Below are 56,926 nucleotides of genomic sequence, written 5' to 3' on the forward strand. Positions count from 1 at the left end.
CTCGGATACACCGCAAGGCGTTGCGGCGAGGCGGGACCGGCGCTGGTGACAGGGAGGTTACGCATCCTCTCTGTCACTGGGGTCCGGCAGCAATCCCCCCGGCGGCAACGGGAGGAGGAGGACACCGGTTTCGGACCGGCCGGTGTCATTCTCCCGATGCCCGACCTGGCCGCGTCGTGAGGTGAAGACTGAACGTCTTCGCCATACCGATGCATCCGCCAGGAGCTTGGTCGCCGGGTGTACCGACAGCTCATCGTCCCCCAGGTCGAACGCGACCACGGGGATTGAAGCGAAAGTCAGGCGGTACACAGGAACACGCTGCATCTGCCCCGCACTGTTGCGAAACAGCGCGGACGGATCGCAAGAGACTGCCGCATCCACCACGGACGTGGCAGCCCTTGCGAAAAACGGATCGATCCTTCCGCCCCTGGATTATCGGCGCGGGAGCAAATCGAAGGCAGGTGCAGCCGAACTGGCAGGGCGATCATCCAGCAATGGAGTTCGCCACCCGGATGGGAAGGGTCGGACCTTGAACATGTCCGACCGGTTCTCCGGCAAGGTTTCCCCTTTGCCATCCGGTTTCTGCCAGCCGTGGCAAGTGGATTGCTGTTTGGCCAAAAGAGCCGAACGGGGCGCTGAAAGGTGCCATTCTTACACTACCAAACGAGGCAGCTTGCAGCGCCCCGTCCGAAATACCATGGCCGCAAATGGTTGTGGGACCAGAGAACAGATCAAGCCACGGGCAGGTGCTGCCGCGTGAACGGCGAAGCATGCGTGTGTGGTGGCCGGGGTTTTTGACAGGATTGGATTTGGTGGCGGAGTGTATGTTTGCGTTTGCGGGTGTGGCTCACCCCCTTCTGCCCTGCCGGGCATCTCCCTCACAGGTGGGGAGATTGGCTGGGCGCTGGCTCGCCGGTTCGACCGCATCTTCAGCGCCAGCCCCTCCCGAAACTGATGAGAGGGGCTAGAGGTTGCCGCGAGTCGATCTCCCCACCTGTGGGGGAGATGCCCGGCAGGGCAGAGGGGGCGAGCTTGCTCCTGCACTAACGTCCTCTCGCCACTCCCCCGTAAACATCAACTGCGCACCGAGAGAACAGCGCTCACCAAACACTGGTAATTCCCCATCATTTCCGCCATATAGAGGCAACTGCGCAGCCACCCTGCGCGATCACCCCCAACAGGTTCAGGATCATGTCTGATACGGTCGAATTTGCGAAGATGAATGGGCTTGGTAACAAGATCCTTGTTGTCGATATGCGCGGCCGCAAGGATATGGTCACACCGCAGGCGGCGATTGCGCTGAACGCCCATGCTGAAACCGCCTTTGACCAGATCATGGCCATCCACGATCCGCGTGCGCAAGGAACGGACGCCTATATCGATATCCTCAATTGCGATGGCACCAAGGCGCAAGCCTGTGGCAATGGCACCCGTTGCGTCGTGCAGGCACTGGCGTCGGAGACCGGCAAGAAGACCTTCACCTTCCAGACCGTTGCGGGCATTTTGAACGCCAGCGAACACGAAGACGGTATGATTTCCGTCGATATGGGCATGCCCCGCTTTCGCTGGGACGATATACCGCTGGCCGAGGAATTCCACGATACCAGCCGCATCGAGCTTCAGATCGGGCCGATCGACAACCCCGTTCTGCATTCGCCAGCGGTCATGTCGATGGGCAATCCGCATGCGGTCTTCTGGGTGAAAAGCGATCCCATGACGTTCGATCTCGAGCGCTTTGGTCCGTTGCTCGAAAACCATCCGATGTTTCCGGAAAAAGCCAATATCACGCTGGCGCAGGTCATCTCCGACACAGCCTTGCGCACCCGCACCTTCGAGCGCGGCGCGGGCCTGACGCTGGCCTGCGGCTCTGCCGCCTGCGCCGCTGCCGTTTCCGCCGCCCGCACCGGGCGCACGGGCCGCACCGTCGAGATCGATGTCGCCTCCAGCCCCGTTCGCATTCCGCTGACCATCGAATGGCGCGAAGACAACCACGTCGTCATGACCGGTCCCGCCGAGTGGGAATGGGCTGGCAGAGTCGATCCCGTCAACGGCACCTGGGCGCGCGATACGGCGCAGGAAAAGGCGGCCTTATGAGCGGCGTCGAGGTCATAACCTTCGGCTGCCGCCTCAACACCTACGAATCGGAAGTGATGCGGGCGCAGGCTGAAAAGGCAGGGCTGAACAATGCCGTGCTGGTCAACACCTGCGCAGTCACCGGCGAGGCCGTGCGTCAGGCCCGTGCCGCCATCCGCCGCGCCCGCCGGGAAAATCCGCATGCCCGCATCATCGTCACCGGCTGCGCCGCACAGACGGAAAAGCAGACCTTCGCCGAAATGCCGGAAGTGGACGCCGTGCTGGGCAATGAGGAAAAGCTGACAAGCGCTTCCTACCGCGCTTTGCCGGATTTCGGTGTTTCTGCCGAAGAAAAGCTGCGCGTCAACGATATCATGAGCATCAAGGCCACCGCGCCGCAGATGATCAAGCATATCGATGGGCATGTGCGCGCCTTCATTCAGGTGCAGAACGGCTGCGACCATCGCTGCACCTTCTGCATCATTCCCTATGGTCGCGGCAATTCGCGCTCGGTTCCCATGGGTGCCGTGGTCGAACAGGCCCGCAAGCTGACAGAAAACGGCTATTGCGAAATCGTGCTGACCGGCGTGGATGCAACAAGCTATGGCGCGGACCTGCCCGGTGAGCCATCACTTGGATATCTGGCCAGGACGCTGCTGAAGCAGGTGCCGGAGATTTTGCGGCTACGCCTCTCCTCCATCGACAGCATCGAGGCCGACAAGCATCTCATGGACCTGATTGCGGACGAGCCACGCTTCATGCCGCATCTGCATCTGTCACTCCAGCATGGCGATGACATGATCCTGAAACGGATGAAGCGCCGCCACATGCGCGCAGATGCCATCGCCTTCTGTCATCAGGTCAGGTCGTTGAGGCCCGAAATCGCATTCGGCGCGGACATGATCGCCGGTTTCCCGACCGAAACCGAAGAGATGTTCGAAAATGCCGCAACGCTTGCGGAAGAATGCGGCATTTCCAGCCTGCACGTCTTTCCCTACAGCCCACGCCCCGGCACGCCTGCAGCACGCATGCCGCAACTGGACCGAGGCCTGATCAAACAGCGTGCGGCCCGGCTTCGTGAACGTGGTAATATCTTGAGCCATGCGCATCTCGACCGGATGGTCGGCACCGAGCAGACCATTCTCGTCGAGAACAGAGGCTTTGCGCATACCAAAAATTTCACACTCGTTGCCGCCCCCGATCTTGCCGCCCGCACACTTGCGCAGGTGCGGATTACCGGTCACAACGGGAAACACTTAGATATGCAATGTCTGGCTGCGCAGGTCGCCTGACGGAACGATACGGAACGATCATGGCCCTCGGCTTCATCAAAAAAGTCTTCTCCTTCGGCAAGGACAAGACCGAGACAGACAAGCCGGACAGCGATGCCGCGATTGAAAAGGGCAACGAAAATGCCTCTTTCGAAGAGGTACTGATCGAAGCGGAAGCTCATGCGCCTGTAACCGACGATCCGGTTTCAGACCTTGAGATGGAAACCGCAGGCGGCCCTGCCCCGGACGCAACCATTGCTGATGAAGAACCAGAAGACGACAAGCCGCTTTTGCCGGGTCCTGAGCAGGCTGGCGATATGGGCATCGTGCCACTTTCACTGCTTCAGGCGGAAGCCGAAGCGGACGAGCTACCCGCAACGGACGTGAATGATCCAGACGCGCCACTCGACACACTGGCCATGGACGCCTTGCTGGATGAGGCAGAGGCCGTCACCGCGTCGGAGACGACCGAAACACCGGTTACACCATCCGTTCTGCCAAAAGGCTTTTCCTTGCCAAGCGAGCGCGTGGTGCTGGTCGAAGCTGAACCGGAGCAGAAACTCTCCTGGTTCCAGCGCCTGCGAGCAGGCCTGTCGCGCACCTCCATGCAGCTCACCAGCCAGATTTCCGCGCTCTTCACCAAGCGCAAGCTGGACGAAGACACGCTGGACGAGTTGGAGGATCTGCTGATCCAGTCCGATCTCGGTCTGGAAACCGCCATGCGAATTACTGGCGCGCTGTCATCGGAACGTTACGGCAAGGATGTCAGCGGCGAAGACGTTGCGCGCATCATGGCTGGCGAAATCACCAAGGTTCTGGCACCCGTCGCCAAACCGCTGGAGCTTGATCTGTCGCACAAGCCGCATGTCATTCTCGTCGTCGGCGTCAATGGCACCGGCAAGACGACCACCATCGGCAAGCTCGCCGCCAAGCTTTCCGGCTCGGGCCTCAAGGTAATGCTGGCCGCAGGCGATACGTTCCGCGCCGCAGCTATCGAGCAGTTGAAGATTTGGGCAGACCGCACCGGATCGGAATTCATCGGCACCAAGCTGGGTGCGGATGCGGCGGGTCTCGCCTATGATGCGTTTGAGCAGGCGCGGACCAAAAAATGCGACGTTCTCATCATCGATACTGCCGGTCGCTTGCAGAACAAGACCGAGCTGATGGACGAACTTGAGAAGATCGTGCGCGTGCTTGGCAAGCTCGACCCCGATGCACCGCACACGGTGTTGCAGACCTTGGACGCGACGACGGGCCAGAACGCTCTCAACCAGGTGGAAATTTTCCGCAATGTTGCAGGCGTGTCCGGCCTGATTATGACAAAATTGGATGGCACGGCCCGCGGCGGTATCCTCGTTGCCATCGCTGCCAAACACAAATTGCCGGTGTATTTCATCGGCGTCGGCGAAGGCGTTGACGATCTGGAGCCATTCGAGGCGGAAGATTTCGCCAAAGCGATTGCGGGAGTATGAGTATGGACGTGGAAAGCAATCAGCGCGAAAGCGAAAAAATGGTCCGCGAGATCAGCCCGCTGCTGAAATTCGTGCTGGAGCTTGGACCGCTGGTCGTGTTCTTCTTCGCCAATTCCCGCGGTGAATGGCTAGCAAACACATTTCCTGTGCTGACGGAATTCGGTGGCCCAATCTTCATTGCCACCGGTCTGTTCATGATTGCCACCGCTCTCGCGCTGACCGTATCATGGATTCTTACCCGTACCTTGCCGATGATGCCGCTGATCTCGGGCATCGTCGTCCTCGTCTTCGGTGCACTGACGCTCTACCTGCAAAACGATACCTTCATCAAGATGAAGCCGACCATCGTCAATGCGCTGTTCGGCGTCATCCTTCTGGGCGGGCTGCTGTTCGGCCATTCGTTGCTGGGCTACGTCTTCAACTCCGCTTTCAAGCTGAACGAAGAAGGCTGGCGCAAGCTGACATTTCGCTGGGGCTTCTTCTTCCTGTTCCTGGCGGTCCTCAACGAAGTTGTCTGGCGCGGATTTTCCACCGACACATGGGTCGCCTTCAAGGTCTGGGGCACGATGCCCATCACCATTCTCTTCACCATGGCGCAGATGCCGCTTATCATGCGCCATTCGGTTGAGCCGTTGACGAAAGAGAAAAAATGACCCCTGCGCAGATGCCCGGCTCCCGCCCCTCCTCCCATATCTGGTTTGGCGTGGCCGCAGGAATTTTGCTGTTGCAGATCGTCATTTTGTATTTCATGGGCCGCGTTCCCATCTGCGAATGCGGTTATGTGAAACTGTTCGAGCCGGGCGTGAACACGCCGGGCAACTCGCAGCATCTGGCAGATTGGTACACACCATCGCACATCATCCACGGCTTCCTGTTTTACGGACTGGCATGGCTGCTGTTTCGCAATCGTTCGATCGGTTTCCGTCTTTCCATCGCCGTCCTCATCGAGGCCGCCTGGGAACTTCTTGAAAACTCGCCCATCATCATCGACCGCTATCGCACCGCCACCATGGCGTTAGGCTACAGCGGTGACAGCATTCTGAATTCGGCGATGGACACGGTGTTCATGGTTACAGGATTCTTTTTCGCCGCCCGCGTGCCGATATGGCTGACCGTCGTGGTCGCCATTGTCTTCGAGATTTTTACCGGCTGGCTCATCCGCGATAATCTGACCTTGAATGTCCTAATGCTGGTAGCACCCATCGACGCCATCAAGGAATGGCAGAACGCGCTTCCGACACCTTAACTCAATCGGCGGCGGCGGCTTTTTCGATGGCGGGAATCATCTCCCGCTCATAGGTCGCGACATCGATAGGACCGACCTTCTTGTAGATGATAGTACCGTCTCTATCCACCAGATAGGTCTCGGGGATACCATAGACACCCCAGTCGATGGCCGCTTTACCGTTGGGATCGATGCCGATAGCGGCATAGGGATTTCCGAGTTCGCCCAGAAACCGCAAGGCATTGTCGGATTTATCCTTGTAGTTGATGCCGACAATGTTCAGCCGCTCATCCTTGGCCAGTTCCTTCAACATCGGATGTTCCTGCCGACACGGCACACACCAAGACGCAAAGACATTGACGAGGGTCAGCTTGCCCTTGATGGCCTCATCATTAAGAGCTGGAACATTGGCACCCTCCAGGGGCGGCAAAGACAAGGACGGGGCCTTGGTGTTGATCAACGCCGACGGAATGGCACTGACATCAAGGCCATTGACGTCCTGCTCATACAGCATTTTCGCGGCAATGGCGGCAAAGCCAGCAAAGGCCAGCAGCGGCAAAAGCGCCAGAACATAGCGCGCCTTCTTGCCCGAGGGTACGGGACCACGTTCCGTGTCTTTCATCATGGTGTCGGTTGCTCCACGGAGCCAGTGCGGCCCCGGCGGCGAATGCCGGAGGCTTCCAGCTCAGCCATTTCACGCTGGCGCGCGCGCCCGTCCATCATGATCCAGCCAATCAAAATGGCAACGATCAGCCCGGTCAGACCGTAGGACATGCCGATATAAAATGCGTGGCTCATGACTTGGCACTCTCCCGACTTGCCCGGCGCGCAGCCAGTCGGCGCTGGACGGCTATGCGTCTGCGCCAGATTTCGTTGCGCATGGCGGCGATGTGCAGGGTAAAGAACAGCAGCGTGAAGCCAATGGCCATGGTCAGCAGCGGCCATAGAAATTCAGAGGCTATCGCAGGTCCACCAAGACGCAGAACGCTGGCTGGCTGGTGCAACGTATTCCACCACTCCACGGAAAACTTGATGATCGGGATGTTGACGAAACCGACGAGGATGAGCACTGCACTGACGCGGGCCGCCTTGGATGGATCGTCCATCGCCTTGTTGAAGGCGATAAGGCCGAGATACATCAGAAACAGGATGAAGACGGACGTCAGCCGCGCATCCCAGACCCACCACGTGCCCCACATGGGCTTGCCCCATAGGGAACCGGTGATAAGTGCAATCAGCGTGAAGGCAGCACCAATCGGCGTTGCGGATTTATGCGCGACATCTGCCAGCGGATGCCGCCAGACCAGCGTGCCAATCGCCGCCACTGCCATGACGGTATAACACATCATCGAAAGCCAGGCGGCTGGCACATGCACATACATGATGCGCACGGTATTGCCCTGCTGATAATCACTATCGGTGGTGAAGGCCATATAGAGGCCTGCGGCAAGACAGAGCGCCGAAAGCGCGGCCAGCCATGGCAAAATGCGAGAGGCCAATGCCAGGAACCGCGTCGGGTTGGCAAGGTCGCTGAACTTGGTAATCGCAAGGCTCTTGTCGCTCATGGCGTCTTTCTACAGTGAGACCGGGGTTGCGGCAATTGATCCTTATCAATCCATGGAACTGCGCAATGCCAAAGCTGCGAAGAATGGACCGATGACCGATGAAAAAAGTGTGATGCCGATAAGGATCAGGAAGGGCGGCATGAAAGGTGCCGGATCCTGAACCGCAGCATAGGAGGCGCTGACCCCAAAGATCAGCACTGGAATGCAGAGCGGCAACACGAGAATGGACACCAGCAACCCACCGCGCGGAAGGGCTACCGCAACGGCAGCACCCACTGCCCCTATAAATGTTAGCGCCGGTGAGCCGACAAGCAAAGTCAGCATAACGGCACCGATGGCCACTTCACTCATATTCATGAACAGTCCAAGCAGAGGAGAGGCAATGACCAACGGCAGGCTGGTTGCCGTCCAATGCGCGAGGCATTTGACCAGAACGGTCAAAACGAGTGGATTTTCCTGCATGAGGATGAGATCAAGCGAACCATCGTCACGTTCCGCTTGAAACAGACGGTCGAGGCCAAGAAGTGCTGCGAGTAATGCTCCAATCCACACAATGGCTGGGCCGATGCGCGACAGAAGATTGAGGTCAGGGCCGACACCGAAGGGAATGACGGCGACGACGGTCATGAAGAAAAGAACGCCGATGAGCGCGCCGCCGCCAGCGCGGATGGAGAGTTTAAGGTCTCGGAGGAAGAGGGCGATCATGGGATGGTTTTCCCAAATGAGGATAGACCGCACCCAGTGGATAATGGATGGGTTCGATGGGTGTCGCTACCCCCCTCTGCCCTGCCGGGCATCTCCCCCACAGGTGGTGAGATCGACTCGCGGCGACCTTTCGGCCATCTCTTACGTCGAGAGTGACGTGGTGTCAGAGCGCCCAGCCGATCTCCCTCCTTGTGGGGGAGATGCCCGGCAGTGAAGAAGGGGGTAGCGGCAAACTCGACATTCATCACCACACCTCCTCCCCCACCCCAGCAAACCCCGTCATCCGCAATTCCTGCGCATTCTCCAACCCGAGCGGCTGATGGGTCGCAGCAATCACGATGCCGCCATTCGCCAAATGCCCTTCCACCAACGCCGTAAACATTGAATCTGCGCTCGCATCCAAAGCGGCAGTTGGTTCGTCCAATATCCATACCGGCCGCCATGCAACCAGCAGCTTGGCCATCGCGAATCGGCGTTGTTGACCTGCCGAGAGATAGCCGAATGGCAGATGAGTGATGCCGGACAAACCGACAATTTCTGCGGCCTTCTCGATGCCAACCGACGTGCCGCCACTGAAATCGCCCAGAAACGCCTTCCAGAAGTCGAGGTTTTCGAAAACGCTCAGTTCCTGCTTCATTGCATTTCGGTGGCCGAGATAATGGCTGGCTTCATGGGCGCGGGTGTCACTTTCGATCCCTTCGCCGGCTATCTTTACGGTCCCCGTTTCCGGCTGCAAAAGCCCTGCAATAACGCGTAAAAGCGTAGACTTTCCCGATCCATTCGGCCCCGTCAACATCAGAGCCTCACCACTCGTTAACTTGAAGGAAACATTCATGAATATCAAATCTTCGCCGCGACGGGCGGCAAGATTTTCTGCTGTCAGCAGCATGGCGTCATCTCGTTTAAGATTTTAATCATCTCGATGGCAAAAAAATCGATTAAGTTGTTTTCCGGTCTGGCACGTTTCTGAGAAATTATCTATATGGGTGTCAACCACGCCAGCGGTCGGCGTGATCATCATACGGCGCCGGACCTGACGTTGCGAAAGCAGCTTCTCGTGCGGACAGCGGAAATGACCGTACCCGCATCCTGATGTGCACCTGTGCACAGGGGTCCGCACGCGCGTGTTGGCTATCAGAGGAAGCGGGGTTTCTATCCGTGGCTAAATCTCTAGACAGTTTCAATTGTCGCTCCATTCTTACCGTTGACGGTAAGGATTATGTTTATTTCAGTTTGCCGAAGGCAGAAGCGAACGGCCTGACAGGCGTTTCCAAGCTTCCCTATTCGATGAAGGTTCTGCTTGAGAACCTGCTGCGTTTCGAAGACGGCCAGACCGTTACCAAGGAACACATCACGGCCGTTGCCGATTGGCTGAACAACAAGGGCTTGGTCGAAAACGAAATCGCCTACCGCCCTGCCCGCGTGCTGATGCAGGACTTTACCGGCGTTCCAGCCGTTGTCGACCTTGCCGCCATGCGCGATGCGATGGTGGCATTGGGTGGCGATCCTGAAAAGATCAACCCGCTGGTTCCCGTCGATCTCGTCATCGACCACTCCGTTATCGTTGATGAATTCGGCACGCCAACCGCGTTTGCCCGCAACGTGGAACTGGAATACGAGCGCAACGGCGAGCGTTACCGCTTCCTGAAGTGGGGCCAGCAGGCGTTCAAGAACTTCCGCGTCGTTCCGCCCGGCACAGGCATCTGTCATCAGGTGAACCTCGAATATCTCGGCCAGACCGTCTGGACCAAGGAAGAAGACGGCCAAACCATCGCTTACCCCGACACCTGCGTCGGCACCGACAGCCACACGACCATGATCAATGGCCTGGGCGTTCTGGGCTGGGGCGTTGGTGGTATCGAAGCCGAAGCGGCCATGCTTGGCCAGCCGGTGTCCATGCTTCTGCCTGAAGTCATCGGCTTCAAGCTGACGGGCAAGGTCAAGGAAGGCGTCACCGCCACCGACCTCGTTTTGACCGTGGTGCAGATGCTGCGCAAGAAGGGCGTTGTTTCCAAATTCGTCGAATTCTTCGGCCCCGGCCTTGATTCGATGACGCTGGCAGACCGTGCCACCATTGGCAACATGGGCCCGGAATATGGGGCGACCTGCGGTTTCTTCCCGGTTGACGGCGAAACCATCAACTACCTCACCATGTCTGGCCGCACCAAGGACCGCATCGCGCTGGTGGAAGCCTATTCGAAGGCGCAGGACATGTGGCGCACCGGCGACGGTGCCGAACTCGTCTTCACCGACACGCTGGAACTCGACCTCGGCGAAGTCGTGCCATCCATGGCTGGTCCGAAGCGTCCGGAAGGCCGCATTTCGCTGGAAGGCATCGCCTCCGGTTTTGCGACGTCCCTCGAAACCGAATACAAGAAGCCCGGCCAGCTCAACACCCGTTATGCGGTTGAAGGCGAAGAGTTTGATCTGGGCCATGGCGACGTTGCCATTGCCGCCATCACATCCTGCACTAACACGTCCAACCCTTCCGTTCTGATTGCAGCCGGTCTTCTGGCCCGCAACGCAGTGGCCAAGGGTCTGACATCCAAGCCTTGGGTCAAGACGTCGCTCGCACCGGGATCTCAGGTTGTTGGCGAATATCTGGAAAAGTCCGGTCTTCAGAAAGATCTGGATGCCATCGGCTTCAACCTCGTCGGCTTCGGCTGCACGACATGCATCGGCAACTCCGGCCCGCTGCCAGCACCGATCTCCAAGACCATCAACGACAAGGGTCTGATCACGGCTGGCGTTCTCTCCGGCAACCGTAACTTCGAAGGCCGTATCTCGCCGGACGTTCAGGCGAACTACCTCGCTTCCCCGCCGCTCGTCGTCGCTTACGCATTGGCTGGCACCGTTCAGAAAGACCTGACAACAGAGCCTCTGGGCGAAGACCAGGATGGCAACCCTGTCTACCTCAAGGACATCTGGCCGACATCTGCCGAAATTCAGGAATTTATCCTGAAGTACGTCACGCGCGAACTCTACGAGTCCAAATACGCCGACGTGTTCAAGGGTGATGAGAACTGGCAGGCCGTTCAGGTTCCTCCGGGCCAGACCTATGCCTGGGACGACAAGTCCACCTACGTTCAGAACCCGCCATACTTCGTGGGCATGGGCAAGACCGGCACCGGCCTGAAGAACATCAAGGGCGCACGCGTTCTCGGTCTCTTCGGCGACAAGATCACCACCGACCACATTTCTCCGGCCGGTTCGATCAAGGCTGCCTCTCCTGCCGGTGCTTATCTTACCGACAATGGCGTGGGCGTTGCCGACTTCAACCAGTACGGCACGCGCCGTGGCAACCACGAAGTGATGATGCGCGGCACGTTCGCCAACATCCGTATTCGCAACCACATGCTTGGTCCAAACGGTAAGGAAGGTGGCTACACCATCCACTATCCGTCCAAGGAAGAGATGTCGATTTACGATGCGGCCATGGCTTACAAGGCTGAGGGCGTTCCGCTCGTCATCTTCGCAGGCGTGGAATATGGCAATGGTTCTTCGCGTGACTGGGCTGCAAAGGGTACGAACCTTCTGGGCGTAAAAGCCGTCATCGCGCAGTCGTTCGAGCGTATTCACCGCTCCAACCTCGTTGGCATGGGCATCGTTCCATTTACCTTCGAAGACGGTACGACATGGGCCAGCCTCAACCTCAAGGGCGATGAGACCGTCGAGATCGATGGTCTCGAAGGCGATATCAAGCCACGCGAGAAGAAGATTGCCAAGATCACCTATGGCGACGGCACCGTGAAGGAAATTCCACTTCTTTGCCGCATCGATACGCTGGATGAAGTGATCTACATGAACAATGGTGGCATTCTGCAAACCGTTCTCCGCGATCTGGCTGCATAAGCGTCGCAACAGAATGAAAGAAAGCGCCGGGAGCAATCCCGGCGCTTTTGCGTGGAGCGATTGCGGAAATGTACCGATCTTTCGTGATCGGTCCTCACCCCATCGTGACTTTCTATTGAAGAGATATCAGCGCTATTTTCGCAGCGCATTCCGACGTGTATTGATAGCATCAATAGTCTGGGAAAGCGTCCAGACAAGGGTTTCGCAATGTCTCTGAAATATGGGTTTCTGACATTTGGTCTTTCACTGTGTTTCAGCGCGCTGACTGCCGTATCGGTTCAGGCGCAGGAACAACAGGTGAAGGGCGTTGTCGAGCTTTTTACATCGCAAGGCTGCGCATCCTGCCCGCCTGCAGACGAGGCGATGCGCAAGCTTATCCAGAGAGGCGACGTGATCGGCCTGTCCTATCACGTGGACTACTGGAATTATCTCGGCTGGGCGGATTCGCTGGCATCCAAGGAAAACACCGAGCGCCAGTATGGCTATGCACGGGCGCTGGGCCGTAACAACGTCTATACGCCGCAGGCCGTCGTCAACGGCCGCGATCACGTCAAAGGCGCCGATATGCAGGCGATCTATAACAGGCTGGACACCTTCAAGAGCGAAGGCGAAGGCCTGAGCGTGCCGGTGAAGGCGCAGCGTATCGAAGATGAGATTGCCATCGATATCGGGGCGGGCCAAGGCAAGGCGGAAGTCATTGTTGCCTATTTCACGCGCGAGCAGATCGTCGATGTCCAGAAGGGCGAAAACGAAGGAAAGAAGATTTCCTATTGGCACAGCGTTTATGACGTACAGACCGTTGGCATGTGGGATGGAAAATCAATGGTCGTGAAGTTGCCGGCAACGGTTATGAGCAAGGCCAAAAACGGCGGCTGCGCGGTTCTGTTGCAGACCAAGGACGGTCAAGGCAATCCGGCCGCAATCATCGGCGCGAGCGTTCTTTCACCATCGGAAAACTAAAATAAGTCGCCTGTATAAGGTAGATCCGATCCGGGCATTGGGGGCTGGGGGTAAAGGGTCAATGCACCGGACCGGGTCATCTTGGTGCCTAGGCATCAATTGACGATAGCTGTATCCCACCCAAATCGGGCCATGATTTGACCGAAATAGGGCATTTGACGCCTGTTGGCCTGCCCAAATCATTACCATTATCAGTGCATTTTTGAAGCCGTGGCAAGACTTGCAATTTTGCCTGAGCGCCGTCAGACTGTCATTCCTGTGTCATATGCAGTTGAGCGAGGTTGCCTGATGACTGATCAGCCGGATTTGCAGCGTGCAGGTTCATCTCAAAAAGATAGCTCGTCCATCATCGATCTTCGGGAATACAAACAGAGCAAGGACGCCTTGCCGATAACCTTCCATCGCCGCGAGCTGGATGCGATCTTGCGCATTTATGGACGCATGGTGGGCGAAGGAGAATGGCGCGACTATGCCATCGACCACCTGAAGGACAGAGCTGTTTTTTCCGTCTTCAAGCGATCCGGTGAGATGCCGCTGTTTCGCATCGAGAAAAACCCGAAACTTGCCGCCAAACAGGGTGCGTTCAGCGTCGTCAATGTCGACGGTCGTATCTTGAAGCGTGGCCAGGATCTCCAACAAGTTCTGAAGGTCTTCGAAAAGGTTCTGAAACTGATAGAGTGAATGTTGCGCATACTGCGACAAACAAAAAAGGCGGCTCGGGAGCCGCCTTTCCATATTCTATCAATCAGACTTACTTGTCGCGATTTCCAAGAAACTGCAGCATGAACATGAATAGGTTGATGAAATCGAGGTAGAGCGTGAGCGCGCCCATGATGGCCTTACGGCCAGCTGTGGCAACGTCGTCACCGTCGAAATACATTTCCTTGATCTTCTGCGTATCATAGGCGGTCAGACCAGCGAAAATCAGTACGCCAATGGCGGAGATCGCAAAGCCCATGGCAGACGATTGCAGGAAGATGTTCACAACCGACGCGATGATGAGACCGAACAGACCCATGATCAGGAACGAGCCCATTCCGGACAGGTCCTTCTTGGTAGTGTAGCCGTAAAGCGATAGCGCGCCGAAGGAAGCAGCCGTGATGAAGAATGTCTGGACGATGCTTTGGCCGGTATAGACCAGGAAGATCGACGACAGGGAGAGACCCATCAGAGCGGCGTAACCCCAGAAGGTACCCTGTGCAGCCGGAACACTCATTTTCTGAATGCGGAAGCTGAGGAAGAATACCATGGCGAGTGGCGCGAGCATAACGACCCAGCGCAACGGCGAGCCGTATAGAGCAACACCGAGGCCGGTCAGCATCTTGCCGTTAGGAAGTGTAGCGGCAGCAGCCGAAGGATCGTTCGTGGTCGCCAGCATTATCGTTAGGAATGCGGCGACACCGGTGATCGCAAGACCTACAGCCATCAGGTTATAGACCTTCAGCATATAGGTGCGCAGACCTTCATCGATCATCGCACCAGACTGTGCACGACCCTGGGTCATACGATTCTGGTAATTGTTGAAGTCAGACATTGTACCCTCTTTTGAGCTCCGAATTGCTACGGTGTCGGCATATCGTCGTCTTTGGACCATATCCCAGGCGCCGCTGCGGAGCTACAGCAAGCCTACAGAAGAATATGATGATATCGCTTTATAGATACAAGAGCTTTCAGAGCCGAAAAAACACCGTATGCGTGAAAAGCGATAACGTTTTGGCGATCTCGAACCCCAATTAATCGTTAAGGTTAAGTAGCGCGCAACTTTTCGTATCACTCGCCCGCATGGCGCAGAACCGGTGCTGCCTTCTGCCCCAGAATTCGCCACGTCCCTATGAGGCCAATTCCGACCGTCATGACCAGGGCAACGACAATCGTGCCTACGGCGACATCAGGCAGGAAGCTGGACGGCAACTTCATGATACGCGCAATGACGAACCATGCCGACACCCCGCCAGCAAGAAGCGCGAAGACGGCGGTTGCCAGTCCGAGTATCATGTACTCATAGGAAAACGCGCGGATCAGCATGGCGCGAGTGCCACCCAGCGTTTTCAAGATAACGGCATCATGGGTGCGGGCGCGGTTGCCAGCAGCAAGCGCTCCCGCCAAAACCAGTACCGAAGCAATCAGTGCAACGGCCGCAGCTGCGCGGATGGCTATGGCAAGCTGATCAACAAGGCGGTTGACCACATCCAGCGCGTCTTTCACCCGAACGCTGGTGATGGTGGGATAGGCATTGGTGACGGTGCGCAGGATTTCGCCTTCCTTGGCGGGCGTGGCTGAAGGGTCAGCAAGCGTCGCCAGCCATGAATGCGGTGCGCCTCTGAACGTATTGGGTGAAAACACCATGACGAAATTGAGTGACATGGATTCCCATTGAACATCGCGCAGATTTGCAATTTTCGCGGTGATGTTGCGCCCCAACACGTTGACAGTAACGCTGTCCCCGAGTTTCAGACCAAGTTCACCCGCCTCTTCCGCAGCAAAGGAAACGAGCGGTTCGCCGCTGTAATCCTTATCCCACCACGTACCATGAGACAGCTTGGCGTTTTCCGGCAAGTCCTGCGCGTAGGTGATGCCGCGATCTCCACGTAAAACCCAACGGCCCGCAGGCGGCACCTCAATCTTGGTGACGTCCTGCCCGTTCAGCGCAAGAATGCGCCCGCGCAACATCGGCACTTCGGTCAATACACCCTCGGGTGCTTCGCGTTGAACGAGACTGCGAAAACCATCGCGATCCGTTCCCTGGATATCGACGAAGAAGAAGTTCGGCGCCCGCTCCGGCAGGCTTCCGGTCAACTCACGACGGAGATTTCCATCGATCAGGGTGAGCGTCACCAGCAACGTCAGACCGAGGCCAAGCGACAGGACGACCGATGGCGTCAGCGCGCCGGGGCGGTGAATATTGCCGATGGCGAGACGCAAGGCAGCGGAATGAACACGCGGACTTTTCTTGGCAATTGCCTTGATGCCCCATGCTACCAGTCGTAGCACCACGAAGGCAAAGGCAACGGCTGCCAGAAACACCGAGGCGATATAGCGCTGCTCTGCCGAAAAGATTGCCAGTGCGGCGAGAGAGGCGAGAAGAAGTGCTGTCGCGACAAGGTAAGGCCACGACGGCAACCTGTTGTCCTCGAAACCCTGCTCGCGGAAGAGTGCCGTTGCGGGCACCTCTCGCGCCTGCCCCAGCGGCAGAATCGCAAAGGCCAGCGTGGTCAGCAGACCGAAGACGGCAGCTGTGGACAAGGCACCGGGATAAATCGCCAGTTCATCGGGAACGGGGAGAACACCCTCCAGAAAGCGCATGGCGACCAGAGGTGTGATGGCCCCGAGCGCCAGCCCGATGGCAACGCCGATAACGGCGATGAAGGCGATCTGGAAAAGGTAGGTCATGGTCACGACGCTTGCAGGTGCGCCAAGGCATTTCAGCGAAGCAATTGTCGTGCGTTTCGAATCGAGAAAGGCACGGACGGCATTGGCAACACCCACGCCACCGACGATCAGAGCAGTCAGGCCAACCAGCGTCAGGAATTGCGAAAACCGATTGACGTTTTCCGTCAGCGATGGTGCTGCACGATCACTGGTGCGAATGGACCAGCCTGCGCTCGGGAACGCGGTGTTGGTGTCTTCCGTTATAGTTGCGCGTTTCGAGGTGTCGGTCAGGCGGATTTTGTAGGCATGCTCCACGAGGCTACCTGCCTGTATCAGACCGGATGCCGCCAACGCGTCGCGGCTGACAATAAGACGCGGAGCAAAACCAAATCCGTCCGACAGCGCATCGGGCTCGGTAACCACCGTTCCAGACAGTTTGAGACGGACATTGCCCAGCAACAACTCGTCACCAATCTTGATGCCCAGCCGCTCCAGCAGCAGGGGAGCGGCGACCGCACCGTAAGCATCGCCCTGCTTTGCCAGCAATTGCGGCAGCGGCGTTGCCGGCTCAGCGTCGAACGTACCATAGAGCGGATAGGCGTTATCGACCGCCTTGACTTCGGCCAGTGTCTGTTGCGAACCATCGGCCAGCCGCGCCATGGAGCGGACCCCACTCGACACGGCGACTTGGCCGAGGCTGTCCATATAGCCGCGCTCTTCGGCCGTTGCCTCGCGGTTGCGCAACTCGAAGCGCACATCGCCCGCCAGAAGGGATTGACCTTGGGTGGCAATGGAACTGGTGATGGCGCGCGACACGGAATTCACAGCCGCAATGGCACCGGTACCGAGCGCGATACAGGCAAGAAAAATGTAAAAGCCGCTGAAGCCGCCACGAATTTCACGCCTGGCAAGCCGCAGCGCATTGCGAATATTGAACAGAGACGGGATGAAACGCGTCATGCGGAAACCGCCTGCGCGACGGCAGACGTCGCGCTATCGCCCTCGATCTGACCGGACCGCACCTTGATCTGGCGGGAGCATCGGTCTGCCAATGAGATATCATGGGTGACAAGAATCATGGTCATGCCGCGCTCGGCCTGCTTGGAAAACAGGAGATCCGCAATCTGCTTGCCGGTATCCGTATCCAGATTTCCGGTGGGCTCATCGGCGATCAGTACAGCAGGTGACGGCGCAAGTGCGCGGGCAATCGCCACGCGCTGCTGCTCGCCACCCGAAAGCTGGCCCGGATAATGGTTGAGCCTTTCCCCAAGCCCAACGGCCATCAGCTCTTTTTTGGCGATCTCGAAAGGATTGGCGGCATTTGCCAGTTCCAATGGGACCGCAACATTCTCCAGCGCCGTCATATTGGCAATCAGATGAAACGACTGAAACACGATGCCGATATTCTTGCCGCGAAATTCCGCCAGTGCGTCTTCGCCGAGCTTATGAAGCTGCGTTCCCGCAATCGTGATCTCACCCGTATCCAGCCGCTCCAGCCCGGCAAGAACCATCAGCAGCGTCGACTTGCCGGAGCCAGAAGGTCCAACGATGCCAACCGCTTCGCCCTCGTTGATGCTGAGATCGATGCTTTTCAGAACGTGAACGGAAGCAGCAGAATTTCCCAGGGTGAGATCAGCCTTATTCAGCTCAATGATGCTTTTCGTCACAATTCGCGTTCCTATATCTATGGGGAATGGCAATCTTTGGAAGATTCAAAACTCTCGCACTGCCAGACAATTAGGAAGATCATCATGCGTTTTAAAGCTGTCGCCGCTCAATTCCTTGTCATCTGCTGCGCGCTTTCACCATCCCTTGTGCAAGCACAAGATAAACCGGTGCAACTGGTCGGTCTTGGAGACAGTCTGATGGCGGGTTATCAACTGCCGCCGACGGACAGCTACACCGCCCAATTGGAAGCCGCGCTGAAGGCCAAGGGCATGGATGTCACCATTACCAACGCTGGCGTTTCCGGCGACACGAGCTCAGGCGGGTTGGCACGAGCGGACTGGTCCGTACCGGATGGAACGGATGGCGTTATCCTCGAACTGGGTGCCAATGATGCGCTACGCGGCGTTTCCCCTGACGAGACGGAGAAGAACCTGGATGCGATTATATCCGGTTTCCAGAAACGCAATATTCCGGTTCTTCTGATGGGTATCATGTCTCCGCCGAACATGGGTGATGATTACGCCAAACGCTTCAACCCCATTTATCAACGCCTTGCAGAAAAGCATGGCTTACAGCTTTACCCGTTTTTTCTTGATGGTGTCGTGCTGAATGAAGCGCTGCAACTGGAGGACAGGATGCATCCAAACACAAAAGGCGTGGCCGTGATGGTCGAAAAATCGACGCCGACGGTGGAGACCTTCATCAAGGCTATCGGTGAGCAAAAAAAATAAGCGCTTGCACCAGACAGCGTTGCATGATTCGCTGTGCTTGTTCTGCCAAAAGATTCGGGGAGCTCGCCATGCCGAGACTGTTTACCGCCCTCGAAATTCCGCGCAATGCGGCAATGAGTCTCTCATTGTTGCGCGGTGGTCTACCGGGAGCCCGGTGGATCGACGTGGAGAATTATCATATCACCCTACGCTTTATCGGGGATATCGACGGGCGCACCGCCGATGAGGTCGTCAACCGGCTAGACCGGATAGACAGACCAGAATTTCCCGTCAATCTGACGGGGATAGGATCATTCGGTTCGAAAAAGCCCCACTCGATCTGGGCCGGCGTTTCCCCTTCTGCGGAAATGACGGCGCTGCAAGGGGAGATAGAGCGGATTTGCCAGAGACTGGGCCTTCCACCAGATCCGCGCAAATTCACGCCGCACGTCACCCTGGCACGGCTCAGAAACTCAAGGCTGGATGATGTCGTCCACTATCTCTCGGGACGCGGAGATTTTCGCACATCCCCCTTCACGATCGCCCGTTTCGTGCTGATGTCGTCGAAGGAATCGGTCGGTGGCGGTCCTTACATCGTTGAAGAGGAATTTCCTCTTCAGGAGGCATGGCCCGTTTCCAGCTTTTCCAGTGCGGGGATACAGCCGTCCAAAAGCATGGTGTAAACGGTCTGAAAACCGTCTTCATCACCGTAATAGGGATCGGGAATATTCTCGCTTCGGCCAATTGCATACTGGCTGAAAAGATGGATTTTGTGCCTGTACTGAAGCGGGCAAGTCGCCCGTAGCCGGTCAAGATTATCTTCATCCATGGCGAAGATGACATCGAAGTCCAAGAAATCCACCGCCCTGACCTGGCGCGCTTTCTGACTTGAAATGTCGATGCCATGTTGCCTGGCAACAGCGACAGAGCGTGGGTCTGGCGGATGGCCAGCGTGCCAACCTCCGGTGCCAGCCGAATCGATCAGAAATCGACCTGCAATGTTCTTTGTCTCGACCAGATGGGAGAAGATGCCCTCGGCCAATGGCGAGCGACAAATGTTTCCCATGCAAACAAAAAGGACAGCTATGCGTTTCATAGATCATATAAAGCAAAACTATGAGGCAGTTGTGCGATAAGACTTGGCAGAAATGCCTCATCCACAGCAAACATAAGGGGAAGCTCATGCAATATGCCAAACTCGAGAGAGACGTCATCGAAAGGGAACTCGCCGAGCTACAAGGATGGACCCTGCGGGAGGACGGGCTGGCAATCGTCAGAGCCTACAAATTCTCGAACTTCGCGGAAGCCTTCGGTTTCATGGCGCAATGCGCATTGGCGGCTGAAAAGCTCAATCATCACCCCGAATGGTCGAACGTCTATTCCCGCGTGAAGGTTTGCCTGACGACGCATGACAGCCAGGGAATTACCGAACGAGACTTTCTTCTGGCAAACGTAATGCAAAAGGCAGCAGCGGGCAGGAGCGATTGAACGGAAAGGCTGCGCGCCTATATAGGGTCCATGACCAAAGGACACACGACGATGGATGACGTGAAAATTGGTGAAATACTTCTGTCCGGCGAGCCTGACACGCAGGAACAGCGCGAGCAACAGGTTCGCGCCAAGTTCTGGCCGAAGATGAAGCGTGTGATGAGCAAAGTGCCCTTTGCCCGCGATGCTGCAGCCGCATATTATTGCGCGGTGGACCGGGAAACACCGTTTCGTGCCAAGGGTGTTCTGTTTGCAGCCCTTGGCTACTTCATCATGCCGATCGACGTTGTTCCAGACGTTTTCGCCGTCATCGGCTTTACCGATGACATTGCTGTTTTAACGGCTGCCCTTGCCATGATCCGCGCCCATATCAAAATGGAACACTATGAAGCCGCCGACGCTGCCCTCGAGCGGTTGCGCGATGAGTAACGGCTCTGTGATTGCTTGTGCGAAGCTGCGCTAAACACTGACAAATTCTTGCCTGAATCTTTGTGTCATTGCTGATTGGGTGGCCACGTCATGTGTTTGCTTTTCGGTCATTGGACGTCGCTTATCTGTTACACAGCAGTGCAAATCTCGAGTTTTAGCGTTGGCGTTGACGGTTTGGTAACCGATCTTTAGCCAATATCATCATGACGGACCCACCTCGGCATCGGCCCGGCGCCAGCGTTCGGCCAACTGGAAGACAATAAACCCGGCAGGAAATTCAATGTTTGTAAGAAGTGTAGCAACCGCAGTCGCAATTTTGTTGACCAGTGTCGGCATAGCCTCTGCACAGTCGCCCACGCGCATCCAGCAGTTCAACGCATGGGGTGCCTATTCGTACAAATCGGGTAAAAGCACTGTCTGCTATGTTCTTTCTATTCCGACAACCAAAGAACCCGCAAGCGTCGATCACGGCGATATCTTCTTCATCGTCTCCCAGCGTCCCGGCCAGAATATTTCCTACGAGCCACAGGCTATGGTTGGTTATTCTCTCCGCGAAAGCTCGAAGGTCAACGTCACCATCGACAGCAAGAACTTCGTGATGTTCACCAAGGACAAGGCCGCCTGGGTTGAAAACGCTGCCGAAGAACCCGCACTCGTTGCTGCCATGAAGGTCGGCAAATCCATGACGGTCAAGGCAACCTCGGCTCGCGGCACCGCGACGTCCTATTCCTATTCGCTGTCTGGCATTTCGGCTGCTCTGAAGCAGATCGAAAGCTGCAAGTAAGCACACCTGTATCAATTTTGAGATGGCCGGTCATTGACCGGCCATTTGCGTTTTAGCTGTTTTGATGCTAAAGGCGCGGCAACAAATACAGGCGGAAGCGCGAAACGTGCCCCGCCTTTGATTTTTCTCCACATGCAGACGATTTTCGCCTCACGTTCAGGCCTGTTTTCCGTTCTGCGATGGCCGATGGGATAAGACGATGTCCGTACTGGAAGCGACCACCGGTCTGGTGGTCAAAACGCCGATGATTTCGAATGCCGACCTCATGTCAGAAAAGCCGACGCTGATCGGTATGACACGTGAGGAAATGGCAGATGCGCTGATCGACATCGGCGTGACCCAAAAGCAGTCGAAAATGCGCGTCAGCCAGCTTTGGAACTGGCTCTATGTGCGCGGAGTCTCCGATTTCGACCACATGACAAATGTGGCCAAGGAACTGCGCGAAAAGTTGAAACTCCATTTCACCATCGCGCGCCCGGAAATCGTTGAAGAACAGGTTTCCAACGACGGCACCCGCAAGTGGCTGATGCGCTTTCCACCACGCGGTGCAGGTCGCCCGGTCGAGATCGAAACCGTTTATATTCCCGAAGAAGGTCGCGGCACATTGTGCATTTCCAGCCAGGTTGGATGCACGCTGACCTGCTCCTTCTGTCACACCGGAACGCAGCGTCTGGTACGCAACCTGACGGCGGAAGAGATTCTGGCGCAGCTTCTGGTCGCCCGTGATCGTCTCGGCGATTTCCCGGACCGTGAAGCGCCGCAGGGTACGATCATGCCCGCAGAAGGCCGCAAGGTCTCCAACATCGTCATGATGGGCATGGGCGAACCTCTCTATAATTTCGAGCACGTCAAAACTGCTTTGCTGATCGCGACCGATGGCGATGGCCTGTCGCTTTCCAAGCGCCGTGTAACGCTCTCTACCTCGGGCGTCGTGCCGGAAATCTTCCGCACCGGTGAAGAAATCGGCGTGATGCTGGCGATCTCCCTACATGCGGTGCGCGACGAGCTGCGCGACATGCTGGTGCCGATCAACAAGAAATATCCGCTGAAAGAGCTGATCGATGCCTGCCGCAACTATCCCGGCGTGTCGAATGCGCGGCGCATCACCTTCGAATATGTGATGCTGAAGGACGTCAATGACAGTCTGGAAGATGCCAAGATGCTGACGCAGCTTCTGAAAGGCGTTCCGGCCAAGATCAATCTTATTCCCTTTAATCCATGGCCGGGCACGAACTACCAGTGTTCCGACTGGGAGCAGATCGAGAAGTTCGCGGATTTCATCAATCATGCGGGTTACGCCTCACCGATCCGTACTCCACGCGGACGAGACATCCTCGCCGCCTGCGGTCAGTTGAAGTCGGAATCCGAGCGCATGCGCAAAACAGAACGCATGGCGTTCGAGGCGATGATGATCGCCAATCATGGCGCGGACGACTGATAAAGAAAAAGAATTGATGGGTGCGTTCAGCGCTGCGCGATTGATTTCGTTTTAACCCTTTCTTAAAGAGGGCCAAGAAAACAAAACAATCGGAGGAATACCCCATGCGCGCACTGATTCTGGCGCTCGCCGCCGCAACGGCCATTGCCCTGCCTGCGAAAGCTCAAGATGCGACGGTAGCCGTCACTGCCATCGTTGAACATCCAGCACTGGACGCGGCACGCGATGGCGTGAAGGCAGCGCTTGCCGAAGCTGGCTACAAGGAAGGCGAAAACCTGAAATTCGTCTACCAGTCCGCGCAGGGCAATCCCGGCACCGCATCGCAAATCGCGCGTCAGTTTGTGGGCGATGCACCTGATGTCATCGTTCCCATTTCCACACCCTCTGCGCAGGCCGTTGTCGCCGCTACCCGTGACATTCCCATCGTCTTCACCGCCGTATCCGATCCTGTCGGTGCGCAGCTGATCAAATCCATGGAAAAGCCCGGCCGTAACGTCACTGGTCTCTCAGACAAGCTGCCGGTTGCCGAGCATCTGGCGCTGATCAAGGAAATTACCCCCAACGCCAAGACCATCGGCTACATCTACAATTCGGCCGAAGCCAACTCGGTCTCGACGCTTGAGCTTCTGAAGACAGAGGCAGCAAAGGTCGGTCTGACAGTCGTGGAATCCGTGGCCACCAAGTCTGCCGAAGTGCAGGGCGCGACCCGCGCGCTGGTAGGCAAGGCTGACGTGATCTACGTTCCCACTGATAACACCATCGTCTCGGCCTTCGAAGCCGCGGCTGGTGTTGCAGCCGAGGCAAAAATCCCACTATTTGCTGCAGATACGGATTCCGTTGCCCGCGGTGCGATCGCCGCACTCGGTTTCAACTATTTCGACGTGGGCAAGCAGACCGGCGCCGTTGTGGTTCGCATCCTGAAGGGCGAAAAGCCTGGCGACATTCCTGCGACCGTTGCCGTCGGCACCGATCTCGTGTTGAACAAGAAGGCCGCTGAAAAGGCGGGTGTAACGTTCCCTGAAAGCGTAACGAAACGCGCGACCAAGATCATCGACTAAAAGGCGGCTTGCCTTCTCCGTCATCCTCGGGCTTGTCCCGAGGATCTACCCACGTTCAATGAAAGTTGGACGGCAGCAGATGCTCGGGACAAGCCCGAGCATGACGAAAGAGTGGTTGGCGGCACGAGTGGCAGTCTAAGGACTGTTTCAATTGCAGCCCACATCGCGGTGGGGCACAAACCAAGGAATTCTACCGTGAGTCAAATCGCATTCTGGGGTGCCGTCGAACTGGGGCTTGTCTTTGCCTTTGTCGCCATCGGCGTTTATCTGGCATTTCGCGTCCTCGACTTCCCAGATCTGACGGTCGATGGGTCGTTTCCGCTGGGCGCAGCAGTTGCGGCGGTGCTGATCGTTGCGGGGTTTAATCCTTGGGTGACGACGGGCGTTGCCATGGTTGCGGGTGCAGCAGCCGGTATGGTGACGGCGGTCTTGAACGTCCGGTTCAAAATCCTCAACCTTCTTGCCTCGATCCTGACGATGATCGCGCTGTTTTCCGTGAACCTGCGTGTCATGGGCAAGCCCAATGTAGCTCTGCTCAATCAGGACACAGTCATCGAACCCTTCTACGGCTTAGGCATTGCAGACTATCTGCTGCGCCCGCTTTTCGTCGGTGTCCTCGTGGTGATTGCCGTCATCCTCGTCTGGCGCTTTCTGGAAAGCGATGCGGGCCTTGCCATGCGGGCAACCGGTGCCAACGCCAGAATGGCGCGAGCACAAGGCGTGAAGACGGGTAACCAGATCTATCTCGGCATGGCGCTGTCCAATGCGCTGGTAGCGCTAGGTGGTGCCCTGTTTGCACAGACCAACGGCTTTGCCGATGTGACCGCCGGTGTCGGCACCATCGTCGTTGGTCTTGCCGCCGTCATCATCGGTGAAACGTTGTTCGGCGCGCGCGGCATCTTGGTTGCGCTGATCGGCTGTGTCCTAGGCTCCATCGCCTATCGCCTGGCAATCCAGCTAGCGCTCTCCAGTGACGCACTTGGTCTTAAAGCCTCCGACCTCAATTTCGTGACCGCCGTGCTAGTCGCCGTCGCGCTCATTCTTCCACGCCTGCGCCGCGGGGGAGCAACATCATGATTTCATTGTCCGACATTCAGGTCGTCTTCGGGCGCGGTACGCCGCTGGAGAAGAAGGCACTCGCCAAGGTCGACCTCACCATCGAGGACGGCTCCTTCGTCACCGTCATCGGCTCCAACGGTGCCGGAAAATCCACGTTACTCGGTGTTCTCGCTGGCGACGTTCTGCCAACTGCGGGGAAAGTGACCATCGGCGATGTGGATGTGACCCGCAAACCGACGGCAAACCGGGCAGGCCAGGTGGCCCGCGTATTTCAGGACCCATTGACGGGAAGCTGCGGCACCCTGACCATTGAGGAAAACCTCGCGCTTGCCGCCGCGCGCGGCAAAATACGCGGACTTCTGCCCGCGCTTGGCGGCGGACGGCGGGCGTTTTTTCAGGAGCGGATCGCGTCCTTGAACCTTGGTTTGGAAAACCGGCTGAAGGACCGCATGGACCTTCTCTCCGGTGGTCAACGTCAGGCGGTTTCTCTGGTCATGGCAACGCTTGCTGGTTCGGATGTACTGCTGCTGGATGAACACACGGCTGCACTCGATCCAGGCATGGCGGAGTTCGTCATGGGCTTGACGCAAAAGGTGGTGGAAGAGCGCAAGCTGACGACTCTGATGGTGACGCACTCCATGCGCCAGGCGCTGGATTATGGCGACCGCACCATCATGCTGCATGCGGGCGAAGTCGTTCTCGACGTCTCCGGCGAAAGCCGCAAGGGACTGCAGGTGGAAGACCTGATCGAGATGTTCCGCAAGATACGCGGCCAGACATTGGATGACGATGAGTTGCTGATCGGCTAGAATATCCAAGGAAAAACGCCGTGCGCCTGGGGTAGCACACGGCGTTTCGTTGCACCGAAAAGATTACATTTTCGGCAGCAAGACCTTATCGATGACATGAATGACGCCGTTCGACTGCTTGACGTCTGCAATCGTCACATCGGCCACGTTGCCGTTCTCGTCGGTCAGCGTGATCTTGTTCATGCTCTGCTTGGCTTTCAGAACGCAACCACCAACGGTTTTCACATCATGGGTGCCACCATCGTCCTTGATCATCTTCTCGATGGCTGTGGACATGGCGTCAGCTGCAACAACATGGCAGGTCAGGATTTTCGTCAGCTTCGCCTTGTTTTCAGGCTTCAGAAGCGTCTCGACGGTTCCCTTTGGCAAAGCGGCGAAAGCTTCATTGGTTGGCGCGAAGACCGTGAACGGACCCTTGCCCTGCAACGTTTCCACCAGACCGGCGGCCTTGACGGCGGCAACAAGCGTGGTGTGATCTTTCGAATTCATCGCATTTTCAACGATGTTCTTGTTGTCGTACATCTCAGCACCACCAACCATCGGATTCTTGGCTTGGGCTGCGAATGCAACGGTGGAAACGGCTGCGGCAAGCGCAATTATGCGCAGGCTGGACGTCATCATGGCGTTTTCTCCTCTGGTTCCGATAATCGCCATCAGCGTTTTGCAGGTGACGTATCCGGTACATGAGAAGATACGGGCCATGTTCAGGCAAAGTTTCAGCTGTACTGAATTATTTTTTAAAGCTGCCGTGTCGTTCCGCTGGCAAGCACGGGACCGGTGGGTTTTCCAGTTGGAGAGCCGCCATATGGCTCAAGGCTGACGGCAAGCGTCATGCCGTCTTGAAGCTGGCTACGCATGTCGGCGGGAATCATCATTTCAGCGTTTTCATGCGGATCAACGAGACCCAGCGAGTAAGGTGTGCCATCCTCCTTGACCAGCCAAAGCTGCAGGGACTTCTGCGCTTTTTCACCAGCCGCCATCGGCGTCAACACCATGCGACCGGTGCCGGCGTCGTAGGATACCATCAATGCCATGGGATCGTCGGGTGAAGACAGCTCCGCCATGTAGGACATCTTTTGAGTCTGCGAAGACCAGGGCAGCACCACGAACGAGCCTGCTGCAAGGACTGCACACGCCGTGGTCAGCGCGCTGACGCCGCGCCAGAAAGCAAGAGAGCCCCACAATGATGGCAGGAAGCCCGCCTTTGTCTGTTTATCTGACTGGAACAGGCGTGATTCAATCGCCACATAGGTCGAAATATCAGGCGCAACCGGCTTGTAGCTCTCGTTGAGGCCGGCAAAATGGTCCTCCCATTGCCGGACACGCCGTGCGAAAAAATCTTCGGAGCGAATACGGTGTTCAACCTGCCGCCGGTCGTCCGCAGACAACACGCCAAGCACATATTCGGCGGCGATTACGTCGTCCTTTGGAATATCGCTATCGTCAGGTTTGGTCATCGCTCCATGCACTCTTTCAGCTTGATGAGACTACGCCTCAACCATGTTCGCATCGTATTCAACGGCACCAGGTAATGCTCCGCCAGGTCCTGATAGCTCATGCCATCCAGATAGGCTTGCCGGACGGCGTTGGCCCTGTTTTCCTGCAGCTCTGCAAGACATAGGTCTATGCTTCGGCCGGAATCCTTATGCAGCAGTGCCTGTTCCGGGTCCGGCGCAGTCTCTGCCAGATCGGGAACATCGTCCAGTTCACTGGCGATCGGTTTACGTGAACGGATAATATCTATCGACTGGTTGCGGGCGATGGCTGCCAGCCACACCTCGGCAGTGCCGGACCTAGCAGAAAACAGCTGCGCGCGCTGCCATATTTTTACATAGACCTCCTGTAACGCTTCGTCTGCGTCAGTACGGTCTTTGAGTATACGAAGACATATCGAGAAAAGTTTCGGGCTCGTTAACTTATACAACGAAGCGAATGCTTTGCGGTCTGACAAGGCCACAAGGCCGATCAGCGTGGTCAGGTCGTCTTGCCGCATCGTTTCATCCCGCCACAAGGCCAGTTCCCGATTGGCACGCAAGCTGGCAGGGTGCTCCCTAAAATGCAAGCGCCACTTTCAGCAGCTTCAACGAAACATCACTGAGCCTGCGCGAAAAAAATCTTTGCGGCAAAGACGGAGAAAACGCCTGCAATCGTATAATCCAGACCACGCAGGACCTTGGCGTTGCTTTGAAGCCAGCCGGAAAGACGATCTGCTGCCACGACGATACCGATGCCAATCGGCAGGGCGACCACGATCGACCATAGGCCAAGGAAAATCAGCTTTCCGGTTACGTGCGGATCAGATGCGCTGACGAATTGCGGCAGAAACGTCATGAAGAAGATGATGACCTTCGGATTGAGCAGATTGACCCATAGGCCATTCAGCAGTGCGGACTTCTTGGAAGCCTTTGCCTTCTGCTCTCTGGGACGCTCCATCACGAAATTCGAGCCCTTACGGATGGCCTGTATGGCCAGCCAGACCAGATAGGCAGCACCACCCGTTTTCAAAACGAGAAAGGCAGTGGGCGAGGCCACGATGAGAGCCGCTACCCCAAAGGCGACAAGCATCGTATGCACTGTAATACCCAGATTGGTACCCACCAGCGTCATGAAGCCGGCGGTACGGCCTTCGCGCAGGGAACGGCTGATCCAGAGCGTCATATCCGGGCCAGGCGTGACCGACAGAAGCAGAATGGCAATGGTAAAAGCAATCAGGGTTGGCAGGCTGGGTAGAAAATCCACGGCGGCACCACACTCGCAAAGGGTTGATGCCTGTTCATAACGCCGTTTCGCGAGCCTGCCAACTGCCCGATAAAAGAATGCCGCGCGCAACGACGCGGCAGGTAGATCAGCTGTTCAGGAACGACTTGAAATCATCGCTGTAGGCTTCGTGCCAGCGCGACAGAGGCGGTCGATTTTCCACGATATCGCTCGCAGCCCAAAGGATGCGTTTCTCATCTGTCTTCCGGTTGACCTCACCGTCAGGACAAAGAATGTAGAAATCACCGTTGCCGATACTATCAATCATGAAGTCGACCGTCTGTTCCGGCGTCCACGCCCCGGATGGTTTCTCCGTCCGGCCGTTGGCAGTGAGGCCGGTAAAGACAAAACCGGGAATGAGAAGATGGGCGGAAACATTACCGTTTGGTGTATTTCTCAACTCATACTGCAATGCCTCGGTAAAGGCCTTCACACCCGCCTTGGACACGTTATAGGCCGGATCGCCCGGTGGCGTGGTAATGCCCTGCTTGGAGCCGGTGTTGATGATGAGACCATGCTCACCATGGGCCAGCATGCCTGACCCAAACACACGGCTACCATTGACCACGCCCATAAGATTGACGCCGAAAACCTTATCCCAATTGGCCTGCGGCCCGAACATGGCGCTGCCGGGCTGGACGCCGGCATTGTTCATCAGCACATGGACGCGCCCGAAACGCTGAATCACAGCACGCTCCAGCGCTTCCAGTTCGTCGAGTTTCGAAACGTCTGTTGGAATGGAGACAATCTGCTCGTTGCCATTCTTGGCAAGCGCAGCGATCTCACTTTGTGCAGCACCCAGTTTTTCTCCGTCGAGGTCAACAAGCACGACGCTCATGCCGAAACTGGCGAATTTGCGGGCAGCGGCGAGGCCGATACCGGATGCAGCGCCGGTAACGACGGCAACATTGTCTTGAGCAAATGCGTTGTGAAGGATCGTCATTGGTTTCTCCTTTTCGCCACCGCTTCAAATACCCGGTAGCGACGTCCCATGGAACCATGCGCTCTACTGACGCAGTGATTAGTCTAGTCGTATCAGGCCGCAAAGTCACATGAAGATGAAAGCGTTGCATCGGAGCGCGGTTTTGCATTTTTGTTGCAAGCGCCGATAAACTCGCTAAAAGTGCCGAAATCCCAAGGAAATGGCGATATCCAAATGTCGCCGACACGCAAATGGATTTCACTGATGGCACTTCCTAAAGACGTAAAGAAAGTCGTTCTCGCCTATTCCGGCGGACTTGATACCTCCATTATTCTCAAATGGCTTCAGACCGAACTCAACGCAGAGGTCGTCACCTTCACCGCCGATCTTGGTCAGGGTGAAGAGCTGGCACCGGCGCGTCAAAAAGCCGAGATGATGGGCATCAAGGAAATCTTCGTGGAAGATGTGCGCGAAGAATTCGTGCGCGATTTCGTCTTCCCGATGTTCCGTGCCAATGCTGTCTATGAAGGCGTCTATCTGCTGGGCACATCCATTGCCCGCCCGCTGATTTCCAAGCACCTGATCGACATCGCCAAGAAGACCGGCGCCGATGCCATTGCCCACGGCGCGACCGGCAAGGGCAACGACCAGGTTCGTTTCGAGCTTTCCGCCTATGCGCTCAACCCAGACATCAAGATCATCGCGCCATGGCGTGACTGGACGTTCAAGAGCCGTACCGACCTTCTGAACTTTGCCGAACAGCATCAGATCCCTGTTGCAAAGGACAAGAAGGGCGAGGCTCCGTTTTCCGTCGACGCCAACCTTCTGCATTCGTCATCCGAAGGCAAGGTTCTGGAAGATCCGGCAGTCGAAGCTCCGGAATATGTGCACATGCGCACGATTTCGCCGGAAGCCGCACCTGACAAGGCAACCGTCATCAAGGTTGGTTTCCGCAAGGGTGATGCCGTGTCCATTAACGGCGTCGAAATGTCGCCTGCGACACTTCTGGCAGCCCTCAACGATTACGGTCGCGACAACGGCATCGGCCGTCTCGATCTGGTCGAAAACCGCTATGTCGGCATGAAATCGCGCGGCGTTTATGAAACACCCGGCGGTACGATCCTGCTCACCGCTCACCGCGCCATCGAATCCATTACGCTGGATCGCGGTGCCGCCCACCTCAAGGATGAGATCATGCCGCGTTATGCGGAACTCATCTATTACGGCTTCTGGTTCTCGCCAGAGCGCGAAATGTTGCAGGCTCTGATCGACAAAAGCCAGGAGCATGTCGAAGGAGAGGTGACGCTGAAGCTCTACAAGGGCAACGTCATGGTCACCGGTCGCGAGAGCGACAAATCGCTATACTCCGACAAGCTGGTCACCTTCGAAGACGACCAGGGCGCTTACGACCAGAAGGATGCCGCGGGCTTCATCAAGCTTAACGCGCTGCGTCTTCGTACATTGGCAAAGCGCAATCTCGGCAAGTAAGCCTTTAATCTACCAACGTAAAAGCCCCGGTCAGCTTCCTGCCCGGGGCTTTTTCATGTCTGCCTGCGCGATATGATCACGAAACCTATATAGCTTGCAGCCGCACCCAGTTCCATCATCGGAATGATAGTACCGAAGCCCGCCAAGGGTGATCCAAGCAGCGATGCCGCGACACCGGCAGCAAAGCCTGCGCTCATCTGGATAAAACCCATCATCGCAGACGCAGAGCCCGCAATATGCGGGAACGGCGTCATGCCGGCGGTGATGATATAGGGTGTCAGCAGTGCAAGCCCGAATGTCGCGACCGCTACGGGCGCCATTATCGACAGGAAAGAGGGTGTGATGAAGTGGACTGACAGAAAAATCATCACGCCGCCGAGCGCCGACATGCTGACCCCGATGACCGAGCAGCGAAGGTTTCCGATTCTAAGCGCAATCAGGCGCAGCATGATCGAGCCGAAGAAGTAGGAGCCGGATTGCATCAGCATTCCAATGCCGAACTCCGTGGGCGATAATCCGACGTCGTTGATCAGCACGAAAGGCAACATGGTGGATTGCGCATAGAGAGCGCCGACCGACCCGCCAAGTACCAGCGCCGACAGCAAAAAGCGCTGCGAGGCCAGAAGTTCGCCATAGGCGCTGAGCAGGCGCGACGGGCGAAGGCGAGTTGGGTCCGGTATTGTCGTTTCGCGAAGACAAAAACTGATTGCCATAATCGACATCAACCCGAAAGCGAGCATCAGCGCGAAAACCGATTGCCAACCGAAGGCCAGCAGAGACAGGCCGCCAATCGTCGGTCCTGCGGCTGGGCCAACCGCCAACATGATGCCGATGAGATTGAGAATGCCGGTTGCTTGCGGTCCACTATATTGATCTCGCACCACGGCGCGGGCGACGGTCACGCCAACCGACGCACCGATGCCCTGGATGAGGCGTGAGGCAAGCAGGATGTCGACATTCGGCGCGAAAGCTGCCAGCACCCCGCCAAGAAGATAAATCAGGAGAAAGAGGATCGTTGCCTTGCGACGACCAAACGCATCCGACATCGCACCGGACACAAGCTGCGCAACAGCGAAGCCACCGAAATACAGTGTCAGGCTCATCTTGATGGCCGATTCCGTCGTCGCAAACGCCCTGACGAGTTCCGGCATCGCAGGCGTATAGATTGCCATCGACACTGGCCCAAGTGCTGTCAGCATGGCGCCGAGAACTGCAGTGCGGCGAACCGTCATGGCGGGAGATATTGTGCTCACCTCTGGTTCTGCCGACTTTTTTCGCTGACTGCCGTTTGCAGATTTTTCTGCACGATCATCAGAAGCGCGTGAAATTTCTCAAAATTACCGCCGTCGAAACCACTGACCGCCTGATCTATCAGAAGGCCAACCTCCTCACGAACAGCAAGCAGCAGAGCGGAAGAGGTTTGCGTCAGGTAGATGCATTTGGAGCGGCGGTCGTCCGGGTTGGGGCGTCTCTCCACCAGTTCGAGCGATTCCAGCCTGTCGAGATAGGTGCAGACCGTCATCGGCTCGAGCCCGATGCGCGTGGCGATATCGGCCTGTTTGCTGCCATCAATGGCAGCAACGGTCAAAAGCGCCCTCGCCTCACCCGGCGTCAGGCCAAGTCCTGCGTCGCTGATACGACGCTCGAAAGCGCTGTTCAGAAACCGAACGCTGCTGTTGAGCAGGAATGCCAGCGATTCTTTTTCAGTCGAAGTGGCCATGCATCACCTGTTTCATAAGCGTTCCTTACTAAAAACTATGCAGCCATATGGCAAGGGACTGCGCACGTTGTTGATCCTCTGATATTGAAACGCAGCCACAGCCATGCCCATATGACGCATGAAGCGCATCTGCATGAGGACGAACCGATGACATCGACCACAGCCCAATATTCCGCCATCACGGACTGGAACGGAACAAACGGCCTGCCTCGGTTCGATGCTGTCAGAGATGAGGATTTTGCCGGTGCCTTCGAAACCGCGGTGGCAGCCCACGATGCGGAAATCGACGCGATTGCCGATAATGCAGAGGCACCCAGTTTTGCCAATACCATTGTCGCTCTCGAAGTTGCCGGAGATGCACTGTCACGTGTGTCTGCGCTGTTCTGGAACAAGACCGGCGCTCACACCAACCCTGACATTCAGGCGCTGGAGCGCAATATCGCCCCGAAAATGTCACGCCATTATTCGAAAATCGGCATGAACGAAGCGCTGTTCAAGCGCATCGACACGTTGTGGGAGAAACGCGACGAATTGGCCCTCACCGGTGAAGAGCTGCGGGTTCTCGAACGCCACTGGAAGGGCTTCGTACGCGCTGGTGCCAAGCTTGCCAAAGACCATCAGGAACGGCTGGCCGCCATCAACGAGGAACTGGCCGGGCTCGGCGCAAAATTCGGGCAAAACGTTCTCGCCGACGAGAAAAGCTGGAAACTGCTGCTCACCGAGGAAGACGAGCTCACAGGCATCCCCGATTTCCTGAGAGATTCCATGGCGGGTGCTGCGCGCGAGCATGGCGACGACGGCAAATTCGCCGTCACCCTGTCGCGCTCGATCATCGAACCGTTCCTGACATTTTCCGAGCGCCGAGACCTGCGTGAGCAGGCCTTCAAGGCTTGGGTCGCCCGCGGTGAGAACGGTGGAGAGACCGACAATCGCGAAACGGTGAAGCGCACGCTAGAACTGCGTGACGAAAAAGCAAAGCTTCTGGGCTACACCAATTTCGCCGCCTACAAGCTGGATAACACCATGGCGAAAACGCCTGATGCCGTGAACACGCTTTTGATGCAGGTGTGGGAAAAAGCGGTCGAGCGCGCCGGTGAGGAAGAAGCCGAGCTGGCAACTGTCATCAGCGATGAAGGCAAGAACCACGACGTCATGCCATGGGACTGGCGTCATTACGCCGAAAAACTGCGTGCGAAAAAATTCAGTTTTTCCGAGGCCGAGCTTAAGCCGTATTTACAGCTGGAAAAGATCATCGAAGCCTGCTTCGACGTTGCGCAACGACTGTTCGGCATCCGCGCCGTCGAGATGAAAAATGTAACCGCCTATCACCCGGATGTGCGGACGTTCGAAATCCGCAACGAAAAAGGCGATATCGTTGCGATGTTCCTTGGCGACTTCTTCGCCCGCCCATCGAAACGTTCCGGCGCCTGGATGAGCGCATTCCAGTCGCAGCACAAGCTGCCCCTGAAGAACGGTACGGTTGGTGAATTGCCGATCATCTACAATGTCTGTAATTTTGCGAAACCATCACAGGGCAAACCAGCGCTGCTTTCGCTGGATGATGCCCGCACGCTGTTCCACGAATTCGGCCATGCGTTGCACGGCATGCTATCCAACGTGACCTACCCGTCGGTCTCAGGAACGAGCGTTTCGCGTGATTTCGTTGAACTGCCATCGCAGCTTTACGAACACTGGCTGACAGTGCCCGAAATCCTTGAGAAATATGCCCTTCACTACGAGACGGGCGCTCCGATGCCGAAGGCGCTGCTGGACAAGGTTCTGGCCGCACAAACCTTCAATGCCGGTTTCAACACAGTCGAGTTCACCTCCTCGGCGCTGGTCGATATGGCGTTCCATACACGTGGTGCTGTCGATGATCCGATGGCCGTGCAGACCGAGGTTCTAGAATCGCTCAACATGCCGAAGTCCATCGTCATGCGCCACGCCACGCCACATTTCCAGCACGTCTTTTCCGGCGACGGCTACTCGGCAGGCTATTATTCCTACATGTGGTCGGAAGTTCTCGATGCAGACGCTTTCGCAGCTTTCGAGGAAACCGGCGATGCCTTTAACACCGACATGGCACGTAAGTTGAAAGACAACATCTATTCTGTGGGCGGCTCGGTTGATGCAGAAGAAACCTACAAGACTTTCCGTGGCAAGATGCCAAGCCCGGAAGCGATGCTGAAAAAGCGAGGACTGGTTTCAGGCCAAGCTTGACAAACAGCGCCTGAAAACTGTCATAAAACTCTGATAGGGCGTTTCTGCAAGGGGCTTATGTGGTAGCCCCCCTTTCGCTTTTGCAAAAAAAAGGTTATAGGCCCGCCAGACTAAATTGGCGCATCTCAAGATATGACGCCCCAACCTCAGAGATATTGAACAATGGCAATTCGCAACATCGCGATTATCGCGCACGTTGACCATGGCAAAACGACGCTCGTTGACGAGCTTCTGAAACAGTCCGGTTCGTTCCGCGAAAACCAGCGCGTTGCAGAGCGCGTCATGGACAGTAACGACCTGGAAAAAGAACGCGGCATCACCATTCTCGCCAAGGCGACGTCTGTCGAGTGGAAGGGTGTTCGCATCAACATCGTCGACACCCCCGGCCACGCCGACTTCGGTGGTGAAGTCGAGCGTATCCTATCGATGGTGGACGGCGCGATCGTTCTGGTCGACTCGTCTGAAGGCCCAATGCCGCAGACCAAGTTCGTGGTTTCCAAGGCGCTCAAGGTAGGCCTCAAGCCTATCGTCGCGATCAACAAGATCGACCGTCCCGATGGCCGCCACGAAGAAGTCATCAACGAAGTGTTCGACCTTTTCGCGAACCTCGACGCGACTGACGAGCAGCTCGATTTCCCGATTCTTTACGGCTCTGGTCGCGATGGCTGGATGAACGTCAACCCGGAAGGCCCTAAGGACGAAGGCCTGGCACCGCTGCTCGATCTGGTTCTTAAGCACGTTCCTGAACCAACGGTTGAAGAAGGTCCGTTCCGTTTGATCGGCACGATCCTCGAAGCCAACCCCTTCCTCGGCCGCATTATCACCGGTCGTATCGCATCCGGCTCGATCAAGCCAAACCAGGCCGTCAAGGTTCTGGGCCAGGATGGCAAGATCATCGAAACCGGTCGTATCTCCAAGATTCTCGCATTCCGCGGCATTGAGCGCACAGCTATTGACGAAGCCCACGCAGGCGACATCGTTGCCATCGCCGGCCTGTCCAAGGGTACGGTCGCCGACACGTTCTGTGATCCTTCGGTTACCGAAGCGATGACGGCGCAGCCAATCGATCCGCCAACGGTTACGATGTCCTTCATCGTTAACGACAGCCCCTTGGCTGGCACTGAAGGCGACAAGGTCACATCGCGCGTCATCCGCGATCGTCTCTACAAGGAAGCCGAAGGCAACGTTGCGCTGAAGATCGAAGAAGCCGAAGGCAAGGACTCGTTCTTCGTGTCCGGCCGTGGCGAATTGCAGCTTGCCGTTCTGATCGAAACCATGCGTCGCGAAGGCTTCGAACTTGCTGTATCGCGTCCACGCGTTGTGATGCAGAAGGATGAAAACGGCCAGACCATCGAGCCGATCGAAGAAGTCGTCATCGACGTTGATGAAGAACATTCTGGTATCGTTGTTCAGAAGATGTCCGAGCGCAAGGCTGAGATGACCGAGCTTCGTCCATCCGGCGGCAACCGCGTTCGTCTGAAGTTCCTGGCTCCAACGCGTGGCCTCATCGGCTACCAGTCCGAACTGCTGACGGACACACGCGGCACGGCCATCATGAACCGTCTGTTCCACTCCTACCAGCCGTTCAAGGGTGCTATCGCTGGTCGTGTTCAAGGCGTTCTGCTGTCGAACGGTTCCGGTGAAGCTGTTGCCTACGCCATGTTCAACCTGGAAGATCGCGGCCCGATGATGATCGAGCCGGGCGAAAAGGTTTACGCTGGCATGATCATCGGCATTCACACACGTGACAACGACCTTGAGGTCAACGTTCTCAAGGGCAAGCAGCTCACCAACATCCGCGCCGCTGGCAAGGATGAAGCCGTGAAGCTGACGCCGCCGATCCGCATGACGCTTGACCGCGCCCTGTCTTGGATTCAGGACGATGAACTGATGGAAGTGACTCCAAAGTCCATCCGTCTGCGCAAAATGTTCCTGGATGCCAACGATCGCAAGCGTTTCGACAAGGCAAAACTTGCTGGCTGATTTGCCAAAAAGTTTTTAATTCGAAGAACCCGGCCTCCGCGCCGGGTTTTTTGTTATCTGGCCTCTTCTTTACGCGCCCGGCATTTATTCGCGGGACTGAGTCGGACGGCGCTTGCTTCAATGGTAAATATAGCGTTAATTTTCAGGCTTCATCCACATGAATAGGCTGTGGGTAAGCTTCGAGCCGTTAACCTTTATGGCTGGTAAGTTTTCTCCGCCGGGGTCAGAATCGCGTTATGAAAACGTTATCCATAGACATTCGCCGAGCAGAGCCGGACGATGCGCGCGCTATTTCCGAAGCGCACAGGTCGTCATGGCAGCAGGCCTATGCGGGTCTCATTCCCCATAAGCCACTGCGGCAGATGCTGGACCGGCGCAACGAGACGTGGTGGCGCAAGGCGACACGCGGCTCGTCCACCATGCTGGTCGTGGAAATTTCTGGCATCGTTGCGGGATACACGACTCTGGGCCTCAGCCGGGCCCGCGGCCTTCCCTATGATGGCGAAATTTACGAGATTTATCTGCGGCCTGAATATCAGGGCATGGGACTAGGCTCTGTACTTTTCATCGAAGCGCGGCGTCTGCTGAAATCTCTCGGCTGCAACGGCGTTGTCGTGTGGTGCCTTGAAGACAGCGATGTCGCCAGCCGTTTCTTTCGCTCGCATGGCGGTAAGGACGTAGCGGAAGGCATGGAAGATTTCGACGGCACGCAGTTGCGTAAGCTCGGCTATGTCTGGCACTAACTCTCAATCCCTCACCTGCTTTTGAAACAAACGCGTTTTGACGTCTCTGTGTTTCGACAGGTGTACCATGTGGGTGCGGTTTGGCCTTCAAATACACGCGATTTTGCGCTATTGCGGCGGTAAGCGTTTATTATGGCCCTGCTATCAGTAAGATTTCGGAGTGAGAGATGGAAAAGTTCACCAAACTGACGGGTGTCGCTGCCCCCATGCCGGTCGTTAATATCGACACGGATATGATCATTCCGAAGGACTACCTCAAAACCATCAAGCGCACCGGCCTCGGTACCGGCCTGTTTGCGGAGTCGCGCTATCTGGAAGATGGTTCGCCAAACCCAGATTTCGTTTTGAACAAGCCCGCCTATCAGAAAGCCCAGATTCTCGTCGCTGGCGATAATTTCGGCTGTGGTTCCTCGCGTGAACATGCGCCCTGGGCGCTGCTGGATTTCGGTATTCGCTGCGTCATCTCCACCAGCTTTGCCGATATTTTCTACAGCAACTGTTTCAAGAACGGTATTCTGCCGATCGTCGTCAGCCCGGAAAATCTGGAAAAACTGATGGATGACGCGTCGCGTGGCTCCAATGCCGTTGTCACGGTCGATCTCGAAAATCTCGAAATCAGCGGCCCTGATGGCGGCACGATCTCGTTCGAACTCGATGAGTTCAAGCGTCACTGCATGCTGAACGGCCTCGACGATATCGGCCTGACACTGGAACATGCCGGTGCCATCGAAGGTTTCGAAAAGACCAATGCTGCCGCCCGCCCCTGGGCCTGATCGCTTCCGCCCGCATTGAGAGCCGGTTTGATCTCCACACGTACCGAATCGTCTCTAGCCTTCCTTGAAATAGGCCATCTCCAAGGCTAAGAAGCCCGCACCCCACAACGATTGACGTTGTGGGAAAAGGATTTTGACGCGCCTGCCGCTTAAACCAAACATGGTTTTGCGGCGTGGCCAAGGAGGGTTTTCATGACAGTGCGCACGCTTTTCCTGCTGCCCGGTGACGGCATCGGCCCCGAAGCCATGGCTGAAGTCCGCAAGCTGATCGATTATCTGAACAGCGAAAAGGCCGCAGGCTTTACGACCGAAGAAGGCCTCGTTGGCGGCAGCGCTTATGATGCCCATGGCGTCGCGATTTCCGACGCGGACATGGAAAAGGCGCTCGCGGCAGACGCGATTCTGTTCGGTGCAGTCGGTGGTCCCAAGTGGGATAGCGTGCCTTACGAGGTGAGACCCGAATCCGGCCTTTTGCGCCTGCGCAAAGATCTAGAGCTGTTCGCCAACCTGCGCCCGGCGATCTGCTACCCGGCACTTGCTGCCGCATCCTCTCTGAAGCAGGAATTGGTCGAAGGTCTCGATATCCTCATCGTTCGTGAATTGACGGGCGGCGTTTATTTCGGCGAGCCAAAGCAGATCATCGATCTCGGCAACGGCCAGAAGCGCGGCATCGACACCCAGATTTATGACACGTTCGAAATCGAGCGCATCGCCAGCGTCGCATTCGAACTGGCCCGCACCCGCGATAACCGCGTCTGCTCCATGGAAAAGCGCAACGTCATGAAATCAGGCGTTTTGTGGAACCAGGTCGTGACGGAAACCCACGCGGCCAAGTTCAAGGATGTGGAGCTCGAGCATATGCTGGCGGATGCTGGCGGCATGCAGCTGGTGCGCAAGCCCAAGCAGTTTGACGTCATCGTCACCGATAACCTGTTTGGCGATATGCTGTCCGATGTTGCGGCCATGCTGACTGGCTCGCTCGGCATGCTACCATCCGCTTCGCTTGGTGCGCCGGATGCCAAGACCGGCAAGCGCAAGGCAATGTATGAGCCTGTGCACGGCTCTGCCCCTGACATCGCCGGCAAAGGCATTGCCAACCCCATCGCCATGATCGCGTCTTTCGCCATGTGCCTGCGTTATTCCTTCAACATGGTGGATGAAGCCACCAAGCTGGAAACGGCCATCGCCAACGTGCTGGACAAGGGCATCCGCACCGCAGACATCGTCTCGGACGGCAGCCGTCAGGTCAGCACGTCTGAAATGGGCGATGCGGTTCTGGCAGAATTCAAGGCACTTTTGGCGGCGTAAGAGAAACCGGCTGGGCAGGGGGCGTTGCGCCTTGCCCGGCATTGTCTTCCGGCAAAAGGTGCTCATATCGCTTGTCTGTCAGCGTTTTCAAAAACGCGACGATAGCATCTACCCGCTTGTCATCCAGCGCGGGCGCTGAGGTCAGCTCTGTCATGGCGATGTTGTCAGCCACCTCAGGCGCATCCCAAGCTTGCCCCGTCTCCGGGTTGATCTGACGGCTGGCCTTCTTGCTTTTGTATTTCACGTAAAACAGCACCACGGTGCGCAAGTCCTTGAACACGCCATTATGCATGTAGGGTCCGGTAATAGCGACATTCCGCAGCGTCGGCACCTTGAACTTGCCGCGCTGTGCCGGATCGCCCGCGACGGCCGGGTTCTGCGCCAAACCGAGATCGACGGCATCAGGCTTTGAACCATTGGCCGCCCGCACCGCCTTGTTGGCGGGAACGCCGATATTGAAATATTTGTGGTTTGTGAAGACACCGTCGGAGAGGCCATTGGTGCCGCGGATTTCATGACACGTATTGCAGTTGGTAAATTGTGTCGAGGACATCAGCACACGGCCAAGCTCTTCCTGATCGGTCAGCTTTTCTTCACCCCGCAGGAAGCGATCATATTTCGAATCGAAAGTGGAGAACTCGTCGGTTCGTTCAAAGGCTGCCAACGCCTTGGTCATCGCTGCAAAGGCGGAGTCGTCGCTCTTGAACACATCGCTACCGAATTGCGTGCCAAAGGCTGCCGCATAATCCGTATTTTCCTTCAGCCGCTTTGCGATCGTGGTTTTGTCCGGCATGCCCATTTCAATTGGGTTCAATGGCGGGCCAGCGGCCTGATCTTCCAGTGTCGATGCGCGTCCATCCCAGAACTGGCCGCCAACATATTCGCCAACGGCGTTCTTACCAAAAGGTGGGGAGAATTTCGCGTAGGCTGCACTCGGCACGTTGCGATCACCCAGAGACGCGCCGTCATCACCCAAGGAGACATCATGCCCGACCTTGTCGGTCTCGCGCCCATCTGTAAAGCCCAACCCCGGCATATGGCAGGTAGAGCAGGACATGGTGCGGTTCATCGAAAGGTTAGTGTCTTCAAAGAGGGCTGCACCCAGCTTTTCCAGCGTGGCATAATCTTCGCCGCCATGCGCAGCGTCGCCAGTCCCGATACCCGCAGGCAGCAGGAGACACGCACTTGCAGTAATGACGCAGATGATATGCCTGATCATGGCAGACGCCGAAATCGATGAAACTGGGGTGCTCTATAGCACTTCAATTCCGCGAAGCACAGAAACTTTCTCCGTCCGCTCCACTTTGCCGCAGCGGATGGTTCAGTCGATCTGGAAATAATTCTCGAAGGATTCCGGAAAGTTCTGCCGTGCCACCCGCTCATCGATAACGAGCATGGATTGGTAGGACAGAGGATCGAAATCCTTGTCCGCAGGTAGCACCTCACGACCAAATAACAGGCTGAGACGGGCCGCATCGAGGTTTCCACGCTCGAACGGCTCGGCTCCGAACTGGTGCCACAGCGCGTGCAGGAAGGCCGCATCCACCTTGTGTTCCGCCGAGTCATTCCGTGCACGGCGGGGAATGTGTTTGACGGGCGTTACGCCGCGCGGATTTGCGCGGCGTATGGTGAACTGTATGCCCGTGCTCGGCATGCCGGATGGAAAGCCGCGGTGTTTCGTCATTTCAGGCAGCTTTGCCATCGTCTTTTCCTTATGCTTTGCCGATTTTGTCCTGCGTCTTCGTATCGAAGTCGGACGCATCGTGGCGTTCGTGCAATTGTTCCGAAGGATCGCCATTGACCTTGTTGACCATGCGACCCCGCTTTACCGCTGGACGTTCCGCAATCTCGGCCGCCCAACGTTGAAGGTTCTTATAGCTTTTCACATCCAGAAAGACATCAGCCTTCGGATAAGACTGTCCACGTGCCAGATTGCCGTACCATGGCCAGACGGCGATATCCGCAATTGAATATTCCGAACCGGCCAGATACTCGTTGTCTGCCAGATGGCGGTCCAGCACGTCAAGCTGTCGCTTGGCTTCCATAGCAAAACGGTCGATGGCATATTTGATATGAATCGGCGCATAGGCGTAGAAATGGCCAAAACCACCGCCGAGATACGGCCCGGATGCCATCTGCCAGAACAGCCAGTTGATCGCCTCTGTGCGGCCCCTATGATCTTTAGGCAGAAACGCACCAAACTTTTCTGCGAGATAAAGCAGGATCGATCCGCTTTCGAACACACGCGTCGGCTCAGGGGTGGAATGGTCCACCAGTGCCGGGATTTTCGAGTTTGGGTTGGCCTTGACGAAATCCGAGCCGAACTGGTCGCCATCGCCGATACGGATCAGCCAGGCATCATATTCCGCACCCGTATGTCCTGCCGCCAAGAGTTCTTCCAGAATAATGCCGACCTTCTGGCCATTGGGCGTCGCCAGCGAATAAAGCTGCAACGGATGTTTGCCGACTGGCAATTCCTTATCGTGCGTAGGACCTGCAATCGGGCGGTTGATATTGGCGAACTGACCGCCATTGCCCTTTTCCCATTCCCAGACGTCGGCTGGTTCGTAACCGGCGGGAAAATTATTTTCGGGGGATTTCTCGGTCATGAAAATCTGTCCTTGTTGAATGGATCAAGCGCCAGCACGCAGCGCATCACCACAATATAGGGAGGCGGCGACATTCCTCCACCACACGATTGATGAGAAAAACTTAACCTTTGGCAATGGCGTGAAAAAACGTACCCGTCACCAGCCCGCGCCTGCCGCCGGAAGGTCCAAGCGGCTTGCCCTGACCGTCGGCAATCTGCGCAAAGGCATCATCGCGTCCAGCATCGGTCACACGGGCATAGTGAAACTCATGGCCGCGCAGAACCTCGCCTGCCCGCCCCAGCAGACCATCAACGGCAATGGTGGCCTGCCGATAGCCAAGGTTCATCTTGCGTTTGGCAAAGCTGGTGGCATGGGACAAAAGCCCGGTCATGGCATGGCTCACGCCATCGGCATCTTCCAGCCTCTCACCCAGCACCATATAGCCTCCGCATTCCCCATGAACTGGCTTTTCATGCGAAAAGCGTGAGAGACCCGCCTTGAAATTCGTGGCCCCCGCAAGTCTGCCCGCGTGAAGCTCGGGATATCCACCCGGCAACCAGCAGACATCGCAGGAGGCGTTGGGCGATTCATCGGCAAGGGGCGAAAACGGGATGATCTCCGCACCCGCTTCGCGCCAGTGACGCTGAAGATGCGGGTAGAGAAACGTAAAGGCGGCATCCTGCGCCAGCGCGATGCGCTGACCGGGCGGTGCGATTGCGGCTTCCACCGAGCCCCGCGAGAGCTCCACCGGGCGCGCCAGCGACAAAAGCGCATCAAGATCAATCGCCTGCTCCATCGCATCGGCAAGCCGCTCGATATGCGCGTCGATCTCAGGATGCTCGCTGGCCTGCACCAGCCCCAGATGACGCTCCGGCAACACCAGCGAGGGATCACGCATCACGCAGCCCGCTACGGGTAAGCCGATTCTTTCAATGGCTTGCGAACAGAGCGTCCGGTGTCTTTCGCTGCCTGCACGGTTGAGCACAACAGCAGACATTTTGACATCCGGATCGTAATGGGCAAATCCGTGGGCAACCGCCGCAGCCGTCTGGGATTGGCCCGATATATCCAGCACCAGCAAAACCGGTATGCCAAACAGCCGCGCCAGATCAGCCGCCGATCCGGTCCGGTTCTCCGGCACCACGATGCCATCAAACAAGCCCATGGCGCTTTCAATCAGCACCAGTTCCGCGTCCTCAGCCTGCTGGGCGAACAGATGCCGCAGCAAATCCGGCTGCATGGCCCAACTGTCGAGATTGAGGCCCGGCGTGCCTGCCGCAAAGGCATGAAAACCGGGATCGATATAGTCAGGCCCGGTCTTGATGCCCCGCACCTTCACACCGCGCCGCGCAAAGGCGCGCAAAAGGCCGATGGTGACGCTGGTCTTGCCCGAACCGGACCGCGGCGCCCCGATGATGATTGCTCGCGCGGTCATGGCCTGCCCTTTTTCACGATAAGTGGTCTCGACATTCACACTGCCTGTTGTTTACCGATGACGGCCATAGCCGTAACCGCTATAGAAACAGAATGGAAACGGATGGAAAAAACCTGCGTCGCGGCTGGACGACCGGCGCTTGCGCGACGGCTGCGGCGAAAGCCGCCTGCGCCGCGTTGCTGACCGGTGATTTTCCATACCCTGTCGAGATCGAACTTCCAAGCGGCAAGCGCGTGAGCTTTTCTCTGGCGACCTCCCAACATGGCCATGGATTTGCGCGCGCTGGTGTCATCAAAGATGCGGGTGATGACCCTGATGTGACCCACGGTGCCTTGATCGAAAGCACGCTGCGGCGTGGACAGCCGGGGACAGGCATCACCTTCAAAGCGGGCAGGGGTGTTGGCACCGTCACCCGCCCTGGACTTCCCTTGGCCATTGGCGAACCCGCCATCAACCCCGTGCCCCGCAAGATGATCGAGAAAGCCATCCACGACGTCGCCGGAGACAATACCGATTTCGAAGTGGAGATTTCTGTCGAGAATGGCGAAAGGATTGCGGAAAAGACGCTGAACGGCAGGCTCGGCATCGTCGGCGGTATTTCCATTCTCGGGACCACCGGCATCGTCATTCCCTTTTCCTGCTCGGCCTGGATTCACTCCATCTGGCGCGGCATTGATGTAGCACGCGCCGAGGGGCTAACCCATATCCTCGGCGCCACAGGCAACGCCTCGGAAAAAGCTGGACAGGCATTTCATAGCCTGCCGGAAACAGCCCTGATCGATATGGGCGATTTTATCGGCGGCATGTTGAAATATCTGCGAACGCATCCCGTCGAGAAACTCACCATCGCTGGCGGCGTCGCCAAGATGACCAAGCTGGCGCAAGGCATGCTCGATGTTCATTCCAAACGTGGCTTGGCGGACCTGGATGCGCTGGCGAAACTCGCCACAGAGGCGGGCGGAGACGAGATGCTGGCGGATGCCATCCGCCACGCCAACACGGTGGCACACGCCTTCACCATGGCAGGCGGCGCGGGTATAGATCTTGGCAATGTCGTTGCAGAGAAAGCCTGGCAAACGGCGGCCGACGCTCTCAATGTGCCGGAAACGGCGCTCGAAATTCTGGTGTTCGATAGGGATGGGGCTATGAAGGGGCGCTTCGGCTTTGCGCCATCCCGTCACGTATCCGCTTTCCCTTCCGGCGAGCGGAATCGGCGCACATAATCCGTGCTGTAAAGCGCGCTCTCACGAAAATCTTCTGACGCTAGCCCCTTGCCGACGAAAATCAGCGCCGTGCGTTCCACCGGTTCTTCCGCAAGCTTGGTCTCAATATCAGCGAGCGTCCCGCAAATAACCCGCTCCTCCGGCCAAGAGGCCCGCACCACGATAGCGACCGGGCACTCCGCCCCATAAAGCGGCGTCAAATCCTCCACCACCTTGGCAATGGCATGGATGGCAAGGTGAATGGCGAGCGTCGCTCCCGTCGCACCGAAGGCCTTCAACGTCTCCGTTTCCGGCATTTTGGACGCACGACCGGACACGCGGGTGAGCACAAGGCTCTGCGCCACCTCCGGCACCGTCAATTCCCGCCGCAACGTGGCAGCGGCGGCGGCAAAGGAGGGGACGCCGGGTGTAACAGTGTAATCCAGCCCCAGACGCTCCAGACGGCGGATTTGCTCGCCCATGGCGCTCCAGACGGAGAGATCACCAGAATGCAGCCGCGCCACATCCTTGCCCTCACGCGCAGCGGCCACATATTCCGCTTCGATATCGTCTAGCGATAGCGCTGCCGTATCAACGATACGAGCACCGGATGGGCAATAATCCAGCAGCGCCTTCGGCACCAGCGATCCCGCATAGAGGCAGACCGGGCAGGCTGCGATCAGATCACGTCCACGTACAGTGATAAGGTCTGCCGCACCGGGACCGGCACCGATAAAATGAACCGTCATTCGTCATCTCCTAAAGTGGCAAGCGCCACCGTCATGTCGCCAATCACCATACGCGGGGCGATAAGCCTTGATCGTGGCCCCAAAGCCGCAAGCGCCGCTGCTTCGCTGAGGCTCGGGGACCCGGAATGTTTCAGGCTGGTCGCCGATTGTGTGATCGTGCGGGTGCTTGCAGCTTCGAAATCCGCTTGAGCCACCACAATAAAGGCCATGCCAAGTTGCGTGGCTGCTTCCAGCAATCCGGGCTCATCGGCTTTGATAGGTGCTGTTGCAATGACATCAATCTTCACACCAAGCGCCTGCGAAACCTCGTCCAATGCAGCGATAACAGTATCAGCATCAACACCCCTGCGACACCCAATCCCCGCCACAATCACGGCTTGATCCATGCCCATTGGGTGACCGGCATAGCGGGACGCCAGCCTTGCATGGAGCCAACCGGGGATGAGCGGGCAACCTCAAGGCGTATCAACGAACCGCCCAACCGCGCCTGCGCCGCCAGCAGTACGGCTTCCATCTCCAGCGTCACCGCATTGGCGACCAACCGCCCGCCGGGCTTCAGCGCTGCAATAGCACCGTCCAGCACACCATCTTCGCTGCCGCCGCCACCGATAAAGATGGCGTCGGGCGCAGGCAGACCATCGAACGCCTTCGGCGCTGCACCAATCACGACCTCCAGCCCCGGCACACCAAACGCTACCGCATTGCGCTTGGCACGTTCAGCCCGCTCAGAGTGCTGTTCGATATCAATGGCCCGCAAGGAAGGATGCGCCAGCATCCACTCGATGCCGATGGAGCCGGAGCCGGCACCGATATCCCACAACAATTCGCCGTGACGCGGCGCGAGGGAGGATAGGGTTACCGCCCGAATTTCACGCTTGGTCATCTGGCCATCATGCTCGAACAACGCGTCATCCAGACCTTGCGTGTAGGGGAGGATACGGGCCTTTTCATCTGCAACGACATGGATTGCCACGACATTCAGCGGATCGATATCATCAAGAGAAAATGCGGATGCATTACAACGACGCACCTTCTCCCGAGGACCGCCCAAAGCTTCCAGCAGAATAATATCCGAACGCCCGAACCCTGTTTCCGCCAAAAGGGCAGCCAAAAGGGCAGGGGCTTTTTCATCCGATGTCAAAACGATAAGTTTTGCAGCGGAATGCAGATGGGGGCGAATGAGATCGATGGAGCGTCCATGCAAAGACACGCATTCGACATCTTGCAAGGCCCAGCCAAGTCTGGAGGCAGCCAGCGAAAACGCCGATGGTGCAGGGTGGGAGATAGTTTCTTCCGTCGCTACATGCCGAAGCAGGGTGACGCCAACACCGTAAAAGAAGGGATCACCGGAGGCGACCACACAGACTTTTCGGCCACGCAGCGCCACCACATCCGCCATTTCGACGTCAAATGGCACCGGCCATGGCCGTGCTTCACCCTTGATCGCATCCGTCGCCAACATTAGATGCCGCTTGCCGCCAAACACGAATTCCGCATTTTCGATGGCGTAGCGCGCATCCTCGCCCAGCCCGGCAAGACCATTTTCGCCAATGCCGACAATGGAAAGCCATGGCGGAATCGCCTTTTCAGTGGATACACCACCGATTACGGCATATTCAGAGGCCATGACACGCTCCATACTCATTCTCGGTGGCACGGCGGATGCCCGTATTCTGGCCGGAAAACTGGCGGAAGGCTCCGGCTACCGGTTGCTTTTGTCCATGGCTGGCCGAACCCGTGATCCGGTACAGCAACCCGTACCGATGCGAACCGGTGGCTTTGGTGGGTCCAGCGGACTGGCCGCCTTTATAACTGAAAACCAGTTCGATCTTCTGGTGGATGCGACCCACCCATACGCGGCGCGGATATCTGCGAACGCCGTTCAAGCAGCGGAACTGACCAATGTTCCGCTTGTGTCGCTGGAGCGCCCTGCTTGGAAGAAACAACTCGGCGATGACTGGCAAAACGTGGCAGATGTCGAAAGCGCTATGAAAGCGCTCGGTGCAAACAGCACCAACGCTTTCCTCGCTCTCGGTCGCCAGGAATTGCTGCCCTTCGAGGCCGCGCCGCAACACCATTATCTTATCCGCAGCGTCGATCCGGTCGAGCCGAAGTTGGCAGTGCCTAATGCCCGTTATATCACTGCGCGCGGGCCCTTTACCTTGGCGGACGAAATCAACCTCATGAGCGAAAACCGGATCGCGGTTATCGTCTCCAAAAACTCCGGCGGCACAGCGGCCTATGCGAAAATCGAGGCAGCGCGGCAGCTTGGTATCAAGGTGCTTATGATCGAGCGCCCGGACCTTACCCGCGCCGCGACCGTGCCTAGTATCGATACGGCGCTGGCAACTATTCGCCATCAGCTTTCCCTTTTGGACGAACGTGGTGAATAAACCATTGGTTGCTGCCCCTCACGTTCGATCAACCGTGTTTCCACCGAACCAACAATGATGCAGGTCGCCATATCGGCCATATCGCTTGAGGCTTCAGAGAGTGGCACGACCCGCATACGCTCATCCGCCCGCCCTGCAGCGCGACCAAAAATGACCGGTACGGAACCCGGTAGATGCGCGCGCAGGACATCGAAGGCTGTCGCAAGTTGATGCGGACGCGCTTTGCTGATGGGGTTGTAGAACGCCATCACGAAACCGGCCTCAGCCGCTAAAGCCAACCGCTTTTCGATCAGCGACCACGGCTTAAGATTATCCGAGAGCGAAATGGCGCAGAAATCATGCCCCAGCGGCGCACCGGCTTTTGCAGCCACTGCCAGCATGGCCGTGACGCCGGGCACGACGCGAAAATCGATCTCCCGCCATGCCGGAGGACCGTTCTCAATAGCCTCACAGACGGCAGCAGCCATGGCGAACACGCCAGGATCGCCGCCTGACACGACGCAGACCTTGCCGCCCGCAGCAACCAGCGTCAGTGCTGCCTCCGCACGGGAGAGTTCCTCGCGATTATCAGATGCGTGGCGGCGTTGATGCGGCTGTAGCGAGAGACGGTCGAGATAGGGAATGTAGCCGAAAAAATCTTCCGCTTCACGCACAGCATCCAGCGCTTCCGGCGTGATTTGTGCCAGATTGCCTGGGCCAAGCCCCACAACGGTGAGACGACCGCTCATGCGGCGTCTCCACCCGAAGGCCTGTCTTTCCAACCCGGCACCAGCACCAGCGAGAAGTAAGGCGCAGGCGAACCGTCATGCTCCACCAGACTCATGGCATGGCCATTTTCCATCGTGCCGCGCTCCACATACAAAGCGCTTTGCAGCTTGCCGGCTCTTTCCAGAGCCCGGCGGATTTTCGGGAGGTTACGACCGACCTTCATGATGACGGCACCATCCGTGCCAGAGAGACGTTCGGTCAGCGTTTCCTCAGCAAGTGTACCCGGCAGAACGCTTAAGATATCGTCGCCCTGCACCAGCGGCAGACCTGTCATGGACCAGCAGCCGGACATGGCGGTGATGCCCGCCACGACCTCTGCTGGATAAGATGGTGCCAAACGCAAATGCAGGTGCATATAGGAACCGTAAAACAGTGGATCCCCTTCCGACAGCACCGCGACATTGCGCCCGGCATCCAGATGCACCGCAATGTCACTGGCGCACTGGTCAAAGAAATTGGCGATAGCACCGCGGTAATCATCGCCGTTTTTGTCGCTTTCGACTGTTACTGGATAGACCAGCGGCATTTCCAGTGTGCCGGGGCGGATGAAGTTTTCAACGATGCCGCGACCATTGCCCGTGCTACCCTTCTTGCAGAAGAAGGCAACGACATCGGCATTCTCGATGGTACGCACGGCTTTCAGCGTCAAAAGCTCAGGGTCACCAGGACCTGTGCCAACACCGATCATCTTGCCTTTCGATGCCTTTGAAGGCTCTGGCTCAAACATCGCCACGCTCATAGACCCGGCCTTGCAACTGCATTCACCGCCGCTGCCGTCATCGCCGAACCCCCAAGACGACCCTTGACGATGGCATAGGGAATGCCAAGTGGGCTTTCTTCCAAGGCATCTTTGGATTCCATCGCCCCGACGAAACCAACCGGCATGCCAATGATGGCGGCGGGACGGGGCGCGCCTCGCTCCAGCATTTCCAGCAGAAAAAAAAGGGCCGTCGGCGCATTGCCGATAGCCACCAACGCGCCGTCCAGTTTTTCGGCCCACAGGTCAAGCGCTGCCGCCGAACGCGTGTTGCCAATGGTCTTTGCAAGTCCGGGCGTGCGCGGATCACGCAACGTGCAGATCACATCATTGCCAGCGGGCAGGCGCGCGCGGGTCACGCCATGCGCCACCATTTCCGCATCACACAAAACAGGCTTCCCGGCTTCCAGGGCGCCGCGTGCGGCAACCACGAAATCTGGCGAAAACCGAAAGTGCTGCGCGGCATCCACAAGCCCGCAGGCGTGGATCATGCGGATGGCAATCTCAGCCTGATCAGGCGTAAACGCAGATAAATCCGCCTCATCGCGAACCATCGCGAAAGAGCGCTCATAAATTGCGTTACCATCGCGGATATAGTCGTATTCAGTCATCGATCTTCCTGTCGGAGCGCCGCGACAATCCGGTCCTTGCCAAGACGGGCAAGAAGGGTGTGGGCATTTTCTCCGGGCTTATGTTCTTTTTCATATAATCGGGCAAGCCGAGAAAGCGCGGCCTCTTGTTGTGAGAAGGGCAAAACCACATCGGGAGGATCGCCAGCTCGACCGGAATAGGTGAAAGCAAGCCCCTCGGCGCGGCCTGAAAAGGCAAGCGGCGCAGCGTTCGGATGGGCGCATCCCTTGCCACACCCGGAGAGATGCAGCGTGAGAGAGCTGTCCAGAAGCGGTGCACAGTCCACTGCTGCGTGGTCCGCCAATTCCTTTGTGACAAGAAAACCCGAAGCGCAGGCAGATTTGCCCGCGCATACTGCGATCGCAGAACGCGGGTCATCGGCACGGGTCACAAAACCGGCTTCAGGCGCGTGGTCAAGAAGCGCCTGACAAGCCACCTCGTCACCAAGAAAAAACAGGGCGTGGGCGGGGCCTGGTTTTACGAACTTCATCCCGAGCGTGGAGGCGAAGGCGCAGAGAGACGACAGTGCCTTGGCCGGAAGTTGACCATACGCAGGCGCGAGGACGGTGGCGAAAAGGTTTTCTGAGAGACGCAGCAGTCCGAAAGGCTGACACAGGGCTGTGGCTTGTGCATCCCCAGTCTGCTGAATAAGCCAATCCGCACAAATCGCCTGGATTTGCGCAATGTCGAGGTCGCGCCCTCTGGCCTCCGATCCTCGTTCAGCGAGATGAGACAGGAGATGGGTGACGGCATCGGCTGCATTTTCTGTGTGCAGCGAACCAACCCGCAATGCATTGGCTTCTGAACCGCCCAGCATCAGCTGCCAAAACACGTCATTATTGAGACGGACAGCTTTCAACCGGATATCCGCCAGCAGATCATCCATGATCACGTTACCACCGCCATCAACGACGACAGACATTTTTGCTGCTAGCCGTTCATGGAGGTGGAGCTGATCTGCGCGCTCGCATATCCGGCTTACGATTTCACCGGTATCAGCAATTGCCGTTTCATCGATCCCCGCCAGTGGCGACGTTTCCACCGCCAAGCCATGCCGTAACGGCAAGCCCAGAGCGAGAACGTCCATCTCTAATGACACGGCACTCTCGGTCGTCAGCCCGCGAAATTGCAGGCTGCCCCGGGCGGTGATGTCGACCAGACCATTGCCATGCCGGACAGCAAGGGTGCACAGCGCTCCCAAATCATCAGGCGAAACATGAGCCGTGAGAGCAATGCGGGATAAGAGCCCATCACCGGTCTGCATCGGCGCCGACAGAGCCGGGCAAACGCCGCGACGTGCGAAAGGCTGGACATCGGCGCGCGTGGCAGCATTCATACCTTCGCCCTCGCCAATTTGGGAGCTATCAGCATTTCCAGCTCTGCATCGACAGCATTACGGCGGCTGTGCCAAAGGCCGCGACGGCGAGCGGAAAGAAAACGCTGTGCCATTATCTCTGCCGCCTGCGGGTTTTCTCGCAAAATGAAATCGCGAACATCTTCATTGCCGAAGTAAGCATCATACAATGCTTCTATCAAAGATGACGATACGGCGTGGGTGGTCTCGGCAAAACCGATCAGCCTGTCCGCCGTTTCTGCAAACTCCGCAGCCCCACGTGGCCCATGGCGCATTTGCCCGGCAATGAAGCGCGGATTGATGGCGCGGGCGCGCACCACGCGGGTAATCGCCTGCGCGATGGAACGAGCACGGGGACGGGCCGGATCGGTCGTGTCCAGCGCCACCACATCGGCCGATTGGCCGAGCGCCGCCTTGGCCGCCGTATAACCGCCGATGAAGGCAACGTCGGACGAACCATCCAGGAGGTCGCGGCCCGGATCGTCCCCGGTGTGAACCAACAGATCGGCCTTTTCCACCTGGTCCGCGAAGCCCTCATCGGCAAACACGTCAAGCCCATCCGCCCCGCCAAAGGCGTGGCTGGCCGCATCCAGATAGGTCTGGCCTAACTCCTCGCGCTCGTCCCAGCGTCCATTTGCCAGCTTTTCTTCAATGCCCGCGCCATAGGTGCCTGGCGCAGAACCGAAAATACGGGCAGGGATATGACCGAGACTAGCAGCCTCTTCGCCCAAAGGGTTGTCGCCTGGCGATTCTTCACGCCTTGCAATTGCTTTGGCGGCAGCGTCGAGCAGTGCGATGAGCGCCGGAAACATATCCCGGAACAGACCGGAAATGCGGAACGTCACATCTACGCGTGGCCGTCCAAGCGCTGCGGGTGGCAGGATTTCGATGCCAGTCACCCGGCCGGTTGCCGGATCGTAGATCGGTCGCGCGCCCATTAAATGCAGGGCTTGCCCCACATCTTCTCCACCGTTGCGCAAAGATGCCGAACCCCAGAGGTCGAAGACGATATGCTTTGGCCAATCGCCATGGCTCTGCAAATAATGCCGCAGGACCTCTTCGCCCGCCATGCGCCCCAGCTCGAAAGCAGTGGCTGTTGGCATGGTGCGCGGATCTGCGGCGTAAAGATTACGCCCCGTCGGCAGCACATCCAGCCGCCCGCGCGCTGGTGCACCGGAAGGGCCAGGAATAATATGCTGCCCGTTGAGTGCAGCAATCAGCGCAGCCTTTTCAGCCGACGCACTTTGCGCTCTCGACTGATCTGGCTCACCATCCGCACAGCGGCCAAACACATGCTGTCCGTCTTTGATCGCGAAATCCTTGAGATCGCAGAGAAAAGCATCAATGCGTGAAAGCGCGGTATCGGAATCGTCCTGCTTGCCGACGCCAGCATCTTCGGCCAGACCAGTTTCAAGCGCCTTCTCGACGATAAGCTTGGCCAATCTGTCGCGGCGGCGGCTGTCCAATCCATCGGCCTGCGCATATTCATCGACAAGCTGTTCCAGCGCCATCTGTTCAGGCGAAAGTCCAGCATCGATTAAAATAGGCGGAATATGGCCGATGGTAACGGCAGCGATCCGCCGTTTGGCAACGGCTGCTTCGCCGGGATTGGACACGATAAAGGGATAGATCACCGGCAGCGATCCGGTAACGATCTCGGGAAAACAGGTCCGCGATAACGCAACCGTCTTGCCCGGCAGCCATTCCAGCGTACCGTGTGCACCGACATGAATAATTGCATGTGCGCTCGGGCTTTTCTGCATCCACGCACCGAAAGCGACCAGTGCATGCCGAGGCGGCAGGGCCGGATCGTGATAATCCACCCGCCGGTCTTCGGTGCGGCCACGATCTGGCGCAAGAGCAACTGTTACTGAGCCGAAACGAGCGGCACGAAAATGGAATGTTCCGGCTGTTACAGCAGTATCTGCATCCGCTTCACCCCATGTTTCGTCCAAGGCCAGATTGGCAGCTTTGGGCAGGGCGTCGCGGAACGCTGAGTAGTCGGCCAGCGTAAAAGTAGTCGTCTCATTTTCAACCCGGTCAAGCAACGCCCGCGCCGTCTCTGGAATATCGTCCACCGCATAACCGGCGTCGCGTAAGTCGCGCAGGACCTCCAACACACTTTGCGGTACATCGAGACCAACCGCATATCCCGTTCGCCCCGGTGCAGCGCCTGGATAATCCGGCATGAGAATGACGACACGCCGCTCAGCAGGTGCCGCATTCTTTAGCCGCAAAAAGGCAGAGAGACGATCGGCAACCTGCTCGACGCGATCACGCTCCGGGATATGGACTAGGCCGCGCCCGCCGTCTGGGTAAGGCTGTTTAAAGGAAATAGCGCCCGCCAGAATACGCCCATCCAATTCCGGCAGCACCACATGCATGGCGAGATCGGACGGGTTGAGCCCGCGCATGTTTTCCGCCCAACCATCGCGGCGGGTGGTGGCCATGATGACCTGAAAGGTTGCGACGCCCAGCCGGTCGAACAGGCTCTTGCCATCTTCGTCCGAATGGCTGGCGAAAGCTGTCGCTGCTATCATGGCTGCCGGTTCCAAGGGAACGAGCTTTTCTTCCAGAAACCGGATAGCGTCGCTGTCTTTCAGACCGCCGACAAAGATCGGAAGCGGCGAAAAGCCGCGTTCACGCAGTGCCTCATATAGCGCATCGATCGGCGCAACGTCTTCCGCCATCAGCATGGAACGATAAAACAGGATGGGCACAAGCGGCGTACCGGCCTCGTAACAATCCAGCGCCGCCGAAAGGTCAACCACGCCTTCACCGGGCCGGTAGAATCCGCATTTGGGCAACGGTTCTGCTGCAAGATCGGGCCAGACTTCCCCTCGCGCCAACGCAGCAAGCCCTCTCGCAATCCGGTCCATATTTTCCGGCCCGCCTTCGCGGAAGAAGGAAAGGATTTTGGACTGCGTTGGTAGATCGACCGTGGACGCAGCTTCGAGTTTCTCATCGCGATCGCTGCATTCGCCGGGCAAAAGCAAGAGCTTTAAGCCACGCCGCCGCGCCATTCTCGACAACTCGTCCACGCCGTATCGCCAGCGATCGGCACCGCCGAGAATCCGGATAAGGATAAGTCTGGCATGTTCCGCCGTCTTTTCAATCCACAGATCGACCGACATGGGGTGGCGAAGTTCGGAAAGGTTGGCACACACAAAGGATACCGAGACATCGTTACTACGCTGCCATCCGCGCTCCAGCCCACCCAGATCGCTGGCCGAAAAAGACAGCACCACCACATCCGCCTGACCCTGGTTGAGATCAACCGGCTCTATCAGGTCGTCCAGAGACGAAGATGTGGTGGCGAGGATGTGCATGGATCAGGCTGCCAGCATCCGCTCGATTTTCGCGCGGTCGAGACCCTTTTCTCCGATCACGACCAGACGGCTGCGGCGCACCTCACCGGCAGCCCACGGGCGATCGAAGTAATGGTTGACGCGCGAACCGACCGCCTGCACCTGCAAACGCATCGGCTTGGCTGACACCTCGACAAACCCCTTGATGCGCAACACATTTTCCGATGCTGCGGTTTCGGAAATCCGCATCGCTAGCGCGTTTGCATCCTTTACCGCGTCCAGTTCTACAACGAAGCTGTCGAATTCGTCGTGGTCGTGATCTGCTTCTTCATCATGGTGGGTGTGGCGGTTTTCGATATGCTCTTCCACTGCAAGGCCAAGGCCAATGAGCACGGCAGGATCGATCGCGCCATTGGAAGCCACGATAATTTTAGCAGCCTTTGGAAGATGAGCGTTAATATGTGCCTTGGCGCGTTCGAGACCCGCCGCATCCAGTAGATCGCCCTTGGTCAGAACGATGAGATCAGCGCAGGCAATCTGGTCTTCGAAAACCTCTTCGACCGGATCGTCATGGTCCAGCGCCTCGTCGTTCTGGCGCTGAGCAGCGAGTGCTTCGAGATCATGCGATACCATGCCTTGTGCAAGTGCTACGCCATCGGCCACGGCCACAACGGCATCCACCGTTACACGGCTTTTGATCGCTGGCCACTGGAAAGCCTGTACTAGGGGTTTTGGTAGAGCAAGACCGGAGGTCTCTATCAGAATATGCTCAACGCGTGGCTGTCGGCTCAGAATCTGCTCGATGGCGGGCTGGAAATCATCTGCCACTGTGCAGCAGATGCAGCCATTGGCCAATTCCACGATGTTTTCTTCCGGGCAGTTTTCGATGCCACACCCCTTGAGAATGTCACCATCGATACCGACATCGCCGAACTCGTTGACGATGATGGCCAGCCGCTTACCCTCAAGCTTTTCCAGAAGGCCACGCAGCAGCGTGGTTTTGCCAGCGCCCAGAAAGCCGGTGATGATGGTGCAGGGAACGCGGTTGAGCGTGGTCATGATGTCTCCTCGGTAAAATTCAAAGGGGGAATGCGGGCAACGAGGCCACGCTTCAAACTGTCGGGCCGTCCGCGCCACGGCATCAGCCCGTCGGGCGCAGAGGCCAACAGACGTGCGCCAACCATAAGGTCGGCCGCATCGTCTTCGCTCAGCGATCCAAACATATAGGACCATCCATCGGCGCTGCGAATGGCGGCACTCAAGCCGCGCTTGCAATTGGCAAGGCAATTGACGCTGCGCACATTGACACCCTCTGCGTCACCCAGCGCAATGGCGGCCTGCGCAAGGGTCGCACCGGGGCGAGGGTCCGCATTCGGATCAGCTTCGGACCGGCAACTGCGGCACACATAAACCACGACTCCAGGCGCGGTGTCATGGTGCGTCTTCTCATTCAGGCTGAGCGATGTTGATGTAATATCCAAGAGTGTACTTTCCGCGCCTTCACATGGTCTTGGGGTGCGGATATCGAAAACGGCATGCGGACAACCGCAAAGCCATTGGCGAACAACCGACTGACCGGAGCACCCCGCCCGGCAGACGTTTTTCCTGAAACGGCAGGTCTCCTGGCTTGCGGCTTCAACACCTCGCGCCGCCTTCCCGGACTTGAAGATGTCCAGTGGCTTCCGGCGCGGGCTCACCGCTTACAGTTGCGGGGGCAGCCACGGATTTGTCCGCATAAGCGAAGTGCACCGTGTTCCCTCTTAGCTTTTCCCGTTGCCGGAAAAAGACCGTCAGTCATTAACCCTTATGCCCTGCGGTGCTTTTGTGTCAATGCCGCGTATCATTGCTCACGCATGCGTTTTGGTTATAGTCGCCGCTTTGGAAAAGCAT

General features: G+C 57.4%; 56 protein-coding genes and 1 riboswitch. Of the genes, 26 read left to right on the forward strand and 30 right to left on the reverse strand.

The features are described from left to right. The 6 genes from ATO67_RS23350 to ATO67_RS06850 form a co-directional block, all read left to right on the forward strand. A partial coding sequence (locus ATO67_RS23350) for a hypothetical protein (RefSeq protein ID WP_210176112.1) occupies positions 1-180 on the forward strand: 180 nt, incomplete at its 5' end. 1,011 nt (positions 181-1,191) lie between these two features. Beyond that, on the forward strand, positions 1,192-2,094 hold the full coding sequence (gene dapF, locus ATO67_RS06830) for a diaminopimelate epimerase (protein ID WP_067645950.1): 903 nt from the start codon (positions 1,192-1,194) through the stop codon (positions 2,092-2,094). After that, positions 2,091-3,365 carry a tRNA (N(6)-L-threonylcarbamoyladenosine(37)-C(2))-methylthiotransferase MtaB gene (mtaB, locus tag ATO67_RS06835; protein WP_067645952.1) on the forward strand — a complete coding sequence of 425 codons (1,275 nt, stop codon included), beginning with the start codon at positions 2,091-2,093 and terminating at the stop codon, positions 3,363-3,365. The genes dapF and mtaB overlap by 4 nt, the downstream gene beginning before the upstream one ends. Before the next feature lie 20 nt (positions 3,366-3,385). Beyond that, positions 3,386-4,816, forward strand: coding sequence for a signal recognition particle-docking protein FtsY (gene ftsY / locus ATO67_RS06840; RefSeq protein WP_067646261.1), 1,431 nt, complete (start codon positions 3,386-3,388; stop codon positions 4,814-4,816). A 2-nt stretch (positions 4,817-4,818) separates the two neighbouring features. After that, complete coding sequence (locus tag ATO67_RS06845) at positions 4,819-5,469, forward strand: septation protein A (RefSeq protein WP_067645955.1); 651 nt, start codon at positions 4,819-4,821, stop codon at positions 5,467-5,469. Beyond that, positions 5,466-6,062, forward strand: coding sequence for a DUF2585 domain-containing protein (locus tag ATO67_RS06850; protein WP_067645957.1), 597 nt, complete (start codon positions 5,466-5,468; stop codon positions 6,060-6,062). The genes ATO67_RS06845 and ATO67_RS06850 overlap by 4 nt, the downstream gene beginning before the upstream one ends. 1 nt (position 6,063) lies before the next feature. On the opposite strand, the gene ATO67_RS06855 is transcribed toward ATO67_RS06850, so the two are convergent. The 5 genes from ATO67_RS06855 to ccmA form a co-directional block, all read right to left on the reverse strand. Next, entirely contained in the window at positions 6,064-6,663 is a 600-nt protein-coding gene (locus tag ATO67_RS06855; protein WP_173645926.1) for a DsbE family thiol:disulfide interchange protein, read from the reverse strand. Continuing rightward, positions 6,663-6,839, reverse strand: coding sequence for a heme exporter protein CcmD (ccmD, locus tag ATO67_RS06860; RefSeq protein WP_067645961.1), 177 nt, complete (start codon positions 6,837-6,839; stop codon positions 6,663-6,665). Before ccmD ends, ATO67_RS06855 begins: the two co-directional genes overlap by 1 nt. Beyond that, entirely contained in the window at positions 6,836-7,606 is a 771-nt protein-coding gene (locus tag ATO67_RS06865; protein WP_067645963.1) for a heme ABC transporter permease, read from the reverse strand. The genes ccmD and ATO67_RS06865 overlap by 4 nt, the downstream gene beginning before the upstream one ends. A gap of 45 nt (positions 7,607-7,651) precedes the next feature. Beyond that, positions 7,652-8,311, reverse strand: coding sequence for a heme exporter protein CcmB (gene ccmB, locus ATO67_RS06870; protein WP_067645965.1), 660 nt, complete (start codon positions 8,309-8,311; stop codon positions 7,652-7,654). Positions 8,312-8,555: 244 nt separating this feature from the next. Next, entirely contained in the window at positions 8,556-9,200 is a 645-nt protein-coding gene (gene ccmA / locus ATO67_RS06875) for a heme ABC exporter ATP-binding protein CcmA (RefSeq protein WP_067645966.1), read from the reverse strand. A gap of 269 nt (positions 9,201-9,469) precedes the next feature. Here ccmA and acnA point away from each other — a divergent pair, with 269 nt between their 5' ends. The 3 genes from acnA (at position 9,470) to ATO67_RS06890 (ending at position 13,804) form a co-directional block, all read left to right on the forward strand. Then, positions 9,470-12,163 carry an aconitate hydratase AcnA gene (gene acnA, locus ATO67_RS06880; protein WP_067645969.1) on the forward strand — a complete coding sequence of 898 codons (2,694 nt, stop codon included), beginning with the start codon at positions 9,470-9,472 and terminating at the stop codon, positions 12,161-12,163. Between the two features lie 207 nt (positions 12,164-12,370). Then, the gene (locus ATO67_RS06885) at positions 12,371-13,123 is read left to right on the forward strand and encodes a DUF1223 domain-containing protein (RefSeq protein WP_067645971.1); all 753 of its coding nucleotides are present in this window, start codon (positions 12,371-12,373) and stop codon (positions 13,121-13,123) included. 288 nt (positions 13,124-13,411) lie between these two features. Further along, positions 13,412-13,804 carry a DUF2794 domain-containing protein gene (locus ATO67_RS06890; protein ID WP_067645973.1) on the forward strand — a complete coding sequence of 131 codons (393 nt, stop codon included), beginning with the start codon at positions 13,412-13,414 and terminating at the stop codon, positions 13,802-13,804. Between the two features lie 70 nt (positions 13,805-13,874). Here ATO67_RS06890 and ATO67_RS06895 read toward each other — a convergent pair whose 3' ends face one another. From ATO67_RS06895 to ATO67_RS06905, 3 genes are all read right to left on the reverse strand, one after another. Then, positions 13,875-14,657 carry a Bax inhibitor-1/YccA family protein gene (locus ATO67_RS06895; RefSeq protein WP_067645975.1) on the reverse strand — a complete coding sequence of 261 codons (783 nt, stop codon included), beginning with the start codon at positions 14,655-14,657 and terminating at the stop codon, positions 13,875-13,877. Between the two features lie 236 nt (positions 14,658-14,893). After that, positions 14,894-17,452 (reverse strand): ABC transporter permease, encoded by a 2,559-nt coding sequence (locus ATO67_RS06900; protein ID WP_067645977.1) that lies wholly within the window; start codon positions 17,450-17,452, stop codon positions 14,894-14,896. Then, positions 17,449-18,159, reverse strand: a complete 711-nt coding sequence (locus ATO67_RS06905) for an ABC transporter ATP-binding protein (protein ID WP_067645979.1) — start codon at positions 18,157-18,159, stop codon at positions 17,449-17,451. Before ATO67_RS06905 ends, ATO67_RS06900 begins: the two co-directional genes overlap by 4 nt. 84 nt (positions 18,160-18,243) lie before the next feature. Between ATO67_RS06905 and ATO67_RS06910 the strand changes: the two genes are divergently transcribed. Both ATO67_RS06910 and thpR read left to right on the forward strand, forming a co-directional pair. Then, positions 18,244-18,891, forward strand: coding sequence for an arylesterase (locus ATO67_RS06910; RefSeq protein ID WP_067645981.1), 648 nt, complete (start codon positions 18,244-18,246; stop codon positions 18,889-18,891). A 68-nt stretch (positions 18,892-18,959) separates the two neighbouring features. Beyond that, positions 18,960-19,553 carry an RNA 2',3'-cyclic phosphodiesterase gene (gene thpR / locus ATO67_RS06915; protein WP_067645984.1) on the forward strand — a complete coding sequence of 198 codons (594 nt, stop codon included), beginning with the start codon at positions 18,960-18,962 and terminating at the stop codon, positions 19,551-19,553. Here thpR and ATO67_RS06920 read toward each other — a convergent pair. After that, positions 19,487-19,966: a low molecular weight protein-tyrosine-phosphatase gene (locus tag ATO67_RS06920; RefSeq protein WP_067645986.1), complete on the reverse strand. Its 480-nt coding sequence runs from the start codon at positions 19,964-19,966 to the stop codon at positions 19,487-19,489. The two genes, thpR and ATO67_RS06920, sit on opposite strands and share 67 nt — an antisense overlap. Before the next feature lie 86 nt (positions 19,967-20,052). On the opposite strand from ATO67_RS06920, the gene ATO67_RS06925 reads away from it, so the two are divergent. From ATO67_RS06925 to ATO67_RS06955, 7 genes are all read left to right on the forward strand, one after another. Next, positions 20,053-20,358, forward strand: a complete 306-nt coding sequence (locus ATO67_RS06925) for a 4a-hydroxytetrahydrobiopterin dehydratase (protein ID WP_067646264.1) — start codon at positions 20,053-20,055, stop codon at positions 20,356-20,358. A 51-nt stretch (positions 20,359-20,409) separates the two neighbouring features. Next, entirely contained in the window at positions 20,410-20,787 is a 378-nt protein-coding gene (locus ATO67_RS06930) for a YkvA family protein (protein WP_067646266.1), read from the forward strand. 280 nt (positions 20,788-21,067) lie between these two features. Beyond that, complete coding sequence (locus ATO67_RS06935) at positions 21,068-21,571, forward strand: invasion associated locus B family protein (protein WP_067645988.1); 504 nt, start codon at positions 21,068-21,070, stop codon at positions 21,569-21,571. 244 nt (positions 21,572-21,815) lie between these two features. After that, the gene (rlmN, locus tag ATO67_RS06940) at positions 21,816-23,009 is read left to right on the forward strand and encodes a dual-specificity RNA methyltransferase RlmN (RefSeq protein WP_425352188.1); all 1,194 of its coding nucleotides are present in this window, start codon (positions 21,816-21,818) and stop codon (positions 23,007-23,009) included. A 104-nt stretch (positions 23,010-23,113) separates the two neighbouring features. Then, positions 23,114-24,067, forward strand: coding sequence for an ABC transporter substrate-binding protein (locus ATO67_RS06945; RefSeq protein ID WP_067645992.1), 954 nt, complete (start codon positions 23,114-23,116; stop codon positions 24,065-24,067). A 195-nt stretch (positions 24,068-24,262) separates the two neighbouring features. After that, a complete protein-coding gene (locus ATO67_RS06950; RefSeq protein ID WP_067645994.1) occupies positions 24,263-25,144 on the forward strand; it encodes an ABC transporter permease in 882 nt (293 codons plus the stop codon). Continuing rightward, on the forward strand, positions 25,141-25,935 hold the full coding sequence (locus ATO67_RS06955; RefSeq protein ID WP_067645996.1) for an ABC transporter ATP-binding protein: 795 nt from the start codon (positions 25,141-25,143) through the stop codon (positions 25,933-25,935). Before ATO67_RS06950 ends, ATO67_RS06955 begins: the two co-directional genes overlap by 4 nt. Positions 25,936-25,998: 63 nt before the next feature. On the opposite strand, the gene ATO67_RS06960 is transcribed toward ATO67_RS06955, so the two are convergent. From ATO67_RS06960 to ATO67_RS06980, 5 genes are all read right to left on the reverse strand, one after another. Next, on the reverse strand, positions 25,999-26,556 hold the full coding sequence (locus tag ATO67_RS06960; protein ID WP_067646269.1) for a fasciclin domain-containing protein: 558 nt from the start codon (positions 26,554-26,556) through the stop codon (positions 25,999-26,001). Between the two features lie 116 nt (positions 26,557-26,672). Next, positions 26,673-27,392, reverse strand: coding sequence for an anti-sigma factor (locus tag ATO67_RS06965; protein WP_067645998.1), 720 nt, complete (start codon positions 27,390-27,392; stop codon positions 26,673-26,675). Then, a complete protein-coding gene (locus ATO67_RS06970) occupies positions 27,389-27,928 on the reverse strand; it encodes a sigma-70 family RNA polymerase sigma factor (RefSeq protein ID WP_067646273.1) in 540 nt (179 codons plus the stop codon). Before ATO67_RS06970 ends, ATO67_RS06965 begins: the two co-directional genes overlap by 4 nt. 98 nt (positions 27,929-28,026) lie before the next feature. Beyond that, positions 28,027-28,674 (reverse strand): LysE family translocator, encoded by a 648-nt coding sequence (locus tag ATO67_RS06975; protein WP_067646277.1) that lies wholly within the window; start codon positions 28,672-28,674, stop codon positions 28,027-28,029. Positions 28,675-28,780: 106 nt separating this feature from the next. After that, entirely contained in the window at positions 28,781-29,635 is an 855-nt protein-coding gene (locus ATO67_RS06980; RefSeq protein WP_067646000.1) for an SDR family NAD(P)-dependent oxidoreductase, read from the reverse strand. Positions 29,636-29,878: 243 nt separating this feature from the next. Here ATO67_RS06980 and ATO67_RS06985 point away from each other — a divergent pair, with 243 nt between their 5' ends. Next, on the forward strand, positions 29,879-31,102 hold the full coding sequence (locus ATO67_RS06985) for an argininosuccinate synthase (protein ID WP_067646280.1): 1,224 nt from the start codon (positions 29,879-29,881) through the stop codon (positions 31,100-31,102). 53 nt (positions 31,103-31,155) lie between these two features. Here the strand turns inward: ATO67_RS06985 and ATO67_RS06990 are convergent, their stop codons facing one another. Together ATO67_RS06990 and ATO67_RS06995 are read right to left on the reverse strand one after the other, a co-directional pair. After that, positions 31,156-32,334: a multidrug effflux MFS transporter gene (locus ATO67_RS06990; RefSeq protein WP_067646002.1), complete on the reverse strand. Its 1,179-nt coding sequence runs from the start codon at positions 32,332-32,334 to the stop codon at positions 31,156-31,158. 17 nt (positions 32,335-32,351) lie between these two features. Beyond that, positions 32,352-32,822: a MarR family winged helix-turn-helix transcriptional regulator gene (locus ATO67_RS06995; RefSeq protein ID WP_067646004.1), complete on the reverse strand. Its 471-nt coding sequence runs from the start codon at positions 32,820-32,822 to the stop codon at positions 32,352-32,354. A gap of 147 nt (positions 32,823-32,969) precedes the next feature. Here ATO67_RS06995 and ATO67_RS07000 point away from each other — a divergent pair, with 147 nt between their 5' ends. The 5 genes from ATO67_RS07000 to leuB all read left to right on the forward strand — a co-directional run bounded on the left by ATO67_RS07000 (position 32,970) and on the right by leuB (position 39,849). Further along, the gene (locus tag ATO67_RS07000) at positions 32,970-35,042 is read left to right on the forward strand and encodes a M3 family metallopeptidase (protein ID WP_067646283.1); all 2,073 of its coding nucleotides are present in this window, start codon (positions 32,970-32,972) and stop codon (positions 35,040-35,042) included. A 162-nt stretch (positions 35,043-35,204) separates the two neighbouring features. Continuing rightward, entirely contained in the window at positions 35,205-37,025 is a 1,821-nt protein-coding gene (typA, locus tag ATO67_RS07005) for a translational GTPase TypA (protein ID WP_067646006.1), read from the forward strand. Between the two features lie 236 nt (positions 37,026-37,261). Beyond that, positions 37,262-37,768, forward strand: a complete 507-nt coding sequence (locus tag ATO67_RS07010; protein WP_067646008.1) for a GNAT family N-acetyltransferase — start codon at positions 37,262-37,264, stop codon at positions 37,766-37,768. Between the two features lie 167 nt (positions 37,769-37,935). Next, the gene (gene leuD, locus ATO67_RS07015; protein ID WP_067646010.1) at positions 37,936-38,541 is read left to right on the forward strand and encodes a 3-isopropylmalate dehydratase small subunit; all 606 of its coding nucleotides are present in this window, start codon (positions 37,936-37,938) and stop codon (positions 38,539-38,541) included. 192 nt (positions 38,542-38,733) lie between these two features. Then, entirely contained in the window at positions 38,734-39,849 is a 1,116-nt protein-coding gene (gene leuB, locus ATO67_RS07020) for a 3-isopropylmalate dehydrogenase (protein WP_067646012.1), read from the forward strand. Here leuB and ATO67_RS07025 read toward each other — a convergent pair. The 4 genes from ATO67_RS07025 to ATO67_RS07040 all read right to left on the reverse strand — a co-directional run bounded on the left by ATO67_RS07025 (position 39,827) and on the right by ATO67_RS07040 (position 43,875). Beyond that, positions 39,827-41,068: a cytochrome-c peroxidase gene (locus ATO67_RS07025; protein WP_067646014.1), complete on the reverse strand. Its 1,242-nt coding sequence runs from the start codon at positions 41,066-41,068 to the stop codon at positions 39,827-39,829. The two genes, leuB and ATO67_RS07025, sit on opposite strands and share 23 nt — an antisense overlap. 102 nt (positions 41,069-41,170) lie before the next feature. Continuing rightward, positions 41,171-41,551 carry a hypothetical protein gene (locus ATO67_RS07030; RefSeq protein ID WP_067646016.1) on the reverse strand — a complete coding sequence of 127 codons (381 nt, stop codon included), beginning with the start codon at positions 41,549-41,551 and terminating at the stop codon, positions 41,171-41,173. 10 nt (positions 41,552-41,561) lie between these two features. After that, positions 41,562-42,458, reverse strand: coding sequence for a glutathione-dependent disulfide-bond oxidoreductase (yghU, locus tag ATO67_RS07035; RefSeq protein WP_067646018.1), 897 nt, complete (start codon positions 42,456-42,458; stop codon positions 41,562-41,564). Between the two features lie 103 nt (positions 42,459-42,561). After that, positions 42,562-43,875, reverse strand: coding sequence for a cobyrinic acid a,c-diamide synthase CobB (locus tag ATO67_RS07040; RefSeq protein WP_067646020.1), 1,314 nt, complete (start codon positions 43,873-43,875; stop codon positions 42,562-42,564). A gap of 92 nt (positions 43,876-43,967) precedes the next feature. Here ATO67_RS07040 and ATO67_RS07045 point away from each other — a divergent pair, with 92 nt between their 5' ends. Beyond that, the gene (locus tag ATO67_RS07045; RefSeq protein ID WP_067646022.1) at positions 43,968-45,098 is read left to right on the forward strand and encodes a cobalt-precorrin-5B (C(1))-methyltransferase; all 1,131 of its coding nucleotides are present in this window, start codon (positions 43,968-43,970) and stop codon (positions 45,096-45,098) included. Here the strand turns inward: ATO67_RS07045 and cobM are convergent. The 3 genes from cobM to ATO67_RS07060 are packed head-to-tail and all read right to left on the reverse strand — an operon-like array spanning position 45,053 to position 47,453. After that, positions 45,053-45,826 carry a precorrin-4 C(11)-methyltransferase gene (cobM, locus tag ATO67_RS07050; RefSeq protein WP_067646024.1) on the reverse strand — a complete coding sequence of 258 codons (774 nt, stop codon included), beginning with the start codon at positions 45,824-45,826 and terminating at the stop codon, positions 45,053-45,055. The two genes, ATO67_RS07045 and cobM, sit on opposite strands and share 46 nt — an antisense overlap. After that, positions 45,823-46,218 (reverse strand): cobalamin biosynthesis protein, encoded by a 396-nt coding sequence (locus tag ATO67_RS07055; protein WP_067646025.1) that lies wholly within the window; start codon positions 46,216-46,218, stop codon positions 45,823-45,825. Before ATO67_RS07055 ends, cobM begins: the two co-directional genes overlap by 4 nt. Further along, on the reverse strand, positions 46,197-47,453 hold the full coding sequence (locus tag ATO67_RS07060) for a bifunctional cobalt-precorrin-7 (C(5))-methyltransferase/cobalt-precorrin-6B (C(15))-methyltransferase (protein ID WP_067646027.1): 1,257 nt from the start codon (positions 47,451-47,453) through the stop codon (positions 46,197-46,199). Before ATO67_RS07060 ends, ATO67_RS07055 begins: the two co-directional genes overlap by 22 nt. Between ATO67_RS07060 and ATO67_RS07065 the strand changes: the two genes are divergently transcribed. Beyond that, complete coding sequence (locus ATO67_RS07065; protein WP_067646029.1) at positions 47,452-48,219, forward strand: cobalt-precorrin-6A reductase; 768 nt, start codon at positions 47,452-47,454, stop codon at positions 48,217-48,219. The two genes, ATO67_RS07060 and ATO67_RS07065, sit on opposite strands and share 2 nt — an antisense overlap. Here the strand turns inward: ATO67_RS07065 and ATO67_RS07070 are convergent. From ATO67_RS07070 to ATO67_RS07100, 7 genes are read right to left on the reverse strand one after another with little or no spacing between them, the layout of a single operon-like run. Next, positions 48,186-48,947 carry a precorrin-3B C(17)-methyltransferase gene (locus tag ATO67_RS07070; protein WP_067646031.1) on the reverse strand — a complete coding sequence of 254 codons (762 nt, stop codon included), beginning with the start codon at positions 48,945-48,947 and terminating at the stop codon, positions 48,186-48,188. The genes ATO67_RS07065 and ATO67_RS07070 overlap by 34 nt on opposite strands. After that, positions 48,944-49,726: a precorrin-2 C(20)-methyltransferase gene (locus ATO67_RS07075; RefSeq protein ID WP_067646033.1), complete on the reverse strand. Its 783-nt coding sequence runs from the start codon at positions 49,724-49,726 to the stop codon at positions 48,944-48,946. The genes ATO67_RS07070 and ATO67_RS07075 overlap by 4 nt, the downstream gene beginning before the upstream one ends. After that, complete coding sequence (locus tag ATO67_RS07080) at positions 49,723-50,355, reverse strand: precorrin-8X methylmutase (RefSeq protein ID WP_067646035.1); 633 nt, start codon at positions 50,353-50,355, stop codon at positions 49,723-49,725. The genes ATO67_RS07075 and ATO67_RS07080 overlap by 4 nt, the downstream gene beginning before the upstream one ends. Further along, positions 50,352-51,710: a precorrin-3B synthase gene (gene cobG / locus ATO67_RS07085; RefSeq protein WP_067646037.1), complete on the reverse strand. Its 1,359-nt coding sequence runs from the start codon at positions 51,708-51,710 to the stop codon at positions 50,352-50,354. Before cobG ends, ATO67_RS07080 begins: the two co-directional genes overlap by 4 nt. Continuing rightward, positions 51,707-55,057, reverse strand: a complete 3,351-nt coding sequence (gene cobN / locus ATO67_RS07090) for a cobaltochelatase subunit CobN (protein WP_067646039.1) — start codon at positions 55,055-55,057, stop codon at positions 51,707-51,709. Before cobN ends, cobG begins: the two co-directional genes overlap by 4 nt. A 3-nt stretch (positions 55,058-55,060) precedes the next feature. Next, complete coding sequence (gene cobW, locus ATO67_RS07095; RefSeq protein ID WP_067646286.1) at positions 55,061-56,098, reverse strand: cobalamin biosynthesis protein CobW; 1,038 nt, start codon at positions 56,096-56,098, stop codon at positions 55,061-55,063. Next, positions 56,092-56,517 carry a DUF1636 family protein gene (locus ATO67_RS07100; protein WP_067646041.1) on the reverse strand — a complete coding sequence of 142 codons (426 nt, stop codon included), beginning with the start codon at positions 56,515-56,517 and terminating at the stop codon, positions 56,092-56,094. The genes cobW and ATO67_RS07100 overlap by 7 nt, the downstream gene beginning before the upstream one ends. Positions 56,518-56,631: 114 nt before the next feature. Further along, a riboswitch (cobalamin riboswitch) is annotated at positions 56,632-56,843 on the reverse strand. Between the last annotated feature and the right edge of the window lie 83 nt (positions 56,844-56,926).

The organism is Agrobacterium bohemicum, from assembly GCF_001562555.1.
Lineage (GTDB): Bacteria > Pseudomonadota > Alphaproteobacteria > Rhizobiales > Rhizobiaceae > Agrobacterium > Agrobacterium bohemicum.

Coding starts and splice junctions, on each gene's coding strand:
- dapF (WP_067645950.1), top strand. CDS start 1,192: ATGTCTGATACGGTCGAATTTGCGAAGATGAATGGGCTTGGTAACAAG.
- mtaB (WP_067645952.1), top strand. CDS start 2,091: ATGAGCGGCGTCGAGGTCATAACCTTCGGCTGCCGCCTCAACACCTAC.
- ftsY (WP_067646261.1), top strand. CDS start 3,386: ATGGCCCTCGGCTTCATCAAAAAAGTCTTCTCCTTCGGCAAGGACAAG.
- ATO67_RS06845 (WP_067645955.1), top strand. CDS start 4,819: ATGGACGTGGAAAGCAATCAGCGCGAAAGCGAAAAAATGGTCCGCGAG.
- ATO67_RS06850 (WP_067645957.1), top strand. CDS start 5,466: ATGACCCCTGCGCAGATGCCCGGCTCCCGCCCCTCCTCCCATATCTGG.
- ATO67_RS06855 (WP_173645926.1), bottom strand. CDS start 6,663: ATGAAAGACACGGAACGTGGTCCCGTACCCTCGGGCAAGAAGGCGCGC.
- ccmD (WP_067645961.1), bottom strand. CDS start 6,839: ATGAGCCACGCATTTTATATCGGCATGTCCTACGGTCTGACCGGGCTG.
- ATO67_RS06865 (WP_067645963.1), bottom strand. CDS start 7,606: ATGAGCGACAAGAGCCTTGCGATTACCAAGTTCAGCGACCTTGCCAAC.
- ccmB (WP_067645965.1), bottom strand. CDS start 8,311: ATGATCGCCCTCTTCCTCCGAGACCTTAAACTCTCCATCCGCGCTGGC.
- ccmA (WP_067645966.1), bottom strand. CDS start 9,200: ATGCTGCTGACAGCAGAAAATCTTGCCGCCCGTCGCGGCGAAGATTTG.
- ATO67_RS06885 (WP_067645971.1), top strand. CDS start 12,371: ATGTCTCTGAAATATGGGTTTCTGACATTTGGTCTTTCACTGTGTTTC.
- ATO67_RS06890 (WP_067645973.1), top strand. CDS start 13,412: ATGACTGATCAGCCGGATTTGCAGCGTGCAGGTTCATCTCAAAAAGAT.
- ATO67_RS06895 (WP_067645975.1), bottom strand. CDS start 14,657: ATGTCTGACTTCAACAATTACCAGAATCGTATGACCCAGGGTCGTGCA.
- ATO67_RS06900 (WP_067645977.1), bottom strand. CDS start 17,452: ATGACGCGTTTCATCCCGTCTCTGTTCAATATTCGCAATGCGCTGCGG.
- ATO67_RS06910 (WP_067645981.1), top strand. CDS start 18,244: ATGCGTTTTAAAGCTGTCGCCGCTCAATTCCTTGTCATCTGCTGCGCG.
- thpR (WP_067645984.1), top strand. CDS start 18,960: ATGCCGAGACTGTTTACCGCCCTCGAAATTCCGCGCAATGCGGCAATG.
- ATO67_RS06920 (WP_067645986.1), bottom strand. CDS start 19,966: ATGAAACGCATAGCTGTCCTTTTTGTTTGCATGGGAAACATTTGTCGC.
- ATO67_RS06925 (WP_067646264.1), top strand. CDS start 20,053: ATGCAATATGCCAAACTCGAGAGAGACGTCATCGAAAGGGAACTCGCC.
- ATO67_RS06930 (WP_067646266.1), top strand. CDS start 20,410: ATGGATGACGTGAAAATTGGTGAAATACTTCTGTCCGGCGAGCCTGAC.
- ATO67_RS06935 (WP_067645988.1), top strand. CDS start 21,068: ATGTTTGTAAGAAGTGTAGCAACCGCAGTCGCAATTTTGTTGACCAGT.
- rlmN (WP_425352188.1), top strand. CDS start 21,816: ATGATTTCGAATGCCGACCTCATGTCAGAAAAGCCGACGCTGATCGGT.
- ATO67_RS06945 (WP_067645992.1), top strand. CDS start 23,114: ATGCGCGCACTGATTCTGGCGCTCGCCGCCGCAACGGCCATTGCCCTG.
- ATO67_RS06955 (WP_067645996.1), top strand. CDS start 25,141: ATGATTTCATTGTCCGACATTCAGGTCGTCTTCGGGCGCGGTACGCCG.
- ATO67_RS06960 (WP_067646269.1), bottom strand. CDS start 26,556: ATGATGACGTCCAGCCTGCGCATAATTGCGCTTGCCGCAGCCGTTTCC.
- ATO67_RS06965 (WP_067645998.1), bottom strand. CDS start 27,392: ATGACCAAACCTGACGATAGCGATATTCCAAAGGACGACGTAATCGCC.
- ATO67_RS06970 (WP_067646273.1), bottom strand. CDS start 27,928: ATGCGGCAAGACGACCTGACCACGCTGATCGGCCTTGTGGCCTTGTCA.
- ATO67_RS06980 (WP_067646000.1), bottom strand. CDS start 29,635: ATGACGATCCTTCACAACGCATTTGCTCAAGACAATGTTGCCGTCGTT.
- ATO67_RS06985 (WP_067646280.1), top strand. CDS start 29,879: ATGGCACTTCCTAAAGACGTAAAGAAAGTCGTTCTCGCCTATTCCGGC.
- ATO67_RS06990 (WP_067646002.1), bottom strand. CDS start 32,334: ATGACGGTTCGCCGCACTGCAGTTCTCGGCGCCATGCTGACAGCACTT.
- ATO67_RS06995 (WP_067646004.1), bottom strand. CDS start 32,822: ATGGCCACTTCGACTGAAAAAGAATCGCTGGCATTCCTGCTCAACAGC.
- ATO67_RS07000 (WP_067646283.1), top strand. CDS start 32,970: ATGACATCGACCACAGCCCAATATTCCGCCATCACGGACTGGAACGGA.
- typA (WP_067646006.1), top strand. CDS start 35,205: ATGGCAATTCGCAACATCGCGATTATCGCGCACGTTGACCATGGCAAA.
- ATO67_RS07010 (WP_067646008.1), top strand. CDS start 37,262: ATGAAAACGTTATCCATAGACATTCGCCGAGCAGAGCCGGACGATGCG.
- leuD (WP_067646010.1), top strand. CDS start 37,936: ATGGAAAAGTTCACCAAACTGACGGGTGTCGCTGCCCCCATGCCGGTC.
- leuB (WP_067646012.1), top strand. CDS start 38,734: ATGACAGTGCGCACGCTTTTCCTGCTGCCCGGTGACGGCATCGGCCCC.
- ATO67_RS07025 (WP_067646014.1), bottom strand. CDS start 41,068: ATGATCAGGCATATCATCTGCGTCATTACTGCAAGTGCGTGTCTCCTG.
- ATO67_RS07030 (WP_067646016.1), bottom strand. CDS start 41,551: ATGGCAAAGCTGCCTGAAATGACGAAACACCGCGGCTTTCCATCCGGC.
- yghU (WP_067646018.1), bottom strand. CDS start 42,458: ATGACCGAGAAATCCCCCGAAAATAATTTTCCCGCCGGTTACGAACCA.
- ATO67_RS07040 (WP_067646020.1), bottom strand. CDS start 43,875: ATGACCGCGCGAGCAATCATCATCGGGGCGCCGCGGTCCGGTTCGGGC.
- ATO67_RS07045 (WP_067646022.1), top strand. CDS start 43,968: ATGGAAACGGATGGAAAAAACCTGCGTCGCGGCTGGACGACCGGCGCT.
- cobM (WP_067646024.1), bottom strand. CDS start 45,826: ATGACGGTTCATTTTATCGGTGCCGGTCCCGGTGCGGCAGACCTTATC.
- ATO67_RS07055 (WP_067646025.1), bottom strand. CDS start 46,218: ATGGGCATGGATCAAGCCGTGATTGTGGCGGGGATTGGGTGTCGCAGG.
- ATO67_RS07065 (WP_067646029.1), top strand. CDS start 47,452: ATGACACGCTCCATACTCATTCTCGGTGGCACGGCGGATGCCCGTATT.
- ATO67_RS07060 (WP_067646027.1), bottom strand. CDS start 47,453: ATGGCCTCTGAATATGCCGTAATCGGTGGTGTATCCACTGAAAAGGCG.
- ATO67_RS07070 (WP_067646031.1), bottom strand. CDS start 48,947: ATGAGCGGTCGTCTCACCGTTGTGGGGCTTGGCCCAGGCAATCTGGCA.
- ATO67_RS07075 (WP_067646033.1), bottom strand. CDS start 49,726: ATGAGCGTGGCGATGTTTGAGCCAGAGCCTTCAAAGGCATCGAAAGGC.
- ATO67_RS07080 (WP_067646035.1), bottom strand. CDS start 50,355: ATGACTGAATACGACTATATCCGCGATGGTAACGCAATTTATGAGCGC.
- cobG (WP_067646037.1), bottom strand. CDS start 51,710: ATGAATGCTGCCACGCGCGCCGATGTCCAGCCTTTCGCACGTCGCGGC.
- cobN (WP_067646039.1), bottom strand. CDS start 55,057: ATGCACATCCTCGCCACCACATCTTCGTCTCTGGACGACCTGATAGAG.